We start from the raw sequence: 57,671 nt of genomic DNA on the forward strand, positions 1-57,671 counted from the left end.
TGCAACACCCACAACAATCAAAAGAGAAGTTCCTCCAAAGGTCATTTGCTGAGAGAAGGTCCCACCAACGAGAGAAGGAACGACCACAATAAGATTCATGTAAACCGCTCCAGCAAACGTCAAACGAGAAACAACAGTATCAAGAGCCTCAGCAGTCTCACTCCCAGGACGAACTCCTGGAATATATGCGTTTTGTTTTTTTAGGTTTTCGGCTACATCATCGGATTTAAAGACGATAGATGCATAGAAAAATGAGAAAAAGAGACCTAAAATTACAAAGGCAGCATTATATAGCCAATGGCCTGGTAAAAAATCAGCGAGCCAAATATTCCCAGACGAATTTCCAAAACTTAAAAATGTTGCTGGTACAGCTAATAATGTAGATGCAAAAATTGCAGCCATAATACCAGCCATATTAACTTTCAACGGTAAGTGTGTTGACTGTGCAGACATCACTCTCTTGCCAACAAGACGCTTTGCATAGTGGATTGGAACTTTTCTATAGCTTTGCTCAAAAAATGTAACAGCAAAAACAAGAACAAGGGCAAATCCGATGATGCCAAGGGCACCCACAAACGCACCACTATTCTGCTTGACCATTTCAACAATTGTGCTTGCAGAAGACGGTAAATAAGCAACGATACCAGCAAAGATGAGAAGGCTTATGCCATTCCCAATGCCTTTATCAGTGATTTGCTCACCTAACCACATTACAAAACAACTACCAGCTGCCATAAGTACACAAGACAAGAGCCTAAACGACAGACCAGGATCAAGAACTATCATTCCACCACCAGGACCACGGGAAGCTTCTAAACCTGCTGCTAAGAGATAACCTTGTACAAGCGCTAAAAGCACCGCAAGTGCCCGCGTTATACGAGTCATCTTCTGCCGGCCAACACCACCATCTTTTTGCATTTGCTCCAATGCAGGAACAACCACTGTCATCAATTGGATGATAATGCTCGCAGATATGTAAGGCATAACTGCAAGGCTAAAAATAGAAAAGTGGCTCAGAGCACCACCTGAAAACATATTGAATATCTTCAGCAGCCCTGCGCCTTGCTGGCTTGCAAAGAGAGCAAGTTCTTTGGCATCGATACCTGGAATTGGAATGTGCACTCCAAATCGGAACACGAGAAGTGCTAACAATGTAAACAACAAACGCTTTACAAGGACATTATCTGTCCAGCCACTTCCCTGAGGCATCCCCTGCTTACTCCTCGATAGTTACACCTTTTGCCACTAGTTTTTCACGAGCTCCAGCGGACATAGCAAAATTTCTTACAGAACGAAGCTCTGCAGGAACATCTCCCATGGAGAGTAATTTTGCAATACCAGAGGCGTTAAAACCTTTGCCATCTAAAATGCCATTTTCAATATATTGGCTAGAATCTTTTAAATTTAAGGACTCTACCTCGATAGCGCACACGTTCTTGAACCCACGTTTTGGAATTCTACGGTAAAGAGGAGTTTGACCCCCTTCGAAACCAGGACGAATGCTTGAACCAGAACGAGCTGTTTGGCCTTTACCACCGCGTCCACCTGTTTTACCGAGTCCACTACCTGGGCCTCTGCCTAAACGGCGTCTATCTTTTCTTGCGCCCGGATTTGGGCGAAGTTCTTCTATTCTCACGTTTTACTCCTTACTCAGCTGGCTCAACTCTGATAAACTGAATTACCTTGTTGACCTGGCCAAGGATTGGATTCACGTTTGGTAATACGCGTGAAGAACCAATCTTAGAAAGACCAAGTGAAACTAGGGTTTTGCGCTGTGATTCATTACGACCCGCAAAACTACGGAGCAATGTCACTTTAATATTTTTGGTTTCTATAGTTTTCATTTTTGAGAGACCCTTTTTACTTACGAGCTCTTAAGTATTCTTCGGTAGTCGAAAGCTGTTTAAGGCCCTTGAAGGCAGCCTTAACAACATTATGAGGATTACGACTTCCTTGAATTTTAGCCATGATATTAGGAATACCAGCGAGCTCTGCAACCGCACGCACTGAACTTCCGGCAACAATACCAGAACCTTCTGTTGCTGGACTCAAAAGAAGGTGGCTAGCACCAAATTTTGCGTTCACAACAAATGGAATAGTTTGCTTTTCCATTGGAACAGTAATAAGTGATTTTTTTGCTTGAGCTACTGCTTTTCTCACTGCTTCAGGAACTTCAGCAGCTTTTCCAAGACCATAACCAACTGTACCTTGACGGTCACCAACAACAACAAGAGCTGAGAAGCTCATGCGTCTACCACCTTTAACAGTTTTTGATACGCGAGAAACGCTTACAACTCGATCTTCAAAGCGATCTTTCTTCTGCTCTTCTTTATTCATTTGCATTTTATGCTCATCCTTACAAAGTCAAGTTCTTAGAATTGAAGACCAGCTTCACGAGCGGAGTCAGCAAGAACTTGAACGCGCCCATGATACGTGAAACCGTTTCTATCAAACACAACAGAAGTTACGCCTGCGCTTTTTGCTCTCTCAGCAACAAGGGCACCAACTTTAACAGCCATTGTTTTGCCGCGAAGGCCAGTCGATTTAACATCTGCTTCAATAGAACTAGCACATGCAAGAACAACGCCTTTTGCATCATCTATAACTTGAGCCTGAATATGACGACTGCTTCTGAAAATACAAAGACGTGGCTTTGTTAAATCAGTTGAGCGACGGCGCCAGAAACGCATCTTACGCAATTGTCTAACTCGTCTACGATTAATAATACGATACATAAAATCTCCTGGTTTTCTGCTCACATACAGAAAACACTAAAAATAAGCAAGTTAATTATTTCTTACCTGCAGATTTACCAACCTTAGTTGCAATCACTTCGCCAGAATAACGAATACCCTTGCCTTGGTATGGTTCTGCTGGACGTACGGAACGTACTTTAGCAGCCATTTGACCAACAAGTTCTTTATCCACACCAGAAATGCTCACCTTACCAGCCTTGTCCACTTCGAAAGTGATTCCAGCAGGGGGATCGATATTCACAGGGTGAGAAAAACCAACAGTGAGATTCAACACTTTGCCAGCCATGTTTGCACGGTAGCCAGTTCCTTGAATTTCAAGGGATTTGCTGAAACCAGCAGATACACCTTGAACCATGTTGGAAAGAAGGGTTCTGTAAAGACCCCAGTATGCAGCACTGTTTTCACCAGTGCTTGCAGAAACAACAACTTCGCTACCTTGTTGAGCGACAGAAACACGACCAAGGGTATCACGCTTCATGATCCCTTTTGGTCCATTCACTTCGAGAATAGTGCCGTTTAGTTTTACGGTTACTCCCGAAGGAATTTTAATTGGCTGCTTACCAACTCTTGACATAGAAGCCTCCTAAAAGTCCTCGAAAGTTACCAAATATACGCTAAAACTTCGCCGCCTACGCGTTCTTGACGAGCCGTTTTGCTTGTAAGAACACCTTTAGGAGTCGTAAGAATTGCGAAACCAAGACCACCACGAATTCTAGGAAGATCAGATACACCTTTGTACACACGGCAACCAGGCTTAGAAACGCGAGTCATTCCACGGATTGCTGGTAAACCAGCTTCTGTGTATTTCATAGCGATCTTAATTTTGCCTTGACCGTTATCCTTGATGAGACGGTACCCACGAATGAGTCCTTCTGCTTCCAAGATTTTTGTAATTTCAATTTTTATTGTGCTTGCAGGAACAGTTGTATACTTAAGTCCTGCATTTGTAGCATTACGGATACGTGTTAACATATCAGCAATTGGATCAGTAACGTACATTTTTATTCACCTCACCAACTAGCCTTGACCATTCCAGGAATTTGACCGGAAAGGGCGTTTTTACGTAAGCAAATACGACATAAACCAAAATCTCTGTAATATGCGCGAGGACGACCGCATTGATTGCAGCGGTTGTGCTGACGCGTAGAAAATTTGGCTTTTTTATTTGCCTTATTAATCATAGCTAAACGAGCCACAGCTTCCCCTTTTACTTTCTAAACGGCATATCAAGGAGAGTAAGAAGTTCACGCGCTTCTTCATCTGTTTTCGCAGATGTCACAATTGTGATACTCAAACCACGAGTTTTATCTACTTTATCCGCTTCGATTTCTGGAAAGATAATCTGTTCGCGGATGCCAAGAGAATAATTACCACGACCATCAAAACTATTTGACGAAACACCACGGAAGTCACGTACGCGAGGTAGCGCTACCGAAACGAGCTTGTCATAGAATTCAAACATGCGCTCTTTGCGAAGAGTAACAGAAGCGCCAATTGGCATTCCTGCGCGAAGTTTAAATGTCGCAATAGATTTTTTAGCACGAGTAATTACAGACTTTTGGCCAGTAATTAATTCAAGCTCAGCAGCAGCTGCTTCAAGAGCTTTAATATTCTGAGTAGCTTCGCCTTGGCAGGTATTGACAACGATTTTTACGATCTTAGGAAGCTCCATAACATTCTTTTCGGAATGACGCTTTTTAAGTTCTGGTAAAACTTTGTCGTTGAACTTTGCCATGAATCTTGGTTTTACACCTTTTGAGTGCTCACCGCGAACCACTACTGCGCCGTAATCAGCGCCTTTTTTGCCAGTAGGTTTTTTACCTGCCTGATTTTTTTCGCTTGCCATGGATTATAGAACCTCCGGAGCCAAGCTGATAATCTTGCCACAATTACGTTGTCTTAATTCACGAGCGATTGGTCCGAAAATACGGGTACCAACGGGCTCCTTTTCATTTTTGACAATTTTTACAAGAACAGCAGCATTTTCATCAAAACGAATTCGAGACCCATCAGCTCTCGAAACTTCTTTCTTACAACGAACCACAATTGCCTTGTGTACTTCGCCTTTCTTAACACGCCCACCAGGCACAGCATCCCGTACGGAGACTACAATCAAATCGCCAACACGTGCATAACGGCGGAAAGAACCACCCATAACACGAATGACATTGAGAGTACGCGCCCCGCTATTATCGGCTGCTACCAGGATAGATTCTGGCTGAATCACGATACACCCCATTAAATGAGAAAGAAAATAGAAACTATCTTACAATGTTGCTATCTTAGCGACTAACAACAGAAACAATTTTCCAAGATTTACTCTTAGAAACACGACTGCATGGCAAAATATCAACATCTTTGCCAACAACTACATCTGCAATTCCGGATGTATCTGCAAAAACAGATGTGTGTAAGTGAAGGCGTTTGCCGTATGTTCCGTTAGGAACAACACGTGGAACTTCCACTTTTACTGTCTTTGTGTCTTTTGAAACCGCAACAACACGACCTCTGATAGGATTTTTTGTGATTTTTGCATTTTCCATGATATTACCCCAATTATTTAGCGGATTGTGCTTTTTTACGAGAAACGATTTTAAGATCTCTTCTCAGCCCTGCAATACCACCCGCATTCGAAATGAGAGCAGGATCCATGGAAACTCTAAACTTCACGAGCTCTTTAACAAGCTCAGTGTGCTTAGTGGATGCATCACTTGAATTCAAATCAGCAAACTTTTTTTGTTTTTTCATTGATTTTCCCAAACCTTATCACTTCTGCTCATCATACGAGTTTTGAATGGAAGCTTAGCCGCAGCCAGCTCGAAAGCCTCTTGAGCAAGGTTTGCTGGAACGCCCTGAATTTCAAAAATAACTCGACCGGAGCGAATAGGACAAACCCAACGATCCAAACCACCTTTACCAGAACCCATACGTGTTTCAGCAGGTTTCTTAGTGATTGGCTTATCTGGAAACACACGAATCCAAACCTTTCCACCACGCTTTATGTGGCGAGTCAAGGCAATTCGACTTGCTTCGATCTGACGAGCTTCAAGTTTCCCTGGTTCTACAGCCTGAAGAGCAAAATCTCCAAAATCTACGCTATTGCAGCGGTCTGCAATACCTTTGATACGACCTTTGTGAGATTTACGAAACTTTACTTTTTTTGGAGCTAACATATTCTAATTACTCCTCATTGCGCAAATTCTTGGTACTAACAGCAGAGCTAGCTGTTTTTCCAAAAACTTCACCCTTAAATAACCAAACCTTAACCCCAATGAGACCATAGGTTGTCAACGCTTCAGAAGTGCCGTAGTCGATGTCTGCACGAAGAGTATGAAGAGGAACGCGTCCTTCCATATACCATTCTGTACGAGCCATTTCAGCTCCATTCAAACGACCTGCTACGCGAATCTTGATACCTTTTCCGCCAGCTTTCATAGCTTGTTGCATAACCTTCTTCATAGCTCTTCTGAAGGAAACGCGTTTTTCAAGCTGTTGAGCAACGTTAAATGCAGCGAGTTGTGCATTTGTATCAGGACTCTTTACTTCAAAAACATCAACTTTGATATTCTTGTCGTTCGTTTTAAGAACTGTTCTTACTTCATCACGAAGAAGCTCAATTCCCTTACCTTGCTTGCCAATAAGTTTACCAGGTTTAGCTGTGTAAACTTTAACAACTACTTGTTTAGCAGCGCGTTCGATTTCAACACGAGCGACGCCTGCTTCTGAATATTTTTTTGAGATGAACTTGCGAACATTCAAGTCTTCATTAAGATTTTTTGCGAATTCGCGCTTACTAAACCAGCGAGAATCCCAAGTCTTGTTGATTCCAAGTCTCAAACCAATTGGATGTACTTTCTGACCCACTGCTGTACCCTCTGTTAATTAAGTTTAAGACGAATAGTTAAGTGCGACGTCTTTTTAAGAATTGGCGTTGCACGTCCTTGAGCGCGTGGCATAAACATGCGACGGCGTGGACCTTCATTCACTACAAAATCACTAATTACAGTGTTTACAGCGCTATTTTCAGGAAGCTGAGCCAACGCAGAGCGAATGAGCTTTACGGCAGCAACAGAACCAGAGCGTCTTTCAACAGAAAGGATTGCTATAGCCTGTGGAACAGTTTTGCCAATAATCATTGGCCTTAACAATCTAGCTTTACGTGCAGTACACTTTGCAGCATAGTGTGTTGCTTTTGCGTCCATAACTTACCTCTTACTTTTTCTTAGCGGCTTTTTTATCCGCACCATGACCATGGAAAGTACGAGTTGGCGCAAACTCACCAAGCTTGTGTCCTACCATGTTTTCGTTCACATAAACTGGAACGAATTTCTTTCCATTGTGAACTGCAAAAGTTAATCCAACAAAATCAGGAAGAATTGTTGAACGGCGACTCCAAGTTTTAATAACCTTAGCGGCACCTTTGTTCTTTTCTGCTGCTTTGAACAGATAGGAGTCAACAAAAGGACCCTTTTTCAACGAACGTGGCATGCTTTTACCTCTTAACCAATTCGAAAATTATTTCTTACGACGGCTTACGATAAACTTATCGCTCGGTTTAACCTTGCGAGTTTTATAACCCTTAGACAATTGACCCCATGGAGAACATGGATGACGACCACCACTTGTACGGCCTTCACCACCACCCATTGGATGGTCTACAGGGTTCATAGCGACACCACGAACAGTTGGGCGAACACCTTTCCAACGATTACGGCCAGCTTTTCCAAGGGATACATTCATATGATCCGCGTTGGAAACGGTACCGATAGTCGCATAGCAATCTTCAGGTATAAGACGAAGTTCCCCAGATGGCATACGGATTTGAGCATATTGCTCTACGCGACCAACTAAGGTTGCAGAAGCGCCCGCACTACGAACAAGCTTTGCACCTGCCCCAGGACGCATTTCAATACTGTGAACAACTGTACCCGCTGGAATTTTCTTGAGCGGAAGACTGTTGCCAGCTTTGATATCTGCTTCGCCTGAAGCGATAACTTTTGTACCAACCTTAACGCCATCTGTTGCGAGAGCGTAGCGACGATCTCCATCAACGAACTTAATTAAGGAAATAAATGCAGTACGATTTGGATCGTACTCGACAGAAGTTACTACACCTTCGACGTCTTTACGAGATCTTTTCCAATCGATAACACGGTATTTTACCTTATTACCACCGCCGTGATGGCGAACAGTAATACGGCCGTTGTTATTACGACCAGCCTTACGAGGCTTTGCAGCCAAGAGAGGCTTGTAAGGAGTATCAGTCGTAAGAACTTCTCTGTAGTTAATATAACTCTGTGTTCTTGTTGTGGCCGTATATGGCCTTAATTGTCTGATTCCCATTTTCCTCATCCTTGCGCGATAATTCGAGGATTTTTCCGCGCACTAAAAAAACACCAACAAAACCGAAGAAGCTTATTCTGCAGCAGCATCAGCTGGAGCGGCTACGACTGGAGCTGGAAGCTCTTGACCATCTTTAAGACGAATGAACGCCTTCTTGATGTTAGGAAGCTTAACTTCAACAGCACCACTTTTTTTAGAACGAGCTTTACGAACAACTCTTCCACGTAAAATAGAAGTATTTACATCTACAACGTCAACACCAAATACATCTTTAACAGCTGCTTTGATATCTGTTTTTGTAGCTTTAAGATCAACTTTAAGTGTGTAAACCTTACTTTCTAAAAGACCGTATGATTTTTCGCTTAAAATTGAACCTTTAATAACATAATCTGAACGCATGTTCATTTCCTTTCTTCAAAATTCAGTCTGCAAGTCTTGATTCAAGAACTTTGAACGCTTCTGGACTTGCAACAAGACTGCGCGCTTGAAGAACAGTGAATGCATTCACTTGCTCTGGGCTCACAAGGTGCACGCCGCGAATGTTGCGAAGAGCACGGATTGTGTTTTCACTTGGATTACTGAGGCAAACCAAAGTATTCCCTGTGAAATCAGCAACGCTTTTTAGTACAGTTGCTGCGTCTTTTGTTTTTCCACTTGCGAAATCAAGTGCGCCAACGAAAACTTTACCAGATTTAACACGCTCAGAAATTGCAATTCCAAGAGCCACGCGACTCATTTTCAATGGAATCGCTTGACGATAGTCACGTGCTTTTGGTCCATGAGCTACACCACCACCAACATGGAGTGGAGCAACGAAAGAACCGCGACGCGCGCTACCTGTTTTCTTTTGCTTATAAGGCTTTTTACCAGTGGACTTAACCATTGCGCGTGTTTTAACGCCAACAGTACCTTGTCTTTGGTTGGCTCTGTAAGCCTTAACAACTTGCCAGAGAGTGCCTTTATTACGGTCAGCGTAGCTAACCAAACTCTCTGGAAGGTTTTCTATTTTAGACAACATTTTGCTATCCCTTCCCAAAACTTAAATTTAAACAAATACCATACCGCCGCGTGCACCAGGAACACCGCCTACGACAGCCATAATTGACTCTTCATGAGACCAGTAAGCAACCTGAACATTGCGGAGAGTTACTTGTACATTACCGTCTTGGCCTGGCATTTTTTTGCCTTTCATAACGCGACCAGGTTCAGTACGCATACCGATAGAACCAGGAGATCTATGAAAACGGCTACCATGGCTCGCAGGACCGCCTCCAAAACCATGACGAGTCATAGCGTCTTGAAAACCGCGACCTTTTGAAAAGCCAGTAATTTTTAATTTTTGTCCGACAGTGAGAGAAGGAGCTTTAAGAGGTGAGCCTACTTCAAATTCAGCAGGATTTTCTACAACCCATCCACGAACTAGTTTATTCTTGTGACCAGTTTCGTATTCAACAACGACAACGACTTGGCCATTCGCCAATTTCTCGTGTCTTACAACCTTAGCTGGCTGCATTTTTAATACAGTTACGCCTTGAGCTGCGCCAATCTGCGTAAATGCACTAGTCATGCCAACTTTGCTAAAAGCATAACGTACCATATGACTTTAACTCCTGCTGGATGCGATAAATCACAGCGCCAGCTTGTTGTTAAAACTTTCTAACATAAAGTCAGAAAGTATAATTAAATAAATCAATAAAAATCGATTATTAGTAAAGATTGATTTCTACATCAACACCAGCTGCGAGGTCGAGCTTCATAAGGCCATCAACAGTTTGTTGTTTTGGCTCGAGAAGGTCGATCAAACGACGGTGCGTGCGGATTTCGAACTGCTCACGAGACTTTTTGTCTACGTGCGGAGATCTCAATACTGTATAACGATTAATAATTGTTGGCATTGGAACAGGACCAGCTATTTTAGCTCCTGTGCCTTTTGCCTTGTTAATAATTTGAGCTACGCTCTGGTCAACCAGAGATACATCATAGCCCTTGAGACGAATACGGATTTTTTGGCTTTCCATTCAATTACACTCCAAACCGTTGGGCGTCGATTCGTAACGTAGAACGACGCCCACTGTCAAGCAAAATTTATAAAATTTAAGCAATATCTAAACATACCGAACAGGTTAAAATTGCTTATCTCATTTGGTGATGCGAACCTGTCCCAAGGCGTGCAACAACTTGTGGTATCGAAGCCTCGATAATGGCTTCAGCATCGAGACTCTGACCTTCAACAAACATATCGAGATTGTTGTAGTAGTTCACACCTGTTCCAGCAGGAATCAAACGACCCATGATGACATTTTCTTTGAGGCCACGCAAAAGATCCTTGCGTCCAGCAAGAGCCGCTTCTGTAAGCACTCTTGTTGTCTCTTGGAAAGATGCTGCTGAGATAAATGATTCTGTTGAAGATGCCGCTCTCGCAATACCAAGGAGAAGAGGTTCAGCTGTTGCTGGACGCGCTCCTCTTTGCATAGCAAGTTCGTTTTGCTCTTCAAAAGTCCATTTTTCGATCTGCGCTGCAGGTAAAAATTCAGTATCCCCTGGATCCTTAATACGAACACGACGGAGCATTTGCTTAACGATAATTTCAATATGCTTATCGTCGATGTTCACACCTTGCAGCTTATAGACTGCTTGGATTTCAGAAACAAGGTAACTCGCCAAGGCTTTTTCACCAAGAACTTTTAAGATGTCATGTGGGTTCAATGGACCATCAACAAGAGGCTCACCCGCACGAATAAAGTCGCCTTCGGTTACAACAACGTGGCGTCCCTTTGGAATGAGATACTCACGGCTGTCTCCGCCACCCATTTCTGGATTGACGACAACACGTCTTTTACCTTTGATATCTGCACCAAAGGAAACAAAACCATCAATTTCAGAGATAATCGCAAAGGTTCTGCGTTTTTGAGCAAGGAAAAGCTCAGCAACGCGTGGAAGACCACCGGTAATATCTTTTGTTTTTGCCTGTTCACGAGGAATTTTAGCAAGAACATCACCAGGATAAACCATATCCCCATCCGCAAACATGATAGTCGCACCACTTGGAAGCGGGTAACGCGCATCACGGGTTTCTGTAATTCGAATAGCAGTGCCAGAAGAGTCGGTTACAACGATTGCAGGTTTGATTTTTGTGTCTTTGTTTTCAATAACAACACGACGGGTCAAACCAGTTACTTCGTCAGTACGTTCTTCGACAGATACACCTTCGAAAAGGTCTTGGAACTTAACTTTACCAGGAACTTCGGAAACGATGACAACAGAGTGCGGATCCCATTCAATAAGCATGGTACCTACTTTTACACTCGCTCCATCTTTTACAAAGACTTTAGAACCATATGGAATAGAATGGCGGTCACGTTCAATACCATCAAGGTCATAAACAATAACTTCACCATTACGGCCCATTGCAGTGTCCCATTCAGAACGCCCTTTTACGAGGCTGACATTGGAAAGCTGAACAGTACCCTCTGCCTTCGCTTCATAAGAAGAAGCTTGGGATTGAGTTGTCGCAGTACCACCCGAGTGGAACGTACGCATTGTTAACTGAGTTCCAGGCTCACCAATAGACTGAGCTGCAATTACACCGACCGCTTCACCTACGTTCACGAGGTTACCTGTCGCAAGGTCACGACCGTAGCATTTTGCACAAACGCCACGGCGGGTACGACAAGTTAAAACAGAACGCACATAGACACGGTCAATTTTAGCCTGATCGAGGCGGATAACCGCTTCTTCATTGATTTCTTCGTTTGCTTTGACAATCACTTCGCCGGTTGCACGGTTCTTGATGTCATAAAGAGATGTTCTTCCAAGCGTACGGTTTCCAACGCGTTGGATTACTTCTCCACCTTCAACCACAGAAGTGATTTCAACTCCGTCGAGAGTTCCACAGTCTGTTTCGGAAATGATGGTATCTTGTGCAACATCCACTAACTGACGTGTGAGGTAACCTGAAGAAGCTGTTTTAAGAGCTGTATCGGCAAGACCTTTACGCGCACCGTGAGTGTTGATGAAGTACTGAAGAATTGTGAATCCTTCGCGCAAGTTAGAAGTCACTGGAGTTTCGATAATCTCACCTGTTGCTTTCGCAACGAGACCCTTCATCCCAGCGAGCTGACGCATCTGTTGCTTGGAACCACGGGCTCCAGAGTCGGCCATCATGTAAAGAGAGTTAAAGGATTGAATTCTAACTTCTTCACCTTTTTGGTTGACTGCTTTTTGTGTTTCAAGCTGCTTCAACATTTTTACGGTGATTTCGTCCTGAACACGTGACCAGATGTCAATTACTTTATTGTGACGTTCACCTTCTGTAATAAGACCTTCTGCGTATTGTTCACGAACTTCTTTAACTTCACTGTATGCTTCATCCAAGAGCTTTGTTTTCTCTTTTGGAATCATCATGTCTTTAATTGCGATAGAAATACCCGACTCTGTTGCATAACGATAACCTAATTCACGCAATGCATCGGCTAAGAGAACAGTCTCTTTTGCTCCGCAAAGACGGTAGGTATCGTTTACAAGCACAGCCAAAGCCTTTTGATCGAGGGCTTTGTTGTACTTTTTAAAGAAAGGCACTTTATCTGGAATCACTTCTCTTAAGAGGCAACGACCCACTGTGGTTTGCACAAGCTCTTTGTCACCTTGGTGCTCGCGCACAAAAATACGGGTGTGGAGCTCAACAAAACCGTGATCATAGGCAACACGAACTTCTTCAAGACTGGAGAATTTCATGCTGTCGCCACGCAGAGTGATATTTTCACGTGTCAAATAGTAAAGACCAAGAACGATGTCTTTACGTGGCTCAATAATAGGCGTTCCGTGCTGAGGAGACAAAATGTTATTTGTCGACATCATAAGCACACGCGCTTCTATTTGAGCTTCGAGACTGAGTGGAACGTGAACGCACATCGTATCACCGTCAAAGTCCGCGTTAAACGCCTGACACACCAATGGGTGAAGCTGAATAGCCTTACCTTCGATGAGCACAGGTTCGAACGCCTGGATACCAAGGCGGTGCAATGTTGGCGCACGGTTCAAAAGAACAGGGTGTTCTTTTGTACATTCTTCAAGGAGATCCCATACTTCTGGACGTTCCTTTTCCACCATTTTCTTTGCACTTTTGATTGTTGAAACATAGCCTCTTTCTTCAAGTTTGTTGAAGAGGAAAGGTTTGAACATTTCAAGAGCCATAAGCTTAGGCAGACCGCATTGGTGCAAACGCAATTCTGGACCAGCCACAATTACAGAACGACCTGAGTAGTCCACGCGCTTACCGAGCAAGTTTTGACGGAAACGACCGCCTTTCCCTTTCAACATATCGGAGAGGGAACGGAGTGGACGCTTGTTAGGACCCGTGAAGACTTTTCCACGGCGACCATTGTCAAAGAGAGCATCGATAGCTTCTTGAAGCATACGTTTTTCGTTGCGCACGATAATTTCGGGCGCATTGAGCTCGATCAAACGCAGCAAGCGATTGTTACGGTTGATCACACGACGGTATAAGTCGTTGAGGTCAGAAGTCGCAAAGCGACCACCATCCAGTGGCACAAGCGGACGCAGGTCCGGAGGCAACACAGGGATAACGGACAACATCATCCATTCAGGACGGTTGTCACTCATGGTGAATGCACCCACAACCTTCAGCCTTTTGATAAGCTTTTTGCTTTGGGCATCGGAGGTTGTGTTCAATAGAGACTCTTTGAGATGCTCAGCAAGCTCAAAGACGTCTACGGATTGAAGCATTTCGAGAAGAGCATCGGCACCAATACCAACACGGAAAGCATTGTTTCCGAGTTCACGTACTTTTGCAGCAAAACGATCTTCTGAAATGAGTTCATGTTTTTTAAGATCGGAAGTTCCTGGATCGAGCACGATGTAAGATTCGCAATAAAGAACTTTTTCGAGGTCTTTAAGCGAGATGTCAACAACGCAGCCAATACGGGAAGGTAAACTTTTTAAGAACCAAATGTGCGCAACAGGACTGGCCAAGTTGATGTGACCGAGTCTTTCGCGACGCACTTTGCTTTCAATAACTTCCACGCCGCACTTTTCACAGACGGTTCCGCGGTGTTTTTTACGTTTGTATTTTCCACAAATACATTCGAAGTCACGAACGGGTCCGAAGATTTTTCCGCAGAAAAGTCCGTCACGTTCAGGCTTGAATGTTCTGTAGTTGATTGTTTCAGGTTTTTTAACTTCACCATAAGACCAACTTCTGATGCGCTCAGGAGAAGCTAAACCAATTTTTACTGCACTAAAATTCAAAGGATCTACAGGTTTTTCGAAGAAACTGTAAACATCTTTGGTACCTTCATTCATACTCATGCTTAAACTCCTTCGACTTTATTGGATTTCGCGCACATCACGTTGCAAGTCATCGAGACTGATTTCACTTTCATCGCGAATGAGGCTGACATCCAACGCAAGCGATTGCATTTCTTTGATAAGAACATTGAAGGATTCTGGTAAACCAGGAAGCATCATGTTCTCACCCTTAACAACAGCTTCATACATCTTTGTACGGCCTGCGATGTCGTCAGATTTAACAGTGAGGAATTCCTGAAGGGTGTATGCCGCACCATAGGCTTCCATCGCCCACACTTCCATTTCCCCAAGACGCTGACCACCGAACTGTGCTTTACCGCCTAAAGGTTGCTGTGTGACAAGGCTGTAAGGCCCAATGGAACGCGCATGGATTTTCTCATCGACCAAGTGGTGGAGTCGGAGAACATACATAACACCAACTGTAACTTGACGATTGAATTTCTCACCGGTTCTTCCGTCGTAAAGTGTAACTTGTCCAGATCTGTCGAGATCTGCGAGTTCGAGATATTTGAAAATCTCTTCTTCTACAGCACCGTCAAACACTGGGTTCGAGAGAGTAACACCTTCCTTATACTTGCGCACAAATTGGCGAAGTTCGTCGTTAGAGCATGTTTTAACAAACTCATGAACAGAAGGATCATCCCAAACCTTGCAGATATACTCTTCAAGTTCATGACGAGGAGCTGCTTTGTCGAGCATCTCATTGATTTTAATACCAATTCCACGTGCTGCCCAACCAAAGTGCGTTTCCATAATCTGACCGATGTTCATACGAGATGGAACCCCGAGCGGACTGAGAACGATATCTACAGGCTGGCCATTGTCTAGGAATGGCATGTCTTCGATAGGAACAATTTTTGAAATAACACCCTTGTTACCATGGCGACCCGCGAGCTTATCACCCACTTGCAGACGGCGTTTGATTGCAACGTAGACTTTAACCATTTTGATAACGCCTGGTGGCAATTCGTCACCACGTTTTGCACGGGCGATTTGGGTTTCTGTCATTTCACGAACGAGAGCAATTTTCTCATTCATAGATTTTTTGATTTTTGCCAGAAGAGCACTCTTGTCAGAGCTGATAACTTCTAGGGCTTTGATTTGCTCAATAGATAAATCAGCCAGCACTTCTGTTGTGAGTTTTTCACCTGAAGTGACTTTGAGTACGCCGCTTTCATTTTTAACTTCAATGCTGACTGCAGCCGTTTCGCCTGCAATGAGATCTTCAAGTTTTTCAGCCGTGGACTTACGGATGATTTGGATACGATCGCGTTCATCTTTTTTGAGTTTAGCAATTTCTTGCTCTTGAACTTGAATCATACGGCTATCGAGTTCAGCACCTTCACGCGAAAATACTTTTGCTCCAATAACAGTTCCTTGTACCCCTGGTGGAACACGAAGAGACGTGTCACGCACATCGGCTGCTTTTTCACCGAAAATAGCGCGGAGAAGTTTTTCTTCTGGAGTGAGCTGTGTTTCTGCTTTTGGAGTGAGCTTACCAACGAGGATATCGCCAGGTTTCACTTCAGCGCCCACACGCACAACACCGGCATCGTCGAGATCTTTTAGGGATTCGTCGCTGACGTTTGGAATATCGGAAGTGATTTCTTCTTTTCCAAGTTTGGTGTCACGGCTGATACATTCAAATTCCTGAATATAAACAGATGTATACAAGTCTTCACGGACAATGCGTTCAGACACAACGATACCATCTTCGTAGTTGTAACCATTCCATGGAAGGAATGCGACAACGACGTTTTGGCCAAGAGCGAGTTCGCCCATTTCCGTTGCAAAACCGTCTGCAATGATGTCATTGCGTTCAACTTTGTCACCAACTTTAACGATTGGTTTTTGGTTGACACAGGTATCAACGTTTGAACGGGTAAACTTGATGAGTGTGTAAATATCAACTTCAGAAGCCACTTCTGTGATGTCTGAGGATGCTTCATTGGTTTTGATAACAACGCGTTCTGCATCCACGGCGATAACTGTACCCGCACGACGCGCAACCACAGTCACACCCGAGTCAGCAGCCACAGTTCGTTCCATACCAGTCCCAACAAGAGGCGCTTTGGTTCTTAACAATGGAAGACCTTGGCGTTGCATGTTGGCACCCATGAGGGCACGGTGGGCATCGTCATTTTGCAGGAACGGAATAAGAGATGCCGCAACGGAAACCGCTTGGTTCGTTGCAACGTCCATTAAGTCCACTTCGTCTGCTGAGTAGATGTTTGTTTCCCCTGAACTACGTGCGTTCAAGAGATCATCTGCTTTGATTTTGTTTTCTTTATCGAGATGCATATACGCTTGCGCAATAACGTGATCGCGCCATTCATCGGTTGATGAATAGTAACGCACATCGTCAACAGGCAAACGATCAACCACAGAGCGATATGGCGTTTCAATAAAGCCATATTTGTTTACTTGGGCAAATGAAGCGAGCGAAACGATAAGACCAATGTTTGGACCTTCCGGCGTTTCAATCGGACAGATGCGTCCATAATGCGTTGGGTGTACGTCACGCACTTCGAAACCAGCTCTTTCACGGGAAAGACCACCAGGCCCGAGGGCTGAAAGACGGCGTTTATGATAAACCTCTGCGAGAGGGTTTGTCTGATCCATAAACTGACTTAACTGTGAAGAACCAAAGAATTCTTTCACAACAGCAGTCACAGGCTTCGCGTTGACAAGGTCATGCGGCATAAGGCTGTCAAGGTCTTGGAGTTGAAGACGTTCTTTAATAGCTCTCTCAATACGAGTTAAACCAATGCGGTATTGATTTTCGAGAAGCTCACCCACAGCACGCACACGACGGTTACCAAGGTGGTCAATATCGTCCACTTTGATTTTACCGCTGCGCACATCGAGGAGACGCTTCACAGAACCGATGATATCTTCACGGGTTAATGTGCGATAATCGATATCAATTTCGAGATCGAGTTTTTCATTTAATTTGAGACGACCAACACGGGAGAGGTCATAGCGATCTTTTTCAAAAAAGAGATTTTGGAAAAGATTACTTGCATTTTCAAGTGTGGGTGGATCACCTGGGCGCATTCTGCGATAAATTTCGAGCAACGCTTCTTCTGTATTGGCTGTTTTGTCAACCATAAGCGTGTCACGGAAAGAAGAGTCCACGTTGAGATCATCGATAAAGAGGATTTCAAACGAAGAGATTCCTTTGAGGACAATTGCTTCGAGAATTTTTTCTGAAATGTCCGTGTTGATTGGGAATAGAACTTCACCTGTGTCATCGTCGATGATGTCACGGCCAATGATTTTCCCAATAATTTCTTCGCGTGGGAATTGAAGTTCTTCAACACCAGCTGCTTTAAGTTGTTTAATATGTAAAGCTGAAATTTTACGGTTGCGTTTAACAAGTGTGTTACTTGGATTTTTAGGATCCATAATATCACTGGAAGCTCTTTGTCCACGCAAACGATCTAGGTTTACTTTACGGAAATACTGACCATCACGAATAACGACAGTTTCGCATTCGTAGAACTTGCCGAGCAATTCTTCCGTTGTATAACCAAGCGCCTTTAAGAGCACAGTTGCAGGCATTTTTCTGCGACGATCAATGCGGCAATAAAGGATATCTTTTGTATCGAATTCGAAATCGAGCCATGAACCACGGTAAGGAATAATACGTGCATTGTATAAAAACTTACCAGAAGAAAGTGTCTTTCCTTTGTCATGATCGAAGAAGACACCCGGGGAGCGGTGTAACTGTGAAACCACAACACGTTCTGTACCGTTAATAATAAAGGTACCGTTTTGTGTCATAAGTGGGATTTCACCAAAATAAACTTCTTGCTCTTTAAATCCACGGATGGATTTAACGCCTGTTTCATGGTCAACATCCCAAATAATGAGACGGATTAAGACCTTAACAGGTGCAGCGTAGGTCATGCCCTTTGACCGGCATTCCTCAACAGTGTACTTTGGTTCATCAAGTGAGTAACTGACGAATTCAACAGAAGCTGTTGCATCAAAATCTTGAACGGGAAATACGCTTTTGAAAACGCCCTGAAGACCAGCTTCAATACGATTTTCAGCGGAATCAGTACCTTGCAAGAATTCTGCGTACGACTTCTTTTGAATGTCAATTAGATTGGGCATACCAATAATAGGTTTGACTTTTGCAAAAGTGCGGCGGTGACGGACAAAGCTAGATGCCAAGTTGGCCATATGAAATCCTCTGCATGAGAAAGAAAGGATACAAATATAATAAATTGTGCAAAAAATAGGAAATGCGTCCTTTTGACATACCATAAGGAAGCAAAGCACACAATATTTGCACAATAGCAAAAGTCAAGCTAAAGAACGCATGTTCAATAGCTTGACTCTAAACAAACTAAACTCGGTAAAGAGTCTTGTTTATTATTTAACTTCAACAGTTGCGCCAACTGCTGTAAGTTTCTTTTTAATTTCTTCAGATTCAGCTTTAGTAACGCCAGCTTTAAGAGATTTTGGCGCGCCTTCAACGAGATCTTTAGCTTCTTTAAGACCAAGACCAGTGATAGCACGAACTTCCTTAATAACGTCAAGCTTTTTGTCGCCAGCTGCTTTGAGGATAACTTCGAATTCAGTTTGTTCAGCTGCTGCTGCTGCTGCGGGAGCTGCTGCCATCATAGCAACAGGAGCTGCTGCAGATACGCCAAATTTGTCTTCGAGTTCTTTAACAAGCTCAGCAGCTTGAATAAGAGTGAGGTTTTCGATGTAGGAAATGAATTGTTCTTTAGTAATAGACATTGTAAAGCCCTTATAAATTTTCTAGTTTCAAACGCGAAACTAATAGATTAAACACAAAATTAAAACACAAGTTGACAGCTAGTTTTAGCTCGCCTTTTTATCTTTGATGGCATTGAGAACTTGAACCAAGTTTCTAGGCACACCATTGAGCACATTGAGAAGTCCACGGTGTGGAGCAACCATTGAGCCGATAATTTGGCTGATAAGCACATCGCGAGATGGCAAAGATGCTAAGTTTTGAACAGCAGCAGGAGTCAAGGCGGATTTTTCCATATATCCACCCGTGATCTTGAGCTTTTCAAATTTCTTTGCGGACTCAGAAAATGCTTTAGCAGCGGCGGCAACGTCACCATAAGCAAAAACAACGCCGGTTTGACCAACGAAGAGATCAGAGATAACATTTTCATCTCTGCCTTCAACTGCTTTTTGAGCAATTGTATTTTTGACTACGTGAAAGTCAGCGTTGACTGCTTTGAGTTCACGACGCATAGCCGTAAGCTCTTCAACTGTCATCCCTGAGTAATTAGCTAGGAACACGGCGCCAGATTTGTCGAGAGACTCAACAACACTGTTACGCCACTGAAGTTTAGCGTTACGATCCAAGAGAATGCCTCCCCTAAGTTAATCGCACTCCCACAGGCAAAATGGGACTACGAGGTTGATAAACCGCAGGGGCCAAAGTCTATGCGGGATTTACACATCTGCAAAATGCAGAATAACCAGCAGTCTTAGACCCTTACGAAACTAAAAAATTATACTTTGAATTCAGCAGTTTCAAGACGAACAGAGGGGCTCATAGTTGAGCTTACATATGCCGACTTGATGTATGTGCCTTTGGCAGCTGCTGGTTTAGCTTTTACAATTGCATCAACAAATGCTTTTGCATTTTCTTCGATTTTTACAGCATCAAAAGAAACTTTTCCTACAGGAGCTTGGATAATACCAGCCTTGTTGACTTTAAATTCAACGCGACCTGCTTTAGCTTCTTTAACTGCAGTTTTAAGATCTTGAGTTACAGTTCCCACTTTTGGGTTTGGCATAAGACCGCGTGGCGCAAGAATACGACCAAGACGACCTACAAGACCCATCATGTCAGGAGTTGCAATGGCAGATTCAAAATCGAGCCATCCACCTTGAATTTTTTGTGCAAGCTCTTCGCCGCCAACATAATCAGCGCCAGCTTCTTCTGCTTCACGGATTTTTTCGCCTTTAGCAAATACTAAAACACGCACCTTTTTTCCAAGACCGTGAGGAAGAACAACCGCACCACGGACGTTTTGGTCAGCGTGGCGTGGATCGACACCAAGATTCATAGCAATTTCAACTGTTTCGTCGAATTTTGCATATGAAATTTCTTTAAGAAGCGCACTTGCTTCTGTTAAATTATAAGACTTTTCTGCATTTACTTTTGCAGAAGCAGCTTTTAATTTTTTACTAATTTTTCTTGCCATAATATATTCCTTTGAGGTTCATCGGCTTATAAAGCCTCCCTCGAAAAATTTAAGCTTTAACTTCAATGCCCATAGAACGAGCGGAACCTTTGATAAGGCTCTTTGCTGTTTCGATATCGTAGCAGTTCAAGTCAGGAAGTTTTGTTTTTGCAATTTCTTCAACTTGTTTATCTGTTACAGAACCAGCAATTGCTTTACCTGGAGTTTTACTTGCAGATTCAAGCTTAGCCGCTTGTTTCAGAAGAACACTTGCAGGTGGAGTTTTTGTGATAAATGTAAAGGATTTATCAGAATAAACTGTAATGATTGTTGGAAGAACAACACCTGGTTGCTTTTGCGTACGAGCGTTAAATTCTTTAACAAACATTGCGATATTAACACCGCGTTGACCCAAAGCTGGACCAACAGGTGGCGCTGCAGTTGCTTGCGCGCCTTTAATCTGGAGCTTAATAAGTCCTACGACTTTCTTTGCCATGGTTCTTTCCTCATAAAATGGAACAATCAGCCCAAAAAAAGGTGCGATTTGGGCGTGAGTGCAAAGCGATAATACAAAACTTTAAGAGTTGCAAGAGAAAAGGATGAGTATAAGGGAGTCGTATTCTTATTCCATCAACTTCTTAAATTCTCTTGTTAATATAGGCACCGCTTGGAAGAGATCGGCCACGATTCCAAAATCTGCTTTCTGAAAAATGGGAGCATCGACATCGGTGTTGATAGCCACAATACATTTTGAAGTTCTCATCCCGGAAAGGTGCTGAATGGAACCCGAGATCCCACAGGCAACATAGAGACCTGGATTGACTGTTTTCCCAGTTTGCCCAACTTGCATTTCATAGGGTGCGTAACCAGAGTCGACCGCTGCGCGTGATGCCCCCACGGAACCGTGGACAACATCTGCACATTCAAAGAGAATTTTGAAATTGTCCTTGCTTGCAATCGCACGACCACCCGAAATAATGATATTTGCTTCTGTTAAGTCAGGTCTTTCTCCAGCACCTTTGCGCACTTCTACAACCTTGGAGGTTATTTTTGCCCGATCGAAGTCGACAGCGAACTTCTCAACATTGGCTTGAGCGTTGGCATCAGCCACTTCGCTTGGGCGCACATTGGGGCGCAAGGTTATACATGTTATAGGCGCAGCGGAAACCGCCTGCTTCGCGCATTTACCTAAATACATTGGGATTTCTGCTACTACAGTTTCGCCATCCAAGGAAAAACCAACAACATCGGTGAGCATAGCTCCCTTGTTACGAATAGAAAGCCTTGGAAAGAAGTCACGCCCTGTTGGTGAGGCTGCTCCCACGACAACTGTATAACTATTTTTTTGGACAATTTGTGTGATGGCTTGGATCGTTGGCTCACCCTGATAAGTGTTTGTTTCAGGTGTGTCGACCACGTAAACTTTCGAAGCACCATATGTTGCAAGGGTTTTTGCATGCTGCTCACAGCCTTCACCCAATAAAACGGCATGTAGGTTTTCGGTTTTTCCACCAAGCATTTTCCTTGCTTCTGCGAGAGCTTCTCCAGCAGTTGATTTGAGCTTTCCATTTCTCACTTCAGCATAAACAAGAACTTTATGAGTCATTTTCTTCCCCTTATATAACCTTTGCTTCGGAGCGTAATAATTTGACCACTTCCGTTACCATTTCCTCGACGGGCTTACCTTTAAAGATTTTCCCTGGAGCTTTTTCAGGCGGAAGCTTATAAGTACGCACCTCAACTTTTGCTTTATCAGTGATAAGGTCAGCTGCTTTTTTTTCTGCAATTGGCTTCTTTTTTGCCTTCATAATACCTGGCAGAGAAGGGAATCTTGGATCATTTAAGTTTTGATGCGGAGCTATGAGTAAAGGAGTTTGAGCTTCATACACCTCAACAATTCCGCTTTCAACATCACGCTCAGCACGCACGCTTTTACCTTCATTTTGCCATTCAAGCTTTGAAATATTGACAAGACTTGGCATGCCTGCAAATTCCGCGACCATAGGACCCACATTTCCAGCACCTTCGTCGATGGTGTTGAGGCCCGCAAAAATAACATCAGGCTTTTCTTCTGCTACAACTTTGGAGATCGCCAAAGCCACAGAGTAAGAGTCAAGAGTGCCTGCATAGCCTTCTGTGTTAATCCACACACCACGATCCATACCCATAGCAAGCGCTTTGCGAATGGTTTCTTGGGCGCGGGAGGGGCCCACACTCACGACAACACTTTCACCTTTTAGCTTATCTTGCGTGCGGATAGCTTCTTCCATGGCATACTCATCGCATGGGTTAACCATGTATTTAAAATCAGATTCATCGATAGTTTTGCCACCACCAGAAATTTTAATAACTGTTTCTGTATCAGGAACATGTTTAGCAAGAACAAGAATTTTCACTTTAGTCCTCCGAGAAGGATTGTTTATTACATAAAAAAACACCACTAAGTCAGATTGAGATTACTTATTCTGACTAGGGTGTCAAAGGATTGATATGAGTTTCTTGGCGGAAGAGATGATTGATCTGTGAAAGATCTTTAGTCTTTTCTCTTTATACACACATGACGGCTGCGCGCATCGCCGCGACTTTCCGTGTCAAAACCCGCTTCAGAAATAACAACGTGTTGCTGACGACGCACAAATGAATTTTGCGGATTTAGACTTAATTCAGGAATACTCTTGTTTTTGAGCATTTTTTGCACTGCTTTATTTGCTTCTAGCAAAGCTTCTTCCATGTTTTGCTGACTTCTTGGATCTGCAGAATTGCTTTGTCCTTGGAAACTATTTTGGAATTTAGCAACAGCATTGCGCGTCTGCATTTTTCCTTCAGACCGTGGTTTTTCGGCCACCTGAGCTGCATTTTCAATCACAAAAGAGCTTTTTTCTACAGGTAAAGCTGAAGCTTCTGCACTGATTTGTGGTTTTTCAGTCTTTTCCACTCTCTCTTGCCTTGGCGCATGCTGCGATTTTCTCTCGTCTTTTTTGAAATGAGGCTTGTCTTTATCGCCTCTTTTTTGGGAATTTCTTTCATTGCGACGCGCATTTCTTTCCTCACGCTCACGATCGAAGAGTTCTTTAAACTGTTTTCGATAGGAAATTCCGCAAGGGGGACGAACATTCCAGTCAATGGCTTCTATGACTTGTTCTTTTGTTGTGTATTTCCACAGTGCGTATGAAGAAAAGAGTTCAAAATATGAGCCTAAATACTTTTTAGCAAATGAAGCTATAAGACTCCATATTTCTTGTACATAATTATCATCTAATTTCTCTTCAGTTTCAGATAATAATGGAAACAAAGAAAAAGGCTCACGCGATTCCGTTGAAGGCGCTGAAACATACTCTTTAAATTTTGTAAGAGCGGCAATGATATTTTTGCTGCTTGTCACCTTAGGTAAGACAGATGCAGGAAGCAGAGGGAAACCATGTCCAGTATAAGAGACAAGCAAGAATTCAATATCTGCAAACAAGGCAGCGATAGAATGCGAAAACCATGCGATATTTTCTAAGTTCACGGTTTCATTGCGATTAAAATGGGGTAAAACTTTAATATGATGAGCTATGATTTCGTTTAACAGTGATTTGAACACAGAGAGATCGAATGACTCAGGCTGAGCCCATGAGCCAATCAAGAACGGTTCAAATCGGAGGTGAGAATTGAATTCACCGTTGGCTTTGGATCGTGCTTCAAAAGCCTGGTGAACCGCATAAATAAAGGAATCTGAGTTAATTTCTATCTTTGTAGGTTCAGTCACAATAAAAAGTCCCATAAAAAGTTTGATAAAAGGTAAGCATGACACCTTCCTCAAGGAAAAGTAAAGTGACCCTGCGAAAGTAGGATTGCATCCTTAGAAAAGAGATAAACCCTAACGAAAGAAAAGTCACGAATGAATTTTCAAGCTCCGCAAAAAATAACTCTCGAAATGCGTTTGCAGCTTCTCCGAGAAAAACTCGCACATGTCCCACAAAAACCAGGGGTCTATCTCCACAAAGGGAAAGAGGGTGAGATCCTTTATGTAGGAAAAGCAAAAGCCCTAAACGCAAGACTTAAAAGCTATTTTACTGGTTTTGAGAGACAAACTCCAAAAACAAAAGCGCTGGTTGAAAAGATCTTTGACTTTGAAGTTATCGTAACAGAAAACGAATATGAATCGCTTATTCTTGAATGTAATCTTATAAAACACAATTTGCCAAATTATAATATTTTACTCCGTGACGATAAAACTTATCCATATATCAGAATAGATATGCATGAAGATTGGCCCCGCGTAATAACCACACGAAAAAGAAAAAAAGATGGAGCTCTGTATTTTGGCCCCTTTTCCATTTCAGGACAAATTCAACAGCTCATGGGTATTTTTAATCGATTTTTTCCATTAGTAAAATGCACTCCCAGTTTTTTTAAATCCGTAACACGCCCATGCAATTATTATGATATAAAAAGATGCCTTGGTCCTTGTAAACTTCCCGTAAAAAAAGAGGAATATTTACTGCATTTAAATGCAGTTATAAATATATTAAATGGAAAATATAAAGATATTTCAAAATTAATTAAAGAAAATATGTTAAAAAGTGCGGATAATTTAGAATTCGAAAAAGCTGCTTTATATCGCGAACAGTTGAAGGCATTAGAAGCATTGTCCAACCAACAATCTGTAACATTAAATGAAAATATTGAACTCGATATTATTGGCAGTTATTGGAATGAGGAATTGGTTACTTTTTATATTACAAATATTCGCGAAGGAAAAGTAGTGGGAGGCTATCCCAATGTCGTTGAGCACTTAGTAGAAGAACCAGAATTCGAAGAACAAAGAGACCATTTAAAAAGTGAAAAATCGAGAATTTACTCCTCTTTTATTTCACAGTATTATGAAAACAAATTTATTCCTAAAAGCATTTTATTCTCCAAAATTCTCAATCTAGATGAATATTTATTACTAGACGAATATTTATTCCAAAAAAAGAATAAAGAAAATAAATCCATAGAGAAAAATCAACCCATTTTATTTTTGACAAAAGAAGAATACTTTAAAAAAACAAAAATAAACAACAAAATTGATGAAAAAAAAGTTGGCGATCTTATCTCTTTATCCAATCAAAATGCTGAAAATAAATTCCATGAACAAGCAAAAATAGATGAATTCAGTCACAAAATGTTAAGCGCATTGATGACATTATTAAACTTAAATAGCTTACCTGCATGGATTGAGTGTTTTGATATATCTACTTTCCAAGGATCACAGACTGTTGCTTCTCAGGTTGTCTTTAAAAATGGGCGCGCTTCTAAAAAAGATTATAGGAAATATATTATTAAAGATCTTGTTGGAAAAAATGATGATTTTGCCAGTTTACGCGAAGTTATGCGCAGACGCTTCAAAGAAAGTGAAAAAGAAAAAATTCCAGATTTGCTGATAATAGACGGAGGTGAACCACAGATTCGCGAAGTGGCATGGCTCCTCAATTCCTTAGGGATTAAGTCAATTCCACTTGTTGGAATTGCAAAATCGAGAGTAAAAAATAATTTTTTTGATAAAGATCTCCAAAAAAGTTCAGAACGCTTAGTCGTACCGAAAAGAAACGCAGAAAATGAAATTGTCCCCAATGAGCATCCAGACACAATTATGCTTGAAAATGGCTCACTAGAGTATAGACTTGTGACACAAATGCGCGATGAAGCACATCGTTTTGCCATTACATTCCATAGAAAAAAAAGGGATTCATCTTCTATGAAATCTTTGCTGTCTGAAATAAAAGGTCTTGGGCCCAAAAGAAGAAAAAAACTGATAGAAGCATTTCCAAATTTAAAAGAAATTTTAAATGAAAAAATAGAATCAATCGTGCAAAAAACAGGGATACCTTTGCATATTATTCAAAATATATGTGATAAATTAAAAGAAATTTCTTAATTTCCTCTCAACTTCAAATAAAGAAACTCCTAAATGTGGAAAAATTTCCTAATATTCTTTCTGCTCGAAATGAAAAAAATCTCCTAGTAATTTCATAAATTTTTATTTTTACGCCAAAGACTTGGGCTTTCATAATTTACCAATGACCATATGCCGATTTTAAGTTTTTTGGCTTTTTTCTCCGCCGAAAAATATTCTTCTAAATTCAGACTTGCATTTAATTTACCACGATAAACTTCTGCCAAACCATTTTCTATCATTTTAATATTTACATTTATATTATCAATAAAAATTTCAGATAAATTACGGCCAAAGTGATCTTCACTGTAATTTTTAAGTTCTACTTTTTTTCCTTTTATAAGTGAATTTAAATAGTTTTTACTTTCAGTACCAAAAGCTTGACCTTTTTTTCCTTGTCCATGGGCAACTTCTGGGGCATCAATTGCTATAAGTCTTATTTTAATGTTGATATTATCGGAACTCCGCACACGACAGGTATCACCATCATGGCAGTTCACAACAAAATAAGTAAAGTCTTTTGCAAAAACATTTAAGCAAAAAAATAGAAAATAAAATATAAGCAGTTTTTTAAAATTTGTCATGTAAAACCGTTCCAATCGCTAAGAGTCGAGGAGTTTATGAGACTCCAATTTGAGTTCCCTTAAATACTCTAAACACTTTAAAGTACGGGAACCATACCAGCTCAAATTCTGACCATCTACACGCAAAAATTGTCCATTTTTTAACTTATAGGCTTGCCGAAACTCTTCAATATGTCTTTTTTTAAAGGGATAAGGTTCAGAACTAAACAGATAAAACTGTGTTGTTTTTAGCTGCGCCGTTTTTTCTGATAGAACTGGATAACGCAAATTCATGTCTTCCTCAGTGATGATACTATTTTTAAAGCCAGCCAAATTCAACATTTGCGATATATAAGTTTTATCGCCAGCTACCATCCAAGGATCTCGCCAAATAAAATACATAAAAGAAAATTGTGGAGATTTGATAGATTTAAATTTATTTAATTGATTCTCAACATTTTCTTGCCAAACACGTACCCATTCCTGACATGAAAATATTTCTCCAAGTTGATTAACCATTTGAATGACGTCATTAATATTTTTGGGAAAGGAATCAATGATCATCGTTGATGATTTATCGATCCTCTCCTTAAGCAGTTTCCGTATTTCTGGGGTGTTTTCTTCTTTATTTACAATTATATGGGTGGGCTTTAAAAAAATTATTTTTTCAATATCAGGATCTTTTGTACCACCAACAGTCAGTGCACTTTTACGCAAAATTTTAGGAGAAACGCAGTAATTTGTGCACCCTTTAATATTATTTTGCAAACCAAAATCACATATAGTTTCTGTTAAACTCGGTACCAAAGAAACAATACGAATATTTTGGTTCATAAGCACACACCAATTATTCTTTAACTTTTATTTTTCTCATACTTGTCTTCTTCTTTTCTCTGCTATTTAAAAATCTTTCAAGAGAATGCAATGAAGAATAACCTGCTAAACTCGCTACTTTTTCATTTTCAATACCCTTTGCAAGCCAACGCAAAATAGCATGATTTCGCAAACTTTCAGAGTTGTAAGGCACTCCTAAGATTTCTGTGCAAACTTCATATATGACAAACTTGATTCCATGTCTGTGCAGAAAATTTGTTCTTGTTTTGCGACTGACATTAAGATAACCAAAAAACAATTTATCATCAAGCTCCGTTGTCAACCCCATTTGCTCACGGGCTTCTTTTAGCATGTTCAAAGCGTTTGCAATTTCAAGATTATAGGGAACAAGTCTTTCATTATTTCCAGTAACTTTTAAACAACCTGCGATAGATGCTTCTGAAGTGGGTTCTTCCAATTCAGGCCAAACATCCCCCCATGCCAAATTGGCAGCTTCCGAAGCTTTAAGGCCACATTCACCTAAAATAAGAATTAGTGTCCAATCACGAATTGCCTTTTCATCTCTGCTATACGCTAATTGTTTTAGTGTTCGATTCAGATTTAAATATTTCTCATGTGGAACAGTGAGTAAAATAGAAACGGGCTGTTTAGGAGATTTGGTTTCTAAAAAAGGAGAACTCTGAATTATTTTTTCTGAAACGAGGAAGTGGATAAAAGTACGGACACTCATTTGTGCCCTTCGAACACTGGATTGAGAATTTCTCCCATTTTCTTTTAAAAAATGGAGCCAATTCTCTTGCGCTGGAAAAGAATAATTATCTGGACTCGTTTGCTTTTCTAGTAGGAACTCGCAAAAAAGCGATAAATCATTGCGATAGGCACTTATCGTATTTGACGACTTCCCGTTTTTTTTAAGCTGGTTTAAAAAACGGATCAGCAAAGAAGAAAGCTTTGAAAATGCGAAAGGCTCTTGATTATAGAACTCTTTTTTAACAATTTCGGTCACTGCAGACTGATGGTTGATAAAATTTCCATCCATGAAAATCTCCCCAAAAAAACTCGTTTTAGTGAAGGAAAGCATTCCTATGAAGAGCGCTTAAAATACGGTATGTAAAATCTATTCGTTTCGATTTTGACTCTCAATAACTACTACATAAAAAAAATTAATAAAACAATATTAACATATTATATTTATGATTTTATAAAAATTACTTTATTAACAGATACTTATATAAATTTATTTTGTCATTGGTAATCTTATCCTCCCCAAAGAGTGAATTGCTTTAAGTCTAATTTTTGTTAACTTATTGAATTATTTGGGAGTCATATGTCCCCCCTAACAAGGCGATAGTATTTTTCAAATATAAACATTTTCGCAAAGAATTATCGAAAGCTATAGATAGAATAATCTGCAAAAATATTTTGCTTTTTTATACTCCGAAATTAATTATGGTGAGCAATTTCAGCGATATAATCAAAGCTTTACGTTTTGATAAAAATAATCTAATTTTGCCTAAAGAGTTCTTTTTTCTCTCTTTTGATTTTTTAAAAATAGATTTTTAATTTATCAAAATGCAATAGATTTACGATTTTATTGCTCTAACTAAAGTCTTATAAAAAAAAGACATTTTATACTAAACAACTTGAACTCAACTAAGGAAAAGTGCTTAATGGAAAATTGGTAGGGGGGGGTACATTCATAATTGAATCTGAATACATTCAAATTCAATTATTTTAGTAATTTTCATTTTCATAATATTTGTAAAACAATATTAATTCTTTTGATTGCGTGAAAAGGAATAGTGATGTCCGATATAAAAAGAATATTAGCACAATCAGCTGGATTAAGAGCATATTCAATTAGAGTCGGAATCTTAAACAAGACCAAAAGATATTTTTCTTTAAAATATAACATTCTATCGAATTCAATCAAACAATACGAAGAAAGCCCAATTATTCGCTCAAAAATTACCGGCAGAAAAATATATGAAGCATTTCTTTCTGAGGGAGTAAAAATCTCTGAAAATTGGTTTTTTGAAGGATTAGGTACTTTTCCAATCAGCGAAGAAATTTGTGCAAAATTATTTTATGAATTTGAAGATCAAGAGTCGAAAGCTTATACTGATATTCTTTTATTCAAAGCACGTTATCGTGACGCAGAAATTATAACGATCGAAGATAAGGCAAATTATCCATATTATAATTATGGAGATTACGTGGGTTTCATTTGGAAAAAACTAAATAAAATTGATAGCATCAATAAAACTGTATGCGCTGTTGAAGTAAATGATGAAATTATTATCCGCGTTTGCACTAAAATATCGAACACAAAAGTTCGGATAGAAGGAAATAATTTTCAAATTAAACTCATCACGATAGATAAAATAGCACCGATCATTTTTCATCGTCCAGGAAAGAGATACCGACTCATAAACACAGATTTCAAGCACAGTTAATTTTTAATACTCTTGTACCATCTCAAGAAGAATATCATTACCAAGTTTCTCTTGTAAAACTATCTTCATTCTTTCGACTTGAGAAACATCTCTAAAAAAGTAGGGAACAATTGTTCGTTGCTTGTTAGAAAATAATTTATGCTTTTCTCCACCCAAGAAAAAAGGTGCTATGAAAACATGAAGTACATCATACATTTTTTCTTGTAAAAAGACACTTAAAAGACGAGGTCCTCCTTCAATCAAAATGCTTTGCAATGGACGGCCAAAAAATTCATCAATCTCTTTGCCTTTTAGACTTTCAACAATGATACCTGTCACTTTATTTTCAGATTTATCCTTCAATTTTTGTAAAAGAAAATTTTTATTATTTTTTAATGACTGAAACCATTTGCTATTTTTTTCTTGCTCATCAAGCAAAATCCTAGAATTGATTAGGATAATTTGTTTTGTTCCCATTTTAAAAGATTTTTCATTCAATTTTTCTTGCTCTTGTTCTGTACAACGGAAAATTTTGCCAAAAGGATCATAAATAATCTTAAGTGGATTTCTTTTGTACTGATTTTGAATTTCTCTCACATCTAATGAAGGGAAATCATTTAAAAGAGTTCCGACTCCAATTAAAATGGCATCGTATTTTTGTCTTAACCAATGCGTATATTTTCTAGATTGAATGCCAGATATCCACTGCCACCCATCATGATCGTCAGCAAAACATCCATCTAAACTTTGCGCCCATTTTAAAGCGATAAATGGGCGTTTATTGAGCTGCTGGATAAAAAAGGGAGAAAGCCAAGCTTGTACCTCTGTTTTTAAAACTCCTACTTTGCATTCGATTCCCATTTCTTTTAATTGCTGAATCCCCTTTCCACTCACAATGGGGTTGGGATCTTCGGTGGCAATAATGACTTTAGCTATTCCTTTATTGCGAAATAGTTCAACGCAAGGAGGCTGCTTACCCACATGAGTGCAGGGTTCTAATGTAACATAGACGGTTGTCCCTGCGAGTTCCCCCTCTTTCAAGCATTCAAAAGCCACTCTTTCAGCATGTTTTCCGCCCCAAATCTCAGTACAACCACTTGATATTATATTATTATTAGAAACAACCACGCAGCCCACTGAAGGGTTTGGATTCGCCGCACAGCCATTTTCCATACTTTTGCTCAGCGCTTGCGTCATCCAATACTCGTCGGAGTTTTCTAAAAAAACCGTTTCTCTTGATAAATTTTCTTCAGGATAAAGCCTTTGCAAATGCCCACCAAATGAAAATCCAGGCTTCAGTGATAAAGACATTTTTCATTGCCTTTCTAAATTAAGAGTGATAGCAAGAGTGTTCTGATTATTCATTTTAGGAATAAATCGGTTTTGCGCCCCAATCGCATGGAGGACCAAAACTTGTTTTTTCCTGTATTTTAAATCACTTGGGATATTTCCCAGAAAGGATTTTTCCATGCAAATCACTACAGAACAACGCGCAGAAATCATTGCAAAGTTTCGCACACACGAATCTGACACTGGTTCTCCAGAAGTGCAAGTTGCACTTTTAACTGCTCGTATCAACCAACTGACTGAGCACTTCCGCAAACACGCAAAAGACTTTGCGGGTCGCCGTGGACTTCTTGCACTTGTAAGCCAACGCCGTAGCTTACTTGATTATGTTAAACGCAAAGAAGAAGCACGTTACCAAAAAATTATTGCTGCTCTTAACCTCCGCCGCTAATAAAAAATAGATTTTATTTCTATAGATTTTAATGCTGGATTCTTACAGAATTCAGCCTTTTTTTATCTGAAATAAAATTATAATATTAAGTAAAAAAATGATATTTAATATCCACTCTTTTTATGAGAGCGATTTTTAAAAGATGTAAAAAGCACCCGCGAGTAGTTCATTTGCACTGGAAGCAAATGTTATGTTTCTTTCTCCATATAAAGTATTTTTATTATAATAAGTATACTTTAAGAACATCCCAACATCATATTGAGAAGTTACTTCAGTCAGAACGCTTCCACCAAGATCGACTTGACTCGAATTAAAACCAAGCACAAGCTGGGGTTTAATAGAGAAAGCTTTTAGAAAGCCTTTTTGATTTTTGACCTTATATATAACTTCAGGCGAAATTTGCTTATATTCTTCACCCTTAAATATTTGTTCATAAGAAAGTCCCAACTTAATATTCTCATTCACATCATAATGCAGAATAGCTTCTGTTGATAATCCTTTAGCATTTAAATAAGTATAAAAGTCAGGCAAACTAAAACCTGCAATTGTAAGAGGTTTGATGAGCTGAGTGCCATTTGCCAAGTAATCGATATTTCCCCAAACCAATGAGAAAAAAGTACCACTGGCGAGAGCACTAAACAGATAATAATTTTTAAAGTCAGTCCGAGTTATCTGTTTACCAAGAGCAGAATAATTTTGTTCCAGAAGATAAGGATCTCCTGAACGTGAGTCTAAACCTGAATAAGCATAAGGACTTAATTTCGCAAGTAAATAGTAGGAAAGATCGGGTACCGATCCCCCTCTCTCATGGATACGTTCGGACATAAGCTTACTGAGAAGAATTTCGTTATTCATACCACCAGCAGTTATAACAGTATCTACTTCACGATTTTGCGTAATATAAATATTTGTATATCCATTGGCTGACGTAGAAGCATTATCTACTGGAGCTCCAAGTCGATCGAAAACCATTTGAAAAAATGAAGTCGTAGTTGTTGAAGAGTCATTTGGTCTATATGTAATATCATTAAAACCATTATAACGAAAACGGGTGGCATGACCATATTCGTGGAAGGATGTATTGAGAACACCACTCACATAAATTGGCAAAATATTCCCACCAATGAGCCATGAAACAAAGCGAGAAAATCCTGAGCCGTCCACAGAAAGCTTTTGAAAACCCCAATTGTAAGTTTCATAAACACTCAAAGGAAAGTAAGCCATACCTTCGTTTGAGTTGGTCGCATTTTCAAAATAACCCGTTGATAAATAAATGCGATTTTCTGGGCTGTGCCACTCTTGAGATTGAGCATAGCTACCAGCTGAGAGAAAAGTTGAGAGCAAAACACTCAGAGCAATTTTTTTTGCAAAAGACATATAGAACCTTTATGATTGCGAGAGAATTCGAACTAAGCAAGAAAACAAACTATTTATATAAATTGCAGAAATCATAAAATCGATCAATCTATTTCAAAAATAAAATAGTTTTTAAAAATATTTGTTAAAAGTTCAAAAATATGTATCGTACACTCAGATAAACCACACTGTTTTAGAGGTACGCATGGAAAACTCACAATCAAATAGAAAATTAGGTCTATGTCTCATAATTTTAGCATTTTCAATTTGGGGATTGATTCCACTCTATTTCAAAACATTAATTGAGGTTAGTCCACTCGAAATTCTTGCCCACAGAGCAGTTTGGTCTTTATTTTTTCTGATTGGAATATTATTGATACAAAAACAATTTATGCAAATATTTGAATGCTTAAAAAATAAAAAATATAGATATTATTTAATATTAACAGCAATTCTGATTTCTTCAAATTGGCTTATTTATATTTGGGCAATACTGCATAACTATCTCATGGAAGCCAGTCTCGGATATTTTTTAACTCCGTTGCTAAATATATTGCTTGGAGTTCTTTTTTTAAAAGAAAATTTAAATTTCATGCAAAAAATTTCTCTAAGTATAACAATTGTAGCCCTTTTCGTGCAGTTTTCCTCTGCCCAATTTTTTGGTGTCGGCCCTTGGATCAGTATGAGCTTGGCATTAACTTTTGGTATTTACAGTCTGATTAGAAAAAAAATTGAAGTCAATTCTGAAATTGGTTTGAGTATAGAAACTTTATATTTATTTCCATTTGCATTTGGCTATTTAGTATATATTTACTTAAACCAAAATATGGTTTTTTTGAGCTCTGTAAATACAAGTTTGATACTTATATTTAGCGGCGTTGTAACAGCATTGCCACTGCTTCTCTTTGTTGCTGGTAGCAAATATTTACCGCTCTCGAGTGTTGGATTTTTTCAATATATTTCCCCAACCAGTCAACTCTTAATTGCAATATTTGTATACAATGAAAAAGCAAGTGTAGAAAAAATTATTAGCTTTTCGCTCGTTTGGTTCGCTCTTTCGCTCTATATTATTCATAATGTTTATCAAATCTATTTTAACAAAAAAATTCAAATAAAGTCATAAAATATCCATGAATTTCACTTGCGTTAAGACATACCAACTCTTCTCAGCAAAACCATATCCATAAATAAGGGATGGAAATATTTGAAAACCTTTTATATCGACAGTCAAACCAGAACCTATCCCAACACTGGTGATAGAATTAACTGTACTAAAGTCTGGCGTATCAGACACTCCGCCTTCTTTTAAGGCAATAAATCCTCGCCAATTATTTATATAAGCCATTAGAAATTTCGATTCGAAGTTATTGTTGAGAGGGAAATCATAAGTTAACGTACCTGAGTAACTCCAATATCCTGCCCTTAAATCTAACAAAGAACCACTGCCAAAGAGAGGAAAACTAATATAACTGAGTGAAACATTTTCGCCTAAAATATAACCTTGAAAAGGTGAATAAACTTCATTTAAATTAAATGTATTATTCCCTTGGGTCGTTGAAAGTGAAGCGAGAATTGAAATATTTTGATTGTATAAAGAAACGGACGTCCCCAGGGAGGCATTGACATTAAAATAATCTAAATCACCGACACTTTCTCCCGCTGAATCCTGCGCGCCCCCTATGCTATTAAATTTACCAAAACCAAGTTTGAGATTTGAGTTCCAAATCAACCATTGCCCATGAGGTTTTTCAACTTTCTCTAAATAAAATCCTGCTTTAAATAAGTTTACAGAAAGAGTTGTTGTAGCTGAAATAAGATTTGTCGTTTGCGCCCCTACGGTAGTTGGAGCCACTCTCAATGCACTGTATGGTTTTATATTTGAAAACATGAGAGCATTTTGCCACGTAATTGTGGGCGGAAGAAATTTAAAGGCAAAATTAAACAACAAACCATTTTGTTGTAGATAATTAAAGTAACGAGTTTCCGTAGCTGGCTGACCTACCTTATTGTTTTTGAGATCATAATATCCATTAAAAAGAGGACTGGAAAAAAGGGAAAGCGAAAATGCATCGAATATTCTATTATTTATATATGTCACTGCTCCACTGGGGGCATCAATAAAGAAATTATATCCACCAAATACTTGTATACGGTAACGTTCCATTTCATCGATAAATGGAACTGCTACGAGCCCAACACTTGGGCCTCCCACGAAGTCAGGTTGAATATATGGATATGCAAATAAAAAATTGTTCCGATAAGAAGCACTTTCTTTTGTATAGTTTGTTTGTTCTTTTGGGTTGCTCAGATCAATTCGTGCAATACTTTCATTATTTTTATTAATGTAACCGTCATATAAATGCACATCCTCCCCTAGCAGACTGTATTTTTTCTGATCGTATATCGCTTGAAAGGGAGGAATATATTTTTTAAACTGATAATGACTTGCAAATGGTGAATTTGACAATAATTCACTTTGCCAAGCAGTGTATTCTGTTTTTAATTTTTTCAAATCTATTTTACTAAAATGATATTTCTGGTCTTTATAAATCCATGCACCGAGATATTCATTATTATCTTCATTCCAGGGAATCAAACCTTGTACCCACTCAGAAAATGCTGCAATCGTAGTTATTTTTTGTCCTGGACTGAGTTCGATTAAACTCAGCACTCTATTCCAATCTACCAGCAAGCGATAGTTACCATTTTTTAAAACATAACCTTCTTTTATAAAGAATTTATTGTCACTTAATATTTCAGTCTCAGAGAGATTTTCACATAGTTTCTGCAAAGATGTTTTATTACTATCTTTATTTAAAATATAAATAAGGCATTTTTTCTCATTATTTTCTTTTAAATTTGAAGACAAAAAACGAGCATAATTGGGAAAATTAAATTTCTTAATAAATTTTAATTCATCGTTTAAAGCATTGTAAAAATAAATGGATTGATTGCCATTTAAACTTGCACTGAAATAAAACTCACCGTTGCCAAAACTTTTAATTTCATCGATCACAAAAGGATTTTCTTGGGTGGAAAATTCTCGAATGACTTCACTTTCAATACTTTCATCTTTTATTTGCGCAATATCTCCTTTGAATTTAATAATGCGCAGTTTATGTCCAAAAGATCCATTCGGAAAATCTTTCTGCTCAGCAGTTAATAAAATACCATCTTTACCTTCACTGAGTGCAAATAAAATTGAACCAGAAACGCTTAATGGCAGTCTTAATGATTTCTGAATATTAAAATCATAGACTTGCAAAGAGCTATTTTTTGGCGATTTTTCTGCCGTTAAGTTCGAAAAAATCATTTTATTATTAAGCACAGTTGCTGGAAAATAAAAATTTTCATCGGTGGAAAGAAAGGAAGAGTTTATCAGCGAAGGCATTTTTTCAAGATAATTTTCCCATTCTTTTTTTTGCTCAGCTTTAAAATCTTCATATAAAATTTCGCTATTTTTACCTAAAGTCTTATACAACCATAAGTCGGTTGCATCGTAAAAAGGAGGTATAATTGTTTCTCTAGAAATTTCTGCATGAATTTTATATAAATCTTTTTCTGTTACTTTTTCGAATATCCAACGCAAAAAACGTCCTGACGCCACATAACCGCGTAAATTTGTATCACCATCGGCATTGTAAAGAGCGTGCATGCTCTCCCAGGTAGGCCAATTGTTTTGCAACGCCATACTGCGGGAAATGGCATCGGTTTCTGTGCTACCAACACTTTCGGTTAAATGCTCTGCCAATCCCTCAATCCACCAAGTTGGAAACATGGCAAGACTGAAAACCCGAGCGAGTGGGCCAATATTAAAATCGTTGTGTTCATACATAAGTCTATGCACGAGTTCATGTTGAAAGAAAGCGGCGCTGCGCGCATGGATCATCTGCGCTTCAATGCTCATTGTGACAGGATTGGCGAAGCCCGCTCCCTCTAAACGTCCACCTAACACAACAGGTATTTTATCAAATTCTGAAATTAAGAAGCGATCTTTTTGTGAATTTAACAATGGCATAGCATCACTTTGTATTCTTACACCAAGCAAAAGCGCCAAATACGGGTAAGAATATTGCAAAGATTTTAGGCTATATTCCCCCATGTATTTAGCATTTTCATCGTAATAAATAGAAAAGAGATTATTTTCGAGTCGATTCCACTGTACGTCGTGCATATTTCCTGAGTCAGATTTTAAAAAACTCGTTGGAACAGAATAAGAATTAACAGAAAAAAAGGAAATAAATATAGAGAAAATTAAAAAAAAAGAGTTATTTTTCATATTTTTTTCAATCGTATTGTTGCGCTATTAATTGTGCTTGTTTGAGATCGTCCTCGGTATCAATGCCAAATGGCTCAGTCAGAGCTTCGCTTACGAGTATTTTCCAGCCAGCTTCCAAGGCACGAAGTTGCTCAAGACTTTCATGTTGTTCTAGTGATGAGTGCACAAGTGTCATATAATCACACAATGCTTGATAGCGAAAAGAATAAACCCCCACATGGTGTAAAAAAGAAATCTCTTGCTGAACATTTTGTGCTTTTTCAAGCCAATCTATCCCTGATGCACCTAAAATATCTTTGGGATAGGGAATAGGCGCGCGGGAAAAATAAAGTGCATTTTGCTTATTATCACAGATCACTTTAACAATGGAGCTTTCAAAAAACATTTTGGAATTTGTCCGACGAAAAGCTAAAGTACCCAGCGGAATTTCTTGTTGATTTAACATTTTTTCAACCAGATTATAAACATCTTCAAGGGAAAAGAAGGGTTCGTCCCCTTGTATGTTTAAAACAATATCTTGATTCTTAATTGGTAATTTTTTTTGTACTTCTTTAAGAGCTGAAAAAACTCTTTCGGTGCCATTTTTTAAATTGCTATCCGTCATAACAGTCATTGCATTTAATTTATGCACTTCAGCAAAAATTTCGTCGTGGTCGGTCGCAACGACCAAATTAACATTTTTTACATTTTTATTTTCGCTCAAAAGCTTTGCCAAACGTTGCGCCCGCTCCGTCACACGGGAAATCATTGTACGCTTGCCAATATTTAACAAAGGTTTTCCCGGAAGGCGGGTTGAAGCAAAACGAGCAGGAATGACAATAAAAACATTAATTTTGTCCGTTAAATCTATCATCACTTTCCTTTCTAAGATAAGAATTCCATGAATCTGCAATAAAATATGGTATTTTGCAAGTATATAAATGAAAAAAATTCATTCACAGCGAAGAGCACCATAACATTATTTTTATTTAAATTTTAGGCATAGAGTGATGCTTATTTTTTTACGAACATATTTACCTAAGACTCCCATCTAAAAATAACAAACAAATGTATCTATAAAATTCTGTTTTTTTTAACTATTTTCAATAAACAGCATATTAGGACAAGTGTGAGGATTTCTGCCTAGACTCTAGTTTTCTAGATAAATAAAAATTTCATCCACTTCAATATTTATTTATTCTACAAATAACTATTTTAAATATTATTAAACCTGACTTCAATAATATCCCCTAAAAATTAATTATTTATTTAAAACTTTATTAAACTTAAAATAACTATTCCAAATATAAATTTCAACTTAAATTATTATTAAAAAAAAAATTCCACTTAATCATTAATTTAATAATAATTTATTAAAAATAGCCTAGACATTTTATTCAATAAAAGTATATTAGTATTAGGGCCCTATCATAGTATCTGAATGTATGAATAATAATTTAAAATTTTCTCTATAAAAGGAATTTAAGTGAAAAAAATAATATTATCGATAGCTTTTTTGTCTATTACATGCACATCTTATTCTAATGAAAAAAACCCTGAAAACAATGTCAATTTTAATAGATTATATGTCTTGGGAGATAGCCTTTCAGATACAGGAGCATCCACTGGCGCAATAACAAAATATATACGTAATTGTAATGATGATAACTTAAAAAGTTTAAATCCTTTTATTTTGAATATGCTAAATTTAGGATTTCTAATAGATATCTGTTCTAAACTTCCTGAGAAAATTTCTTTTCATTCTCCTGCATATTTAGGGAGATCCTTTACTAACGGGAAGGTTGCCGCAGAAATTTTGGCTGAAAAAATGCAATTGGATCTCTCACCTGCATGGAGAGTGAATGATTTATCACTCTTTGGTTATGTAAATTTCAAAGGTAGTACACAATTAGGTACCAACTATGCTGTATCTGGGGCGAAAGCAGCCATTGGGAATGATATGGCTGATATTCTTTTAATGAACAACTTCACTTTAAATCAGCAAGTGAGTGCTTTATTAGCAGGAAAAGGTGATCATGATATGAGAAATGATTTATTTCTCATTATGATAGGCGCAAATGATATTATTTCTGCAACAATTAATTCTAATAATTTAATAATAGACAATGCAGTTATTGAAATCGAAAAATCGTTGCTATCACTTTACAACGAAGGCGCTAGAAACTTTATTATTACGAATGTTCCAAATATTGCTTCACTTCCTTTAATTAAATCCGATTTAAAGCATAGAGCTGAACAACTATCAATTGATTTTAATTATAAATTAAATGCAAAAATCACCGATTTTAAAATAAATTATGGTAATTCAAATATTATTTATATTGATTTATATAAATTATTTGATGATTTAAAACAAGAATTTTTTCAAAGCGACATGGATTTCTCAACCCATTGTACAACAAATATTTCAGAAAGTATGATTACCAATATCGATTTTTCTTTATTACTTAGTATTATGAATAATGGAAAACTACCCTTTGAATATATAAATGGCTGTTCTGCTCAAACGATTAACAATCACTTCTTTTTTGATTCTGTTCATCCTTCAAGTTGGGGACACGAAAAGCTTGGAAATAAAATGTATGAATTATTATTAGAAAACAGAACCAAAGAATAGTTTTAGAAAAATGAGAGAAAATGATGCTTATTTTTTAAAAGAACGCAACATTTCTGGATCGTTGAGAACTTTAAGGTAAATAGCATTATATATAAAGAATGCTTTGATAGACATCATATAAGATTTTTTCAAATCATTCTAGGAGCAGGATTTGTACTAAATAAATTCTTCGCCAAGCTAATTTATAATAACAAGCAGATAAATCATAGTTCCTCAATTTATTCTTTAATGTAAAATAGATAGAGATATGCCATGCAAGAGATTTTTCTGTTTGATAATTAAGCAATTAGATGAATAAAAATCTTCAATTGCAATTTATAAAGCAAATAATTATTAATTAAAATTGATAAATTTAATATTTATAACAATAAAAATAATAACTTATATTACAATAATCATCTTAAATTATTCAAAAAAACTTTACCTTTAGCTTATATTTTATCAAAAATAGTATAGACATTTTTATTAAACAAGTATTATAGAATTTAGCTCCTATCATAGCAACTGATAGATCGAATGATAATTTAAAATTTATTTTTTAAAAGGAATTTAAGTGAAAAAAATAATTACTGCGATAGTTTTTTTGTCAATTACATGCACATCATACTCCAATGGAAAAAACTCTGAAAACAATATTAATTTTGAAAGATTATATGTCTTGGGAGATAGCCTATCTGATACTGGAGCAGCCACTGGAGCAATCACAAAATATTTAAATAATTGTAATGATGATAACTTAAGAAATTTAAATCCTTTTTTCTTACCTTTTTTAAGTTTAGACCCTACAATCTCAAGTTTATTAAATTCAGGTTTTCTATCGAATACTTGCTCTAACCTTCCTAAAGAAATTTCTTTTGATACTCCTGCCTATATGACTAGATCCTTTACGAACGGGAAGGTTGCCGCAGAAATTTTGGCTGAAAAAATGAGTTTGGAATTAACTCCTGCATGGAAAGTAAATGATTTGTCACTCTTTGGATTTGTAAATTTCAAGGGAAGTTCACAAATAGGAACTAATTATGCATTCTCTGGGGCGAAAGCAGCTATTGGGAAAGATTTGGTTGATACGCTTTTATTGAATAAATTCGCTTTAAATCAACAGCTGAGTGCATTATTAGCTGAAAAAGGTGATCGTGATTTGGGAAATGATTTGTTTCTCATAATGATAGGTGCAAATGATATTATTTCTGCTACATTTAATTCTGATAATTTAATAATAGATAGTGCTGTTTTAGAGATTGAAAAATCTTTGCTATCGCTATACAATGGCGGAGCAAGAAACTTTATTATTTCTAATGTTCCAAATATTGCATTACTTCCTTTAATTAACCCCAATTTAAAACCTATTGCGGAATATTATTCAAAAGATTTTAATTTTAAATTAAATGCAAAAATTACAGATTTTAAAGTAAATTATGGCGATGCAAATATTACCTATATTGATTTATATCAAGTATTTGATGATTTAAAAAAAGAATCTTCTAAGAAAGGTATGAATTTCTTATCTCCTTGTACAACAAATATTTCAGATTCTATGATTAACAGTGTTGATTTTTCTGTATTACTTAATACTATTAGATCTGGAAAATTGCCCTTTGTTTATATTAATGGATGTTCTGCTCAAACGATTAACAATCATTTCTTTTTTGATTCTGTTCATCCTACAAGTTGGGGGCAGGAAAAACTTGGAAATAAAATGTATGAATTATTATTAGAAAACAGTACAAAAAAAAATTGATTAAGAAAACTGAGAGCAAACGTCACTGATATCAATATATAGAGCTTCACGAAATCGACCATTTTGCTTGAATGAACTGCTCCAACCAAATTACTGTGTAATTATGGATGGAGTTTCGTGATTCAGAACGCCTGACAGCGTTCCTGTACACAGAGCCGGTCCCCGGCATCTTGTTTCAATTTTTTCGTCTATTTTTAAAGAACCAAGCTCAAATTTAAGCATAACAAGTGCACTATTTACATCACGAGATATTGAAAATCCACAATGACATTTGTGGATTCGTTGCGATAAATTTTTTTTAACAATATCTGAACATGACGCGCATCTTTGGCTTGGCTTTAACTTTTTTGTCTCTAATTCTTCTAATTCATACGCAGCTTCTTCCGCTTTCACACGAACCATTTGAAGGAATTGAGACGGAGAAGTATCTAAAATACTTTTATTTAAACCAGCCTTTCTTGCAGCACCATTTGGAAGATACGCCCCTGTAAATTCATCAATTTTTGCCTTAGGTACTTTTGTTATATTTTTAATTGCCAGTTTTTCAGTGATAATTCTTTTTGAGCTTTCCACAATTTTACAAGAAGTTTTATGCATGAAATCAAGGCATTTATTTGCTACTTTTTTATGAATACGAGAAAGGCTAATTTTGACTTTTTTTCTATTGTTTGATCTTAATTTTTTTCTTGAAAGTTTTTGTTGAACTTTTTCAATTTTTTCTGATGCTGTTCTTAAGAAACGAGGGTTTTCTACTACACTTATTTGCTGCGCTTCATTTGTTATGGTTAAAAAAGTTGTTACTCCCCAGTCAAATGCATGGATATGTTCACCAGAATTTCTTTCTGCTACACATTGATATGTTACAGAAATAATCCAGTCTTCACCTTTTTTAAGAACTTCCATTGTTTTTGGGGTTCCACCATTTCTTGACATTCCTCGAATTTGAATTTTGCCCACTCCAGAAATGCGAAAAGTACCGCCACGTGTTTTTTGTTTTCTTGTTACTTTTTTTGCTTGAAAAGTATCAAGAATCCAAATGAGAATTAGCTGACTTTTGCATTATTATCAGTATATTTTTGAATGATCAAGCAAAAATAAAGAAACTGCCGTTCCCGCCGTGATAATAACTGAGTTGTTATCCAACATGCTGTTAATAAATACTAAATAATTATCATAGTTACTATTTAGAATATCATTTTTAATTAGATTTTATTGATGGAGAGAAGAGTAAATACATCAATCATTAAAAAATAAAAATTGTTCTCATTGAACTTTATTTTCATAGATAAATCGAGTATTCAATATTCTTATGAAAGATCCCGGCACAAGATTCGCTAAAACAAATGTTGTGCTAAACTCATTAGAGTGCAAAAAGGAGACTAAAGTGCCAAGACAAATTGCCACCATAAGCACCGAAGGGATGCCTGTGTGGGATACATTTGAGGCAAGCTTTTTTTTAGGAGCAGGACTTTCAGTAGGAATTGTGCTTGGAATCCTTTTTCCTTCTCTCTGGAGAACTTTTAGAAGGCGCTTTCGCAAAAATGCATATTCAGCACCGCAGAGCGAAAAATTGGAGCAAAAGCTCGATGTCACTCTTAAAATAATGCGTGATGAGTCGGAACAAGTTGAAGCTCAATCCAGTGAAAATGAATCTAATCCATTAAATATTAATATCAGCGAGAAAATTCTCATTGCTCAGTCCTTCGTTCTTGCGCGCAATTATTTTCAAATAGGCAATGCGCGTACAGCAATTCAATTGTATATTGATATTTTAACTAATGAAAATGTATCAAAAATTGAAACCAATCGTGCCTTATTTGAACTCTCGCAAGTTTATGCATCCATAGGTCTCTACATGCGTGCCTTTGACACTGCAATAGAGCTTTTTTATAGAAAACCGAAGAACTCTGAAATACTTATCCATATATTAAATATCTGCGCAAAAGGCTACTTTCCAGAAAAATTGAATTCTGCTCTCAATATTTACAAAGGCTCACCAGATAAGGGTTTGCGTTTGTCTATTGCACATGCACTCTGTAAAATTGGTGAGATTTATTTTGAAAAAAAGAATTTGAATCAAGCTCAAGAACTTGCCCGCAGAGCCATTGGATGGGAAAGAACATCAGGGAGGGCTCTGATCCTTTTATGGCAAGCAACCAGCCAAGAACTTTGGCAACGCATCGACAATGATCCTAAATTAATGTGGACTGCACTGGCAACTGACCTCGATGCCCTTCTCCATATTTTTAAATCAACAACGGCTTCACATGTCGCATCTGCCCCATTTCTTTCAAAAATTCTTAATAAAATGAGCGCTCAGCAGGGAATAACAGAAAATTATGCCATTCTTCAAAAAGAGTTTTTACAAACCTTTAGACCAGAAAAATTTGATGAAAATATACAAAAAAGCCTTTGGGCATCTATCTTTCATGCAACTCTTTTGATACAGGAAACACCTGAGCTGAATAAAAGCAAGTTTTTATGCGATGTGGTTGCTATACTTGTTGATAACAACGAGAGCTTTGAATATATAACAACTCAAAGTAAAGCTGCGCAAATTGGCTACACTTCTCACCAATGTGAAAAATGTAATGCTTTTTTTCCAACGTTTGTCTGGAAATGCACAAATTGTGACACAGAAGAAACACTCAGACCCATGATTTATCCTGACCTAACTAGAAGTAAAGTACGGATATAACAAAACAAGTTTATTCATTTTTGGAGCACAAATATGTCCACTCGCTCTGGCACGCTGACGCGAGCAATTGCCATCGATGCCTTGACTCATGTTCTAACCCGCAACATTCACACTGACGTAGCTCTTGATAAACTCTTCGCGAGTCAACCTACATTGCGTCCCTTAGACAAAGCTTTCATTTATGAAATGGTTTTTGGCTCTTTAAGATGGCTAGCAAAAATGGATTGGATTATGTCACATATGATTGACAGACCCTTTTCAAGCCTCGATCCACGAGTAGCCAATGCCTTGCGGGTCGGCACATATCAAATCTATTACATGGACAGAGTGCCTGAGCGCGCAGCTGTTTCAGAGACTGTTGAAGCAATTAAGCAAGTTGGCGTACCCAATGCAGCTTCACTCGTCAATGCTATATTACGCCGCGTTGCGAGAAAATCTGAATATTTCCCTAAACCTGATAAAGTTAAGCAAGCAGTTGAATATTATTCTATGCATCATTCCTTTCCTGCTTGGATGGTTGAACGCTGGTATAATCAACTTTCTTTAGAAAGATTTGAGCATTTATTATCTAATAGTAATAGAATTCCAAAGAATACTTTAAAAATTATTAAAAGAAATCCTTTGCCAGAAGATGAAAAAGATCTTGCAACATATTTATTAAAAACCCATTCTATTGAAAGCACATGGCGTCCATTGCCCGGTTCACTCAGAATTGAATCTTTACCCAAGTTCGATAAATGCGAAGCCTTTAAAAGTGGTTGCTACATTGTACAAGACGAGGCTGCACAGCTTGCTGCAAGCTTAGTAGACATTTCCCCAACAGATACTTGCCTTGATGCTTGCGCAGCGCCTGGTGGGAAATCTATTTATCTATGGGACAGTGGTCTTGAACCTGAAAATTTAACCGTCTGTGATTTTGCCCAAAAAAGACTAAAAATACTACGTGAAAACTTTGAAAGAGTTAAATTAAATAATGTATGTATTTTACACGGCGATGTAGTCGAACAAGTTAAAGGGAATAAATTCAAAAAGATATTACTCGATGCACCCTGTTCCGCAATGGGTGTCATTCGTAGACATCCTGAAATCAAATGGCTCCGTTCACCCAATGATATTCAGAACTGCGCACTCGAACAATCTCGTTTGCTCAACTCTCTAGCTGAAAATGTGGAAGTAAATGGTGAATTGATTTATGTGGTCTGCAGTTTTGAAAGCGAAGAGACAACAGAGCAAATTAACAATTTCCTAAATCAACATCCTGAATTCGAGAAAATAAATCCTTACGATAGAATTCATGATTTCTATAAAAAGTATGTTACCCGCGAAGGAGAACTTCTTATTTACTCGGGTAACCCAGATGATATTGATGGTTTTTTTGCCGTTATTCTTAGAAAAACAAAATAATTAATTTCCCTCCTCATATTTTTGACATCAAATTTATTAAGAAAATTTAGAATAATATCGAAACTAAGAAAGATGTCACAGAGTGAGGAGTTCTCTTTGAAGAATTTTAAAGTTTACTTAACAATTAAAGAAGAAAAAATAAAAGAAGATCTTAAGTGCATGATTGCGAAGGATTTTAAATTAGTCACTTCTCCAAACGACTGCGACGTATTTTTAAGTGATGACCAAAAAGAAAAATCAGAAAAAGCTGTAAATATGCTCGTGGTAAATGTATCAAGAATTCCTGATTTTAAAGGTGCAAAAGATTTAGATGGTTTTCACCATTATATCATTTTTTATGAAAATGATTTTCTCGAAGAGAGAGTGCGCAAAGCACTTATTCGTCAATTTAATATTAAGCAAAGTAAAAATTTAAATGAAGCTACTGGGGTAAAGTCACTTATAAGTTTAGATCCTATTGAACATCCCAGTGGGATGAAACTGCCAATTATTAGAAATTTCACGGTAAAAAGCTCGAGAGAAAGAATTAAGTTTGCTGAAGATCTCGAAAAATTTTTTGATGAAATTGCGCCCGTGACAGGCTCAAAAAACCCTACATTATCGCAATATGCAGTTGAGATTCAAGAAGAGTTGTTAATGAATGCCATCTGGGATGCCAATCCCAAGCATGCCATGAAGCCAAGAACGACACCGGTCGATCTCGATCCAGGCGAAGAAGTTCAGCTTGAATGGGCTTTTAATGGTAAAGAATTAGCAATTTCTGTGAAAGATATTTTTGGTCGACTCAATCCAGAAATAATGGATAAATATGTTAATTTTATTTTTAAAACAGGACAAACGGGTCAACATTCTTTGAGCACGCAACAAGTGAGCGCAGGACTCGGAATGTACATGATCATTCAAAGAGCAAATTTACTTTCTGTCTATATTTGTCAAGGTAAATTGACCGATGTGGGAGTTGTCGTTCGCCTCGCTGGTAAACGCCAACCAAAAGGTCAAGCTGCAAAAGCGATCGATATTATTCAAGTTGAAGAATAAATGATATTTTCTTCTTCCTCTTTAAGGCTGATTAAAAATTTGTTAAATTGAATTTTATTTTAATTAAATCATTCAAAAATGAATTAATTAAAATTATTTATTATTGCTTTAAAAGGAGATGTCATTTGTTATTTCAAACATTAAATCAAGCAGCAAGAGACAATTTATACACGCGCTCAAAAAATAAAACCATTTCATTACCTGAAGGGCAAGATGAAAGAGTTATTAAAGCCGCCGAAATATTAAAAAAAGAATTAAATATTAAAAGTATTTTAGGAAATACGACAGAATCTGAAAAAAATAAAAACAGCACATTGATTATCATGAACAAAATGGCTGAAAAAAAAGGAAAAACACTTTCGCCTGCCATGGAAAAAATGGCTATAGACACAACCTTTGAAGGGGGAGCTCTGCTCGCTCGTGGTGAAGTCGACGCCGTTGTGTCTGGCTGCCAAAATTCTACAGCACACGTAATCCGCGCGGCTCTCAACACAGTCGGTCTCAAACAAAATACCAAGGTTATTACCAGTGCTTTTCTTTTAGCTCTGCCAAAAGCAACTCCAGGCGGAGAAAGTCTTGTTCTCTTTTCGGACTGTGGGGTGATCCCCCAACCCTCAAGCACAGAATTATCTGACATCGCATTTTTATCGCAAGAGGCTTTTGCAAATTGGTCCGGATGCACGCCGAACGTCTCATTTCTCAGTTTCTCAACCACAGGCAGTGCCGAACATCCTGACGTACAAAAAGTACGCGAGGCCTTTCAACTGTTTCATGAAAAACATCCTGATATTCTAGCCGAAGGTGAAGTACAGTTTGACACTGCGGTTGTTCCTGCAGTAGCTGCGAAAAAAAATCCGAATGGCAAAGTGCAAGGACGTACCAATGTCTTTATCTTTCCTGATTTAGATTCTGGAAATATTGGTTATAAAATCACTCAGAGAATTGGCGGAGCCGATGCTTGGGGTCCTATTTTACTTGGCTCTGCTAAACCATTTTCTGATTTATCACGCGGGGCATCTGCCGAGGACATAGTTCATGCGGCAATCTTAACCTTAGCTTTAAGCTGAATTTCTCCTTAAAACCTTTTCTTATAAAATTTTAAGCAAAAATATCCCGTCAATTCTTTGTCAGTCGGAATGTGCAAAATCAATGCTTCAAAAATATAATTTCCTTTTTACAACAAAAGGAGGTTTATATGAATAAGTTTTTATCATGTCTTGCTGCTTCTCTTTTATTCTCCGTTTCTAATTTTGCGACCGCTGAACAGTCTCCAAATTTCTTGTTAAATGAGTCATTTTTAGATGTTACAGCCCAACCAGCTGCCTTGCCCACTCATATTCTACAAAATGATGCAAGACCATTTACTGCAGGTAATAGTATAACTATAATTAATCATTCAAACCGCCGCGCATGTGTCACAGCAATAAGTGCTAATCCCGTTGTGGCAAGCGGTTGGTACGTTTTTGAAAATGGAGAAACGAAAACTTTAAATGCACTATCTTATTTTCGCGCTGAAGAGTGTGGCACAGGAGGATCGGTTTACTGGAACCCTGGTTGGGATATGCAATATTTTTGTTTAAAATATGGTCCAGCCTTTAACATATATACTCCAGGAAATGCCACAATGTGTACAAATTTAGGCGGACAAATGAAACCACATTATCGTTTGCCAGGAAATGTAACTTTAACTCTCAATTACTAAAAAAATCAGGCCTTCTATTTATGGCGAGGGTACTTTCATAACACAGCGGAATGTGTCGCGAGCTATCATCAGCTCTTCATTGGTAGGAATTACCCAAGCCTTTAACTTTGATCCTGCGGTAGAAATTTCTCCCTCTGCCCCAAAACACTTTTGTTTATTCAGATTTTCATCGATTTCGAGTCCAAGGAATTGCATATTATCACATATTCTTCTGCGAATTTCAGCTGAGTTTTCGCCAATACCACCCGTAAAGAGAATAGCATCTGCACCTCCCATTTCAGTTAAATAGGCACCTATATAATGCTTAATTCTCATCGTGAACATATTGATAGCAAGCGTAGCTCTTCTATCATGATGTTCTTTTTCCTCATCCAGCAATTCACGCATGTCGTTCGTTAAGCCTGAGATTCCTAACAGACCAGAAGCTTTATTTAAAAGAATGTCTATATCAGATAGGGAAACGCCTTCTTTGTGAGCTAAAAAATCCATAATAGAAGCATCGATATCGCCCGCTCTTGTCCCCATAACAAGGCCTGCAAGAGGAGTAAAACCCATCGAGGTGTCAAATGACTTTCCATCTTTAATGGCGCAAGCTGAACAGCCATTGCCAAGATGAACCACGATCACATTTAATTTTTCTCTCTCTAAATTTAAAATTGTGCGATAGCGATAACTCACATAACGGTGAGACATTCCATGAAAACCGTATTTACGAATGCGATAACGACGATAATATTGATAAGGCAGAGCATATAAATAATTCACTTCAGGAATTGTGGAATGAAAAGCGGTATCAAAAACCACAACATGCGGAACTTTTTCTCCAAATAAAGAGAGAGTAGCTTCTATGCCTTTTAAGTTCGCAGGGTTGTGCAAAGGGGCAAGATCAATACATTCTTCAATTTCTTTTAAAACACTTTTATTTACAATTACAGAATTGCTAAATTTTTCTCCACCATGCACAACGCGATGTCCCACTGCGTTGATATCTGCAATTGAAGAAATACCTTCAATATTTAAAGTCCCAGATGTGATTTTGCGAAAGATATAGTCAAGTGCAGCTGAGTGATCACGAATTGGCACAGCTTCTTTGATTTCAATCCCATTTGTGACGGATATTTTCGCAACGGATTGTGTGCCGATGCGATCGATCAAACCTTTTACTTTCACTTTATCTTGGGAGACATCAATAAGTGCCTGATCTGTTTCTACGATTTGAAACTTTAGGGAAGAGCTCCCACTATTAATAACTAAAATATTCATACAAAAATCCTCCCTGCATGACATATGCAGTTAACTTAGGAATGAGTCCTATTCTTAAAATGCCACAAAAATCAACCCAGAAGAATATGATTATGCCTATTCTTTAAAAAAAAGAAATTGATTAATAGAAAAAAATTAACATAAGTAGAAACATATTTTAGTAAAAAAAATTTTTTAACTTTTAAATAAGCGCAAATCAATAAATTTTTCTCGATAATAATTTATTAATAATTTTTAATTTTTTAAACCCCTTCATATTAATAGATTTTTTTAAACAGATAGAAAACCAATTTCTTTCATATCACAACTCCTTAATTTTACAAATTTGACAGAGATTTCAATATCCTATACGGTCGCAGCAGGAATACCGGTATTTCTGTTGTGCTAAATTTTAATAAAAACATTATAAATAAAATATTAAATAGATTTAATTATAGAGGTATGTATGTTCAATAAAAATAAATTGTATTTAATTCCTATTTCTCTTTTAGCGACTATGAGTCTCACTTCATATGCAAATGATGAAGAAAAAATTAAAAACTTTATAAAAGAGTTTCAAGAAAACCCAAGTGTCGTTTTAGATAAAATTCCCGAGAAAATAAAAATATCAGAAAATGTTAACAAAATTTCTCGTTTTTCTGAAAAAGAAATCACAAGCAAAGACTTCATTGAGAAAAAAGATCAAGTGCGCTCCGAAATAATATCTAAACAACTAGCAAACTCAGAGAACTCCTTAGTGATCCCTTATTCTGATTATCCTGCTTATGAAGATCCACGCAGTTTTGTAGATTATCCACAAAACTTTATTAATAACATTCATATCATCGATACAAAAAATATTACCCAAGCACAGCTTCCATTCACGCCTTGGTCTGACAGTTATTGGCCTCTCTATCAGGGTTCAATCACATATCGCTATGCAGATCCAAATGTGCCGAGATCAAGTAACATAAAAGATTTTGATAATTATGTATTAAAGCAACGCCCCGCTTCAAGCTTGATCGCAGAAAACAGGATTGATATGCTTTCGCCTGCAGAAAAATATGACTTATTGATGGGCGACAAAAACTTCTCTTTGACGAATTCTGTTCTCAGCGGAATCAGAGGAAGAAACCCTGAAGGTTGGGAAGGAATTTGTCACGGTTGGGCTCCTGTTTCTTACATGTACAAACGCCCCACCCGAAGTGTGACTGTACAAAACACTGAAGGAGTACAAATTACTTTTAGACCATCCGATATCAAAGCACTTAATTCTTTACTTTGGGCAAATTTAAATGTGAATACAAAATTCTCTGGACAAAGATGCAATGACAAAAACCCTCCAAAAGATGCCAATGGCAGAATTGTAAGTCAGGATTGTTTTGATTCAAACCCCGCTGCCTTTCACCTGGCTCTCGTAAATCAAATTGGCATAAATAAACGGAGTTTTATTTTTGATGCTTCGTTTGATTACACCGTTTGGAATCAACCTATCCTTGGCTATAAATATGTATATTATAATGTATTAACTGGCCAAGTAAGTAATAAAGCTGAAAGTGTAATGATCAAAAATACTGATTATACAACCGATGCTTTTGCTCAATATCGCTCTGGAAAATCTGCATATATTGTTGGAGTAAAAGCCTCTATCGATTATATGGTAGAAACATCTCCATCGAAGGCAAATTCTGACAGTCCAAGCCAAGATGGTATTTCACGCGTTGAATATTATTATGATTTAGAAATCACTCAAGATGGAACAATAACGGGAGGTGAGTGGTATCAAAATGCTCACCCTGACTTTATGTGGACACCTGTTGCTGGACAAGATGTAAGTTCGAGAACGGTTCCAAAAACTGGATTAAACTATGGTGCAGAATTTGCCTACCATAATTTCTGGTGGAACAACAATCCACGTTCACCAATGAAGGAATGGTTACCTTATTCCGCCAGAGCAGCTCAGGCATATTCAGTTCCACTTGAAAACGTTGTGCACAATTTAAATGCTTGGTCCGCCTACCCTGTTGTAAATAATCAAGCACCCGAAAATTGCGCACAACAACCTTGTATACCAAAAGTCTACTCTTGGTATCGTAATTAATTAAAAAGGAAATATTACTGTCATAATTTTTAAGAATTATTTTGTACAATTTTCCCTTCGACTAGCTGCGCTAGAGAAGCACTTTTTTCAGTTGCAGTGACTACAGCAGATATGAGCATGGGTCTCAGCCCATGCTTTTCTAATTCATGAATCGCACTGATGGTCGTTCCACCAGGGGTTGTGACTTGATCTCTGAGAATAGCCGGATGTAAACCGGTTTCTTGCACAAGTTTTGCGGCACCAAGAACCGTTTGGGTCGCAAGTTCGAGTGAAAGTTGACGGGACAGCCCCATTTTGACTCCTCCGTCGGACATTGCTTCGATAATCATATAAATATAGGCAGGTCCACTGCCACTGAGGCCAGTGACAGCATCGAGTTGCTCTTCTTGCACAATCCACGTTTTGCCTACAGATTCAAAAATATGTTTTGCTAGTTCAATATTTTGCATAGAAGTTTTCTTACTCCCACATAATACGCTAGCTGAGCAATCCACTGTTGAAGCAATATTTGGCATACAACGTACCACAGGGCATTCGTAGGAAAAGTATTTATGAATAAGTTGTGTTGGCACGCCTGCTAAAATTGAAATAACCAGCGGAAAAGATTCCCCGCCAAGTAATATGGGTTTCCAGCGCTCAACTGCTTCCAGAAAATTTTGTGGTTTCACACACAGAAGGATGGTATCGCCTGTCTTTAAACGTAATTTGTTATCGATTTTTTCAATATCATTATAACTAAAATATGTGATTTTTTTTAAATCGATCCCTTCAGGGGATTTCTCCAAAGGATCCAAGGGAAATTTGTCGCAGACAAAAATTTCACTGACATGCTTACGACTTTGCAAGCCTCGCACGAGAGCTTTCCCCATATTTCCAAAACCTATCACAACTATTTTACCAGAAAGGCTATTTAACACAGAAATTATCCTCCATAAGTCAAAAATCCTAAAACAGGATACTCTCAGTCAGTAAGAGGGGCAACACTTTACTGCAGCAGGAAAGCTCTATGAATTCAATTCGTGACTTGAATTTATGAAAAAGTTCATTATATTACACTCATATCAAAGGAATTTCTCCTTTGAAAATGAAAATCGATTTATGATGCATAAATTTTACGAGATTAAATTATGTTTTTAAAAAAATTAAGACTCATCAAGTTTTTTACATATTTCCTTTTTTTATCTTTTACTTTTATATCTAGCGCAAAATCTTCTAATATAAATAAACAGATAAATGAAAATCCTACTGAGGATGAAATATTTGAAAAGTTAAATTCAAAATTAGATTTAAATCTAACTTTCACAAATCAAAATGGTAAAAAAGAAAGTTTAAAAGAAATATTGGCAGATAAAAAAATACTTATTTTAACATTAAATTATTTTAGCTGCACAACTATGTGTACTTTTCAATTTCTTAATTTATCTAAAGCTCTCCAAAAAATGAATTGGCCCATTGGCAAAGGATTTAAAATAGCTACAATAAGTTTTGACCCGAAAGATACCATTGAAAATTCTAAACTATTAAAAGAAAATTGGTCTCCGAAAACAGGGCAAAAAAATGCTCAATGGGATTTTTATGTCAGTACCCAAGAAAATATTCTCTCACTAACGAAACAATTAAATTTTTATTATAAACCAGACCCAGAAGGAGAAACTTATTCTCACGTAGGAGCTCTCTATTTTATAAAACCCGATGGCACTTTTTATCGCTATCTTTATGGAATTTCTTACGAAGCAGAAGATATTAAACATGCTCTCATCGACACATCTGATGGAGATTTAGGCACTTTTCTTGAAAAACTGCCCCTAAAATTCAAAAAATACCAGCCAAAAATTGGAAAATACGCTCCGAATTAAACTCCTCTTAGTTACCCCAATTCTTCTTTCTTTTCCCAAATACCAAAAAATCAACTTTTTCTCAGATATTGATTTTTAGAGATAAATTGTATACCTAGTCATTTGCACGATTATTGAATTATTATGCAATAATCTCGATTTTTTGTCCTAGATTCATTTTTGAAAGAAAACATTATGTCGCAAGATCTCAGCAAATATCGCAATATTGGTATTATGGCTCACATTGACGCAGGGAAAACAACCACCTCTGAGCGCATTCTCTACTACACAGGCCGCAGTCACAAACTCGGTGAAGTTCATGAAGGTACGGCCACAATGGACTGGATGGTGCAGGAGCAAGAACGTGGAATTACAATTACCTCTGCTGCAACAACGACATTTTGGAAAGATCATAGAATCAATCTTATCGACACCCCTGGCCATGTTGACTTTACAGTAGAAGTCGAACGTTCTCTGCGTGTGCTTGACGGAGCTGTGGCAGTATTTGATGGCGCCAATGGCGTTGAACCACAATCGGAAACTGTTTGGCGCCAGGCGGATAGATATCATGTCCCTCGCATCGCATTTTTAAATAAAATGGATAAAGTGGGCGCAGACCAAGACATGTGCATTCAATCCATGCGCGATAAACTCAATGCCAATGTTGCCTTTGCTCAACTTCCTATTGGAAAAGAAGGCTCTTTTTCGGGCATGATTGACCTTGTCGAAATGCGAGCCTTTATCTGGGTGAACGACGACAAAGACACAACCCCACTTATAAAAGAAATCCCAGAAGATATGCTTGATGACGCTCAAATATATCAACAAGAACTCATAGAAAATCTGGCCGACTTCGATGACACTCTAGCCGAAGCCGTCTTATCGGATAGCAAACCCACAGTCGCGCAGATTAAAAATGCTTTGCGCAATTCTGTCATCAACATGAAAATTGTTCCTGTTTTCGTTGGTTCATCCTTTAGAAATAAAGGTATTCAACCACTGCTCGATGCCGTTGTGGATTACCTTCCCTCACCTGTCGATCTGCCGCCAGTTGAAGGCGTTGAGATTGAAGGTGTCGTTAAAGCAAGCAAACGCGCGCCAAGTGAAGAGGAGCCTTTTTCAGGCATTGTCTTTAAAATCATGACTGACCCATTTGTCGGTGCATTATTTTTTATGCGCATATATTCAGGCTCCATAAAAACGGGCGATGCCATGCACAATACTTTAAAGAATAAAAAAGAACGTGTGACAAAAATACTACGTATGCATGCAAATGATCGTGAAGAATTACAAACAGCCGCTGCGGGAGAGATTGTTGCTGTCGTGGGTCTTAAGTTTGCCACAACTGGAGACACCTTGTGTGACCCACATGCACATATTGCATATGAAGCTATGCGCTTTCCAGATCCTGTGATTTCGCTTGCTATTGAACCCAAAAGCAGTGGAGATTTAGATAAATTAAATCAAAGTCTCAATCGCTTGGCACAGGAAGATCCGTCTTTACGTGTTTCAACGAGCGAAGAAACGGGCCAAGTTCTTATCTCCGGCATGGGTGAATTGCATTTGCAAATTATTGCAGACCGTTTGTTAAGAGAATTTAAAGTCAATGCAAATGTTGGTAATCCTCAAGTTTCATATAGAGAATGTATTTCAATTGCGGCAAAAGGCAGCGATACTTTTTCACGAGCAATTCAAAATAAAACTTTCTCAGCTAAGGTAACAGTAGAAATTGAACCTAATAATGCAAAAACAAGTGTTGAAATCAATGTTCCCGCAAAAGCACAGGTACCAGCGAATATTGTTGCTGCCATCAAAGAATCTTTACAGGGCGCTGTCGGCAGTGGATCACTCTGTGGTTATCCACTTGTTAACTTAAAAGTGAACGTAACGGATTACTCATATGACCCTCAAGCTGTTGATGAAGTCGTCTATAAAGTTGCGGCGAGTAATGCTCTCAGAGCTGCTCTCACTGCAGCAAAACCCGTTATGATGGAACCTATTATGCAGGTAGAAGTTGTTGTCCCACCTGATTTTAGTGGCACAATTGTTTCGGATGTAAACAGTCGACGAGGACATATTTCTGGTCTTGACAACCGTGGGCATTTACAAGTTGTTCATGCCAATATTCCACTTTCAGAACTTTTTGGTTATGAAACAGACATTCGCTCCCTCTCGCAAGGAAGAGCAAGCAGTTCTATGCAGTTTTTACGTTACGAAACTTTACCAAAAAATTTACAAGATAAAATACTTGGTAATTGAGGTAAGGATTTTCTTTTTAAAAAATCCTTACCTCAAAAATATTTTTTATACACTAATTCATATTTTCCAGAAGATTTCCATTCTTTTAAAAATTTATTGAATTCCTCTACGAGATCTTTATCCGCATTACGTGCTGCAACTGCAAAATGCTGATCTTGTGCTTGCGTATTTTTATATCGGAAAATTCCAGGAAATTTTTTTTCAATAAATTTGCCATAAATTGAATCTATAATAATAGCATCGACTTTGTTATTACGAACAGAATTTACAAGATCACCGTATTCATTATATTTGAAAATATGGCTTTTTTGTAAATGTTCCGTTGCATAAAAATCATTTGTTGTTCCTATTTTTACTCCAATTTTAAATAATGGATTATTTAATTTAGCTGCACTTTTTATATTATTTAAAACTTTATTGTCATTTTTGAATAAAAATATAACATTACTCTTAAAATAAGAACCACTAAAAAGAACTGACTTTTTCCTTTTTTCTGTAATAACAAGTCCTGTTGAAATTAAATTACATTTATTTGCACTCAAAGCAGGTATAATTCCATCGATATTATAATTGATAATTTCGATATCTGCTTTCAGATATTCTGCAAAATCTTTCATCATATCAATATCAAAGCCTTCCCAGCCTTTATTTGAATATGACGAAAAAGGAACAAACCCTCCTGCTGTGCAAACCTTAATAAGAGCATCACTTCTTATTTTTTCTAAACTTTGGCCTGAAGCAAGGCTTGTATAAAGTAAATAAAACAAGAGGGTGAAAAATTTAATCATAGCTCCTTAATCTCCTTTTAAATATTTTTCGAATTTTAACTTATATAAATTGGATCGAAAGAAGAAGAACAAATTTTGACCCAAAAAGTGCCCAAAAATATATCAGATTGACATCTTCATTGATTTTTAATAAAAAGAAATGATCATAAAAACACATTTTCTTGTAAAGGAAATTTTTATGAAAATTGTTATGATAAATTTATTTTCTATTTTTTTATTAATTGTCACTTTTCAAGCTAGAGCAAAAGAAGGTAAAGTCACTCCCGCATTAACCCAAGGAGAAAAAATATACGTTGAAAACTGTAATATGTGCCATGGCAAAACTGGAGATGGCAATGGACCAGTTGGAAAAAACTTAGCTCCAAAGCCAAAACATTTAAAAGCATATAATGCTAAACAGATCATAAAAATTTTAACGGATGGGAATGTTTCAATGATGGCGCATTTTAAAGATAGTTTAAGTAAAGCTCAAAAAGAAGCCGTTGCTCAATATTGCGAAAAAACTTTTTCAGA

The 57,671-nt window shown here is 37.9% G+C and carries 56 protein-coding genes (2 of these 56 only partly in view); 15 read left to right on the top strand and 41 right to left on the bottom strand.

Annotated elements, in window-relative coordinates; genetic code table 11:
* From secY to EZS29_RS11585, 30 genes are all read right to left on the bottom strand, one after another.
* Positions 1–1,209: the 5' portion of a preprotein translocase subunit SecY gene (gene secY, locus EZS29_RS11440; protein ID WP_130610647.1), read on the bottom strand. It extends 105 nt beyond the left edge of the window; the window shows 1,209 of its 1,314 coding nt (coding positions 1–1,209); the start codon lies at positions 1,207–1,209; the stop codon falls past the left edge of the window.
* A gap of 7 nt (positions 1,210–1,216) precedes the next feature.
* A complete protein-coding gene (gene rplO / locus EZS29_RS11445) occupies positions 1,217–1,636 on the bottom strand; it encodes a 50S ribosomal protein L15 (RefSeq protein WP_130610650.1) in 420 nt (139 codons plus the stop codon).
* A 10-nt stretch (positions 1,637–1,646) separates the two neighbouring features.
* Positions 1,647–1,844, bottom strand: a complete 198-nt coding sequence (gene rpmD, locus EZS29_RS11450; RefSeq protein WP_130610654.1) for a 50S ribosomal protein L30 — start codon at positions 1,842–1,844, stop codon at positions 1,647–1,649.
* Positions 1,845–1,860: 16 nt separating this feature from the next.
* Positions 1,861–2,337, bottom strand: coding sequence for a 30S ribosomal protein S5 (gene rpsE / locus EZS29_RS11455; protein ID WP_130612864.1), 477 nt, complete (start codon positions 2,335–2,337; stop codon positions 1,861–1,863).
* A 35-nt stretch (positions 2,338–2,372) separates the two neighbouring features.
* On the bottom strand, positions 2,373–2,735 hold the full coding sequence (gene rplR / locus EZS29_RS11460; RefSeq protein WP_130610658.1) for a 50S ribosomal protein L18: 363 nt from the start codon (positions 2,733–2,735) through the stop codon (positions 2,373–2,375).
* A gap of 55 nt (positions 2,736–2,790) precedes the next feature.
* Positions 2,791–3,330 (bottom strand): 50S ribosomal protein L6, encoded by a 540-nt coding sequence (rplF, locus tag EZS29_RS11465; RefSeq protein WP_130610662.1) that lies wholly within the window; start codon positions 3,328–3,330, stop codon positions 2,791–2,793.
* A 26-nt stretch (positions 3,331–3,356) separates the two neighbouring features.
* The gene (gene rpsH / locus EZS29_RS11470; RefSeq protein ID WP_130610665.1) at positions 3,357–3,755 is read right to left on the bottom strand and encodes a 30S ribosomal protein S8; all 399 of its coding nucleotides are present in this window, start codon (positions 3,753–3,755) and stop codon (positions 3,357–3,359) included.
* A gap of 11 nt (positions 3,756–3,766) precedes the next feature.
* Positions 3,767–3,952 carry a type Z 30S ribosomal protein S14 gene (locus EZS29_RS11475; protein WP_130610668.1) on the bottom strand — a complete coding sequence of 62 codons (186 nt, stop codon included), beginning with the start codon at positions 3,950–3,952 and terminating at the stop codon, positions 3,767–3,769.
* An 11-nt stretch (positions 3,953–3,963) separates the two neighbouring features.
* Positions 3,964–4,491 (bottom strand): 50S ribosomal protein L5, encoded by a 528-nt coding sequence (gene rplE, locus EZS29_RS11480; RefSeq protein ID WP_130612867.1) that lies wholly within the window; start codon positions 4,489–4,491, stop codon positions 3,964–3,966.
* Positions 4,492–4,605: 114 nt separating this feature from the next.
* Positions 4,606–4,983 carry a 50S ribosomal protein L14 gene (gene rplN / locus EZS29_RS11485; RefSeq protein WP_130610671.1) on the bottom strand — a complete coding sequence of 126 codons (378 nt, stop codon included), beginning with the start codon at positions 4,981–4,983 and terminating at the stop codon, positions 4,606–4,608.
* Between the two features lie 55 nt (positions 4,984–5,038).
* Positions 5,039–5,299: a 30S ribosomal protein S17 gene (rpsQ, locus tag EZS29_RS11490; RefSeq protein WP_130610674.1), complete on the bottom strand. Its 261-nt coding sequence runs from the start codon at positions 5,297–5,299 to the stop codon at positions 5,039–5,041.
* Between the two features lie 13 nt (positions 5,300–5,312).
* Positions 5,313–5,504: a hypothetical protein gene (locus EZS29_RS11495; RefSeq protein WP_130610677.1), complete on the bottom strand. Its 192-nt coding sequence runs from the start codon at positions 5,502–5,504 to the stop codon at positions 5,313–5,315.
* Positions 5,501–5,929, bottom strand: coding sequence for a 50S ribosomal protein L16 (gene rplP, locus EZS29_RS11500; protein ID WP_130610680.1), 429 nt, complete (start codon positions 5,927–5,929; stop codon positions 5,501–5,503). The genes EZS29_RS11495 and rplP overlap by 4 nt, the downstream gene beginning before the upstream one ends.
* Before the next feature lie 7 nt (positions 5,930–5,936).
* Positions 5,937–6,620, bottom strand: a complete 684-nt coding sequence (rpsC, locus tag EZS29_RS11505) for a 30S ribosomal protein S3 (protein WP_130610683.1) — start codon at positions 6,618–6,620, stop codon at positions 5,937–5,939.
* 14 nt (positions 6,621–6,634) lie between these two features.
* Positions 6,635–6,958 carry a large ribosomal subunit protein uL22 gene (locus tag EZS29_RS11510; RefSeq protein ID WP_130610686.1) on the bottom strand — a complete coding sequence of 108 codons (324 nt, stop codon included), beginning with the start codon at positions 6,956–6,958 and terminating at the stop codon, positions 6,635–6,637.
* Between the two features lie 10 nt (positions 6,959–6,968).
* Positions 6,969–7,244 carry a 30S ribosomal protein S19 gene (gene rpsS / locus EZS29_RS11515; RefSeq protein ID WP_130610689.1) on the bottom strand — a complete coding sequence of 92 codons (276 nt, stop codon included), beginning with the start codon at positions 7,242–7,244 and terminating at the stop codon, positions 6,969–6,971.
* A 27-nt stretch (positions 7,245–7,271) separates the two neighbouring features.
* Entirely contained in the window at positions 7,272–8,108 is an 837-nt protein-coding gene (gene rplB / locus EZS29_RS11520) for a 50S ribosomal protein L2 (RefSeq protein ID WP_315861832.1), read from the bottom strand.
* Positions 8,109–8,171: 63 nt separating this feature from the next.
* Entirely contained in the window at positions 8,172–8,498 is a 327-nt protein-coding gene (gene rplW, locus EZS29_RS11525) for a 50S ribosomal protein L23 (protein ID WP_172603914.1), read from the bottom strand.
* 22 nt (positions 8,499–8,520) lie between these two features.
* Entirely contained in the window at positions 8,521–9,117 is a 597-nt protein-coding gene (gene rplD, locus EZS29_RS11530; protein ID WP_130610699.1) for a 50S ribosomal protein L4, read from the bottom strand.
* A gap of 27 nt (positions 9,118–9,144) precedes the next feature.
* On the bottom strand, positions 9,145–9,696 hold the full coding sequence (gene rplC / locus EZS29_RS11535) for a 50S ribosomal protein L3 (RefSeq protein WP_130610702.1): 552 nt from the start codon (positions 9,694–9,696) through the stop codon (positions 9,145–9,147).
* Between the two features lie 109 nt (positions 9,697–9,805).
* On the bottom strand, positions 9,806–10,117 hold the full coding sequence (gene rpsJ, locus EZS29_RS11540) for a 30S ribosomal protein S10 (protein ID WP_130610705.1): 312 nt from the start codon (positions 10,115–10,117) through the stop codon (positions 9,806–9,808).
* Between the two features lie 115 nt (positions 10,118–10,232).
* The gene (rpoC, locus tag EZS29_RS11545) at positions 10,233–14,420 is read right to left on the bottom strand and encodes a DNA-directed RNA polymerase subunit beta' (protein WP_130612870.1); all 4,188 of its coding nucleotides are present in this window, start codon (positions 14,418–14,420) and stop codon (positions 10,233–10,235) included.
* Positions 14,421–14,444: 24 nt separating this feature from the next.
* Positions 14,445–18,617, bottom strand: coding sequence for a DNA-directed RNA polymerase subunit beta (gene rpoB, locus EZS29_RS11550; RefSeq protein WP_130610708.1), 4,173 nt, complete (start codon positions 18,615–18,617; stop codon positions 14,445–14,447).
* 192 nt (positions 18,618–18,809) lie between these two features.
* Positions 18,810–19,181 carry a 50S ribosomal protein L7/L12 gene (rplL, locus tag EZS29_RS11555; protein ID WP_216678669.1) on the bottom strand — a complete coding sequence of 124 codons (372 nt, stop codon included), beginning with the start codon at positions 19,179–19,181 and terminating at the stop codon, positions 18,810–18,812.
* An 84-nt stretch (positions 19,182–19,265) separates the two neighbouring features.
* Entirely contained in the window at positions 19,266–19,784 is a 519-nt protein-coding gene (rplJ, locus tag EZS29_RS11560) for a 50S ribosomal protein L10 (protein ID WP_172603915.1), read from the bottom strand.
* A 149-nt stretch (positions 19,785–19,933) separates the two neighbouring features.
* The gene (rplA, locus tag EZS29_RS11565) at positions 19,934–20,632 is read right to left on the bottom strand and encodes a 50S ribosomal protein L1 (RefSeq protein ID WP_130610714.1); all 699 of its coding nucleotides are present in this window, start codon (positions 20,630–20,632) and stop codon (positions 19,934–19,936) included.
* Positions 20,633–20,681: 49 nt separating this feature from the next.
* Positions 20,682–21,107 (bottom strand): 50S ribosomal protein L11, encoded by a 426-nt coding sequence (gene rplK / locus EZS29_RS11570; protein ID WP_130610717.1) that lies wholly within the window; start codon positions 21,105–21,107, stop codon positions 20,682–20,684.
* Between the two features lie 126 nt (positions 21,108–21,233).
* On the bottom strand, positions 21,234–22,217 hold the full coding sequence (locus tag EZS29_RS16140) for an electron transfer flavoprotein subunit alpha/FixB family protein (protein WP_130610720.1): 984 nt from the start codon (positions 22,215–22,217) through the stop codon (positions 21,234–21,236).
* Between the two features lie 10 nt (positions 22,218–22,227).
* The gene (locus tag EZS29_RS11580; RefSeq protein ID WP_130610723.1) at positions 22,228–23,007 is read right to left on the bottom strand and encodes an electron transfer flavoprotein subunit beta/FixA family protein; all 780 of its coding nucleotides are present in this window, start codon (positions 23,005–23,007) and stop codon (positions 22,228–22,230) included.
* Between the two features lie 137 nt (positions 23,008–23,144).
* Entirely contained in the window at positions 23,145–24,359 is a 1,215-nt protein-coding gene (locus EZS29_RS11585) for a R3H domain-containing nucleic acid-binding protein (RefSeq protein WP_172603916.1), read from the bottom strand.
* Between the two features lie 132 nt (positions 24,360–24,491).
* On the opposite strand from EZS29_RS11585, the gene uvrC reads away from it, so the two are divergent.
* Positions 24,492–26,513 (top strand): excinuclease ABC subunit UvrC, encoded by a 2,022-nt coding sequence (uvrC, locus tag EZS29_RS11590; protein WP_130610729.1) that lies wholly within the window; start codon positions 24,492–24,494, stop codon positions 26,511–26,513.
* 92 nt (positions 26,514–26,605) lie between these two features.
* Here the strand turns inward: uvrC and EZS29_RS11595 are convergent, their stop codons facing one another.
* Genes EZS29_RS11595 through EZS29_RS11605 form a run of 3 tightly spaced genes read right to left on the bottom strand, consistent with a single transcriptional unit; the run spans position 26,606 to position 28,967 of the window.
* Positions 26,606–27,115, bottom strand: a complete 510-nt coding sequence (locus tag EZS29_RS11595) for a thermonuclease family protein (RefSeq protein ID WP_130610732.1) — start codon at positions 27,113–27,115, stop codon at positions 26,606–26,608.
* A gap of 18 nt (positions 27,116–27,133) precedes the next feature.
* The gene (locus EZS29_RS11600) at positions 27,134–27,928 is read right to left on the bottom strand and encodes an ABC transporter substrate-binding protein (RefSeq protein ID WP_130610735.1); all 795 of its coding nucleotides are present in this window, start codon (positions 27,926–27,928) and stop codon (positions 27,134–27,136) included.
* Positions 27,929–27,941: 13 nt separating this feature from the next.
* A complete protein-coding gene (locus tag EZS29_RS11605) occupies positions 27,942–28,967 on the bottom strand; it encodes a tyrosine-type recombinase/integrase (protein ID WP_172603917.1) in 1,026 nt (341 codons plus the stop codon).
* A gap of 766 nt (positions 28,968–29,733) precedes the next feature.
* Here EZS29_RS11605 and EZS29_RS11610 point away from each other — a divergent pair.
* The gene (locus tag EZS29_RS11610) at positions 29,734–30,384 is read left to right on the top strand and encodes a hypothetical protein (protein ID WP_130610741.1); all 651 of its coding nucleotides are present in this window, start codon (positions 29,734–29,736) and stop codon (positions 30,382–30,384) included.
* 3 nt (positions 30,385–30,387) lie between these two features.
* Here the strand turns inward: EZS29_RS11610 and ribD are convergent, their stop codons facing one another.
* On the bottom strand, positions 30,388–31,674 hold the full coding sequence (gene ribD, locus EZS29_RS11615; RefSeq protein WP_130610744.1) for a bifunctional diaminohydroxyphosphoribosylaminopyrimidine deaminase/5-amino-6-(5-phosphoribosylamino)uracil reductase RibD: 1,287 nt from the start codon (positions 31,672–31,674) through the stop codon (positions 30,388–30,390).
* A gap of 157 nt (positions 31,675–31,831) precedes the next feature.
* Here ribD and rpsO point away from each other — a divergent pair, with 157 nt between their 5' ends.
* Positions 31,832–32,101: a 30S ribosomal protein S15 gene (gene rpsO, locus EZS29_RS11620; protein ID WP_130610747.1), complete on the top strand. Its 270-nt coding sequence runs from the start codon at positions 31,832–31,834 to the stop codon at positions 32,099–32,101.
* A 135-nt stretch (positions 32,102–32,236) separates the two neighbouring features.
* Here rpsO and EZS29_RS11625 read toward each other — a convergent pair whose 3' ends face one another.
* The gene (locus EZS29_RS11625) at positions 32,237–33,478 is read right to left on the bottom strand and encodes a hypothetical protein (protein ID WP_130610750.1); all 1,242 of its coding nucleotides are present in this window, start codon (positions 33,476–33,478) and stop codon (positions 32,237–32,239) included.
* 184 nt (positions 33,479–33,662) lie between these two features.
* Between EZS29_RS11625 and rarD the strand changes: the two genes are divergently transcribed.
* Positions 33,663–34,580, top strand: coding sequence for an EamA family transporter RarD (gene rarD, locus EZS29_RS11630; RefSeq protein WP_130610753.1), 918 nt, complete (start codon positions 33,663–33,665; stop codon positions 34,578–34,580).
* Here rarD and EZS29_RS11635 read toward each other — a convergent pair.
* On the bottom strand, positions 34,575–37,736 hold the full coding sequence (locus EZS29_RS11635; protein WP_130610757.1) for a hypothetical protein: 3,162 nt from the start codon (positions 37,734–37,736) through the stop codon (positions 34,575–34,577). The genes rarD and EZS29_RS11635 overlap by 6 nt on opposite strands.
* Before the next feature lie 7 nt (positions 37,737–37,743).
* Entirely contained in the window at positions 37,744–38,589 is an 846-nt protein-coding gene (gene kdsB, locus EZS29_RS11640; RefSeq protein WP_130610760.1) for a 3-deoxy-manno-octulosonate cytidylyltransferase, read from the bottom strand.
* A 612-nt stretch (positions 38,590–39,201) separates the two neighbouring features.
* On the opposite strand from kdsB, the gene EZS29_RS11645 reads away from it, so the two are divergent.
* Together EZS29_RS11645 and EZS29_RS11650 are read left to right on the top strand one after the other, a co-directional pair.
* The gene (locus tag EZS29_RS11645) at positions 39,202–40,353 is read left to right on the top strand and encodes an SGNH/GDSL hydrolase family protein (RefSeq protein ID WP_130610763.1); all 1,152 of its coding nucleotides are present in this window, start codon (positions 39,202–39,204) and stop codon (positions 40,351–40,353) included.
* 553 nt (positions 40,354–40,906) lie between these two features.
* The gene (locus EZS29_RS11650) at positions 40,907–42,091 is read left to right on the top strand and encodes an SGNH/GDSL hydrolase family protein (protein WP_130610768.1); all 1,185 of its coding nucleotides are present in this window, start codon (positions 40,907–40,909) and stop codon (positions 42,089–42,091) included.
* Positions 42,092–42,181: 90 nt separating this feature from the next.
* Here the strand turns inward: EZS29_RS11650 and EZS29_RS11655 are convergent, their stop codons facing one another.
* On the bottom strand, positions 42,182–43,135 hold the full coding sequence (locus tag EZS29_RS11655; RefSeq protein WP_342777863.1) for an RNA-guided endonuclease InsQ/TnpB family protein: 954 nt from the start codon (positions 43,133–43,135) through the stop codon (positions 42,182–42,184).
* Positions 43,136–43,475: 340 nt separating this feature from the next.
* On the opposite strand from EZS29_RS11655, the gene EZS29_RS11660 reads away from it, so the two are divergent.
* The 5 genes from EZS29_RS11660 (at position 43,476) to EZS29_RS11680 (ending at position 48,933) form a co-directional block, all read left to right on the top strand.
* Positions 43,476–44,789: a tetratricopeptide repeat protein gene (locus tag EZS29_RS11660; protein WP_130610774.1), complete on the top strand. Its 1,314-nt coding sequence runs from the start codon at positions 43,476–43,478 to the stop codon at positions 44,787–44,789.
* Between the two features lie 33 nt (positions 44,790–44,822).
* Positions 44,823–46,193 carry a 16S rRNA (cytosine(967)-C(5))-methyltransferase RsmB gene (gene rsmB, locus EZS29_RS11665; protein WP_130610777.1) on the top strand — a complete coding sequence of 457 codons (1,371 nt, stop codon included), beginning with the start codon at positions 44,823–44,825 and terminating at the stop codon, positions 46,191–46,193.
* 96 nt (positions 46,194–46,289) lie between these two features.
* The gene (locus tag EZS29_RS11670) at positions 46,290–47,231 is read left to right on the top strand and encodes a hypothetical protein (protein WP_130610780.1); all 942 of its coding nucleotides are present in this window, start codon (positions 46,290–46,292) and stop codon (positions 47,229–47,231) included.
* A 125-nt stretch (positions 47,232–47,356) separates the two neighbouring features.
* Entirely contained in the window at positions 47,357–48,298 is a 942-nt protein-coding gene (locus EZS29_RS11675) for a phosphate acyltransferase (protein ID WP_130610783.1), read from the top strand.
* Positions 48,299–48,426: 128 nt separating this feature from the next.
* Positions 48,427–48,933, top strand: coding sequence for a hypothetical protein (locus EZS29_RS11680; protein ID WP_130610786.1), 507 nt, complete (start codon positions 48,427–48,429; stop codon positions 48,931–48,933).
* Positions 48,934–48,951: 18 nt separating this feature from the next.
* Here EZS29_RS11680 and EZS29_RS11685 read toward each other — a convergent pair whose 3' ends face one another.
* Positions 48,952–50,196 (bottom strand): acetate kinase, encoded by a 1,245-nt coding sequence (locus tag EZS29_RS11685; RefSeq protein WP_130610789.1) that lies wholly within the window; start codon positions 50,194–50,196, stop codon positions 48,952–48,954.
* A 445-nt stretch (positions 50,197–50,641) separates the two neighbouring features.
* Here EZS29_RS11685 and EZS29_RS11690 point away from each other — a divergent pair, with 445 nt between their 5' ends.
* Positions 50,642–52,276 carry a peptidase gene (locus tag EZS29_RS11690; RefSeq protein WP_130610791.1) on the top strand — a complete coding sequence of 545 codons (1,635 nt, stop codon included), beginning with the start codon at positions 50,642–50,644 and terminating at the stop codon, positions 52,274–52,276.
* Positions 52,277–52,305: 29 nt separating this feature from the next.
* On the opposite strand, the gene proC is transcribed toward EZS29_RS11690, so the two are convergent.
* Positions 52,306–53,193: a pyrroline-5-carboxylate reductase gene (gene proC / locus EZS29_RS11695; protein WP_130610794.1), complete on the bottom strand. Its 888-nt coding sequence runs from the start codon at positions 53,191–53,193 to the stop codon at positions 52,306–52,308.
* Between the two features lie 210 nt (positions 53,194–53,403).
* Here proC and EZS29_RS11700 point away from each other — a divergent pair, with 210 nt between their 5' ends.
* Positions 53,404–54,132 (top strand): SCO family protein, encoded by a 729-nt coding sequence (locus tag EZS29_RS11700; RefSeq protein ID WP_130610805.1) that lies wholly within the window; start codon positions 53,404–53,406, stop codon positions 54,130–54,132.
* Between the two features lie 174 nt (positions 54,133–54,306).
* Positions 54,307–56,370 carry an elongation factor G gene (gene fusA / locus EZS29_RS11705; protein WP_130610808.1) on the top strand — a complete coding sequence of 688 codons (2,064 nt, stop codon included), beginning with the start codon at positions 54,307–54,309 and terminating at the stop codon, positions 56,368–56,370.
* Between the two features lie 32 nt (positions 56,371–56,402).
* Here fusA and EZS29_RS11710 read toward each other — a convergent pair whose 3' ends face one another.
* Positions 56,403–57,158 (bottom strand): substrate-binding periplasmic protein, encoded by a 756-nt coding sequence (locus tag EZS29_RS11710; protein ID WP_130610811.1) that lies wholly within the window; start codon positions 57,156–57,158, stop codon positions 56,403–56,405.
* Between the two features lie 178 nt (positions 57,159–57,336).
* Here EZS29_RS11710 and EZS29_RS11715 point away from each other — a divergent pair, with 178 nt between their 5' ends.
* Positions 57,337–57,671: the 5' portion of a c-type cytochrome gene (locus tag EZS29_RS11715; RefSeq protein ID WP_172603919.1), read on the top strand. The gene runs 7 nt beyond the window's last position; 335 of the gene's 342 nt are visible here — the first part of the coding sequence; its start codon is at positions 57,337–57,339; its stop codon lies off the right edge, out of view.

Origin of the sequence: Fluviispira sanaruensis (genome assembly GCF_004295685.1) — a bacterium.
Taxonomy (GTDB): domain Bacteria; phylum Bdellovibrionota_B; class Oligoflexia; order Silvanigrellales; family Silvanigrellaceae; genus Silvanigrella; species Silvanigrella sanaruensis.

Bases quoted from the DNA above. Each gene is read 5' to 3' on its own strand.
- rplB (WP_315861832.1), bottom strand. From the start codon at position 8,108: ATGAGGAAAATGGGAATCAGACAATTAAGGCCATATACGGCCACAACA.
- EZS29_RS11710 (WP_130610811.1), bottom strand. From the start codon at position 57,158: ATGATTAAATTTTTCACCCTCTTGTTTTATTTACTTTATACAAGCCTT.
- rpsS (WP_130610689.1), bottom strand. From the start codon at position 7,244: ATGCCACGTTCGTTGAAAAAGGGTCCTTTTGTTGACTCCTATCTGTTC.
- EZS29_RS16140 (WP_130610720.1), bottom strand. From the start codon at position 22,217: ATGACTCATAAAGTTCTTGTTTATGCTGAAGTGAGAAATGGAAAGCTC.
- rplW (WP_172603914.1), bottom strand. From the start codon at position 8,498: ATGCGTTCAGATTATGTTATTAAAGGTTCAATTTTAAGCGAAAAATCA.
- rplK (WP_130610717.1), bottom strand. From the start codon at position 21,107: ATGGCAAAGAAAGTCGTAGGACTTATTAAGCTCCAGATTAAAGGCGCG.
- EZS29_RS11595 (WP_130610732.1), bottom strand. From the start codon at position 27,115: ATGACAAATTTTAAAAAACTGCTTATATTTTATTTTCTATTTTTTTGC.
- rarD (WP_130610753.1), top strand. From the start codon at position 33,663: ATGGAAAACTCACAATCAAATAGAAAATTAGGTCTATGTCTCATAATT.
- rpoC (WP_130612870.1), bottom strand. From the start codon at position 14,420: ATGAATGAAGGTACCAAAGATGTTTACAGTTTCTTCGAAAAACCTGTA.
- rplE (WP_130612867.1), bottom strand. From the start codon at position 4,491: ATGGCAAAGTTCAACGACAAAGTTTTACCAGAACTTAAAAAGCGTCAT.
- EZS29_RS11700 (WP_130610805.1), top strand. From the start codon at position 53,404: ATGTTTTTAAAAAAATTAAGACTCATCAAGTTTTTTACATATTTCCTT.
- uvrC (WP_130610729.1), top strand. From the start codon at position 24,492: ATGAATTTTCAAGCTCCGCAAAAAATAACTCTCGAAATGCGTTTGCAG.
- rpmD (WP_130610654.1), bottom strand. From the start codon at position 1,844: ATGAAAACTATAGAAACCAAAAATATTAAAGTGACATTGCTCCGTAGT.
- rpsJ (WP_130610705.1), bottom strand. From the start codon at position 10,117: ATGGAAAGCCAAAAAATCCGTATTCGTCTCAAGGGCTATGATGTATCT.
- EZS29_RS11610 (WP_130610741.1), top strand. From the start codon at position 29,734: ATGTCCGATATAAAAAGAATATTAGCACAATCAGCTGGATTAAGAGCA.
- rplD (WP_130610699.1), bottom strand. From the start codon at position 9,117: ATGTTGTCTAAAATAGAAAACCTTCCAGAGAGTTTGGTTAGCTACGCT.
- rpsO (WP_130610747.1), top strand. From the start codon at position 31,832: ATGCAAATCACTACAGAACAACGCGCAGAAATCATTGCAAAGTTTCGC.
- EZS29_RS11625 (WP_130610750.1), bottom strand. From the start codon at position 33,478: ATGTCTTTTGCAAAAAAAATTGCTCTGAGTGTTTTGCTCTCAACTTTT.
- fusA (WP_130610808.1), top strand. From the start codon at position 54,307: ATGTCGCAAGATCTCAGCAAATATCGCAATATTGGTATTATGGCTCAC.
- EZS29_RS11495 (WP_130610677.1), bottom strand. From the start codon at position 5,504: ATGAAAAAACAAAAAAAGTTTGCTGATTTGAATTCAAGTGATGCATCC.
- EZS29_RS11605 (WP_172603917.1), bottom strand. From the start codon at position 28,967: ATGGATGGAAATTTTATCAACCATCAGTCTGCAGTGACCGAAATTGTT.
- rplP (WP_130610680.1), bottom strand. From the start codon at position 5,929: ATGTTAGCTCCAAAAAAAGTAAAGTTTCGTAAATCTCACAAAGGTCGT.
- rsmB (WP_130610777.1), top strand. From the start codon at position 44,823: ATGTCCACTCGCTCTGGCACGCTGACGCGAGCAATTGCCATCGATGCC.
- EZS29_RS11690 (WP_130610791.1), top strand. From the start codon at position 50,642: ATGTTCAATAAAAATAAATTGTATTTAATTCCTATTTCTCTTTTAGCG.
- EZS29_RS11600 (WP_130610735.1), bottom strand. From the start codon at position 27,928: ATGAACCAAAATATTCGTATTGTTTCTTTGGTACCGAGTTTAACAGAA.
- rplR (WP_130610658.1), bottom strand. From the start codon at position 2,735: ATGTATCGTATTATTAATCGTAGACGAGTTAGACAATTGCGTAAGATG.
- EZS29_RS11635 (WP_130610757.1), bottom strand. From the start codon at position 37,736: ATGAAAAATAACTCTTTTTTTTTAATTTTCTCTATATTTATTTCCTTT.
- rpsH (WP_130610665.1), bottom strand. From the start codon at position 3,755: ATGTACGTTACTGATCCAATTGCTGATATGTTAACACGTATCCGTAAT.
- rplA (WP_130610714.1), bottom strand. From the start codon at position 20,632: ATGGCAAGAAAAATTAGTAAAAAATTAAAAGCTGCTTCTGCAAAAGTA.
- rpoB (WP_130610708.1), bottom strand. From the start codon at position 18,617: ATGGCCAACTTGGCATCTAGCTTTGTCCGTCACCGCCGCACTTTTGCA.
- EZS29_RS11685 (WP_130610789.1), bottom strand. From the start codon at position 50,196: ATGAATATTTTAGTTATTAATAGTGGGAGCTCTTCCCTAAAGTTTCAA.
- kdsB (WP_130610760.1), bottom strand. From the start codon at position 38,589: ATGATAGATTTAACGGACAAAATTAATGTTTTTATTGTCATTCCTGCT.
- EZS29_RS11680 (WP_130610786.1), top strand. From the start codon at position 48,427: ATGAATAAGTTTTTATCATGTCTTGCTGCTTCTCTTTTATTCTCCGTT.
- rplF (WP_130610662.1), bottom strand. From the start codon at position 3,330: ATGTCAAGAGTTGGTAAGCAGCCAATTAAAATTCCTTCGGGAGTAACC.
- rpsE (WP_130612864.1), bottom strand. From the start codon at position 2,337: ATGAATAAAGAAGAGCAGAAGAAAGATCGCTTTGAAGATCGAGTTGTA.
- rplL (WP_216678669.1), bottom strand. From the start codon at position 19,181: ATGTCTATTACTAAAGAACAATTCATTTCCTACATCGAAAACCTCACT.
- rplC (WP_130610702.1), bottom strand. From the start codon at position 9,696: ATGGTACGTTATGCTTTTAGCAAAGTTGGCATGACTAGTGCATTTACG.
- EZS29_RS11510 (WP_130610686.1), bottom strand. From the start codon at position 6,958: ATGGACGCAAAAGCAACACACTATGCTGCAAAGTGTACTGCACGTAAA.
- ribD (WP_130610744.1), bottom strand. From the start codon at position 31,674: ATGTCTTTATCACTGAAGCCTGGATTTTCATTTGGTGGGCATTTGCAA.
- rpsQ (WP_130610674.1), bottom strand. From the start codon at position 5,299: ATGGAAAATGCAAAAATCACAAAAAATCCTATCAGAGGTCGTGTTGTT.